The following is a 57,671-nucleotide window of genomic DNA, read 5'->3' as shown; positions in this document are numbered from 1 at the left end:
CGGGGCGAAGGTGGTGGCGCCGCTGTCGAGGGTGAGGCCCTGGAAGACCGCGTCGCCGTGGTAACTGCCCGCGATGACCTGGTAGTTGATCTGAAGGGTGTGGTTTCCGGCGGCGAGCGGGGTCGGGGTGAGGTTCACCGTGCCCTTGGCCTCGTCGTAGAAGGTGGCGGGGCCGCCGTCGATGCTGGCCCACAGGTCGATGGCGTTCCGCTGCTTGAGCTTGACGGTGCGGCCCGTGAAGCCGGTGCGGAAGTAGGCGCCCGCCCAGTAGGGGGTGTAGGCGGTGGCGGAGGTCGTGGTGTCCCAGCGGCCGCTGAACTTGATGTTCGGGTCGCCCGGCTGGCCGGGGGCGGCAGTGGCGGCCTTCAGCGGCGCGGAGCCGAGTTTCGCGGCGATGACCGGGGCCAGGCGGTTCGCGAACTTGGTGTGGCCCGCCTCGTTGGGGTGGCCGTTGCTGTCCTCGTAGTCCGTGCCGTCGGTGAGCCAGCCGCTGGTGTCGACGTAGTACACCTTCGCGTCGCCCGCGCTGGTGCGCGCGCTCACGGCCGCCTTGGTCTCTGCCGGATAGCGCTTCTTGAGGGTCTGGACGGCGAAGAGGGACGCGTTCGGGTACTTGGTGCGGATGTCGCGGAGCAGGGCGGTGTACGCCGACTGGAATTCGGCGCCGGTGACGCCGTGCCCGATGTCGTTGGTGCCCAGGTTGATGACGACGGCGTTCGCCTGGTAGCGGGAGAAGTCCCAGTTCTGGTCGCCGGTGGAGGCCGTCTTGAAGAACTGGGTGGCCAGGCCCACGCACCCGCTCTTGCCGACCAGGCAGTAGCCCGCGCGGGCGATCTGGGTGTGGCGCGCGCCGAGTTGTTCGCCGGTCTTCCAGCCGTACGAGTCGAGCGCGAGCCGGTCGGTGAGGGCACCGGCGGTGATGGAGTCGCCGACGAACTCGATGAGCTTCGACGGTACGCGGGGCGTGGTGGTGCCCGCGCCCGCGTCGAGGACCAGGCCCTGGAAGACGGTGTCGCCGGAGCGGTAGGAGACGCGGAGGGTGTGGTTGCCCTGGGGGAGCGGGGTGGGGGTGAGGTTGACGGTGCCCCTGACGCCCGCGTAGAAGACGTCGGCGCCGCCGTCGACGCTGGCGTAGAAGTTCACCGCGTTGCGCGCCTTGACCTTCACCGTCGTCCCGGTGAACGCGGTCTGGAGGTAGCCGCCGGTCCAGTTGGGGACGGCGGCGGTGGTGTCGCCGAGGTCCCAGCGGCCGGTGTAGACGATGTTCGGGTCGGTCACCGAGCCGTTGCCCAGGGCGGTTGTCTGAGCCGCGTGGGCTGAGGTGGTGCTCAGGCTGAGGCCCAGGATGAGCAAGGACGTGGCCATGACAAACGCTAAGAGTCTGCGCATGGGTGGGGGTTCCTCTCGCGGAGGGTGCGGGGGGTTGTGTCTGGGTGCCTGGGAGCGCTCCCAGCCAGCCCCACGATGGAACCGGTGAATCGGTTCAACGTCAAGGTGACGTGCAAACCCGGCCCGGGCCGCCCCCGTAGACGGCCCGGACCGGGCAGATGGTGCGTACTACCAGCAGTACCAGCGGTGCGTACTACCAGCGCGGAATGGCCGGGGTCACCCACTCCGGGTCGGCGACCCGCATCGCGGCCGCATCGTCGCGGTCCCGCATCGTGCCGTCGTCGTCCAGCCAGCGCTGGTGCAGTACGGCGAGCCGGTCACGGTCCAGCTCGACGCCGAGCCCGGGGGCGTCGGACACGTCGAGACGGCCGTCGCGGAAGGTGAGGCGCTCGGTGATCACGTCCTCGGTCTGCCACGGGTAGTGGCTGTCGCACGCGTAGTCCAGGTTGGGCACGGTGGCCGCGACGTGCGTCATGGCGGCCAGACTGATGCCCAGATGGGTGTTGGAGTGCATGGACAGGCCGACGCCGAAGGTGCGGCAGATGGCGGCCAGTTCGCGGGTGTTGCGCAGCCCGCCCCAGTAGTGGTGGTCGGAGAGGACGACCTGCACCGCGCCCTTGGTGAACGCCTCCCGGATCTCCCCGAAGGTGGTCACGCACATGTTGGTGGCCAGCGGGACACCGGCGGACGCGGCGACCTCGGCCATCCCGGGCGTACCGCTGGTCGGGTCCTCCAGGTACTCCAGGACGTCCCGCAGCTCCTCCGCCACGTGCAGCGACGTGGGCACGGACCAGGCGCCGTTGGGGTCCAGGCGCGTCGGCTGGCCGGGGAAGCGCTCGGCCAGGGCGCGGATCGCGGCGATCTCCTCGTCCGGCTCGAAGACGCCGCCCTTGAGCTTGAAGGAGGTGAAGCCGTAGTCGCGGGAGAAGCGCTCCGCCTGCGCGACGACCCCGGCCGGGGTGGTGGCCTCGTCCCAGTCGTCGGGCTCGCAGGCGACGCCGTCCGGGTGCTCGGCCCAGCGGTAGAAGAGGTACGCGCTGTACTCGACGCGGTCGCGGACCTTGCCGCCGAGCAGCGCGTGCACCGGCAGGCCGGTCGCCTTGCCCCACGCGTCCAGGCAGGCCACCTCGAAGCCGGAGACGATCGACAGCCGCAGCTTGTCCGCCGTCTGGACGCCGCGCAGGCCGCCGACGTCGACCGAGTTCTCGACCCGGGAGGCGTCCACCGCGACCTCGTCGGCCAGGGTGAAGAGCCCGTTCAGGTCGGTGACGCCGTGGCCGGGCAGCTTCTCGGCCAGCGGGCGGGCCAGGTCGAGGTACTTGGTGTCGCCGTACGTCTCGCCGATGCCGGTCGTGCCGTCCTCGGTGACCACCTCGATGATCAGCCGGGGGGTGTAGGGCTGGTGGACGCCCTGGGTGTTCAGCAGCGGGGGGTCGGCGACGAGGATAGGCGTCAGCCGCACCTCGGTGATGGTCAATCCCTGCGCCTGGGTCGTGCCGGTCGTCTGCGTCATCGTGCGGCTCCCACGAGGTCGAGTCCGGTGGTCAGCAGTGCTTCGAGGTCGGCGAGATCGTCCTTGCCGGGGTCGGCGAGCGGTGCGCGCACCGGGCCGACCGGCCGCCCGCGCAGCCGCGCCGCCGCCTTGACCAGCGAAACGGCATAGCCGGGGACACGGTCGCGCAGCTCGACGAGGGGTACGTAGAAGTCGCGCAGCAGCCGCTCCACCGTAGCGTCGTCGCCGTCGCGCTGGGCGGTGAAGAAGGCGTTCGCGATCTCGGGGGCGAAGGCGTGGACGGCCGACGAGTACGCGGTGATGCCGATGCTGGCGTACGGGCGGGCCTGGACCTCTGCGGTCGCGGCGCCGTTGAAGAACAGGAAGTCCTCCGGCGCGGCGAGCTTCAGGCGCTGCAGCCGGTCGAGGTCGCTGTGGCCGTCCTTCAGGCCGATGACGCCCGGGGTGCGGGCCAGTTCGCGCAGGCTGTCCATGGTGAACGCGACCTGGTCGCGCTGGTACGCGATCAGCGGCAGCCGGGTGCGGGAGGCGATCTGCCGGATCTGTTCGACCAGCCCCGACTGCGGGCCCTTGACCAGGTAGTGCGGCAGGACGAGCGCGGCGTCCGCGCCCGCCTCCTCCGCGATCCGGGCGAACCGCGCCGCCTGCGCCCAGCCGTAGCCGATCCCCGCGACGACCGGCAGCCGGCCGTCGGCCTCGCGGACGGCGGCGGTGATGACGTCGCGGTACTCGTCCTCGTCGAGGGAGAAGAACTCGCCGGTGCCGCACGCCGGGAAGATCGCGCCCGGGCCGGTCTCGATCTGCGCCGCGAGGTAGTCGCGGTAGGCGGGCAGGTCGAGTGCGCTTGCTCCCTGGTCGGTGGTGAAGCTGGTCAGCGGGAACGAGAGCACGCCGCTCGCCATCCCGTCGCGCAGCCGGGCCGCCGTCGTCGCCGCATCGGCCGTGAGGGCCGTCATGTCTCGTCTCCCTATGTAGATGGCGTCTACGTATGAAGATAGAGGTTAGGAATGCGCACACGGGGGCGTCAATAGGTGGGACGTGAGCGGGTGGCCTCCCGCGGATTACGATGCGACCCATGGCGGAAACCGGTGGCGTACGCGAAGTGAAGTCTGCGGGCCGCACGGTGCAGCTCCTCGAACTGCTCGCGGCCCGTGGCGACCAGCCCGCCCGGCTCCGGGAGCTGGCCGAGGAGCTGGACGTGCCGCGCAGCAGCATGTACGCGCTGCTGCAGACCCTGATCGACCGGGGCTGGGTGCGTACGGATGTCACCGGCTCGCTGTACGGCATCGGCATCCGGGCCCTGCTGACGGGGACGAGCTACCTCGACAGCGATCCGCGGGTGCGGGCGGCGCGGCCCTATCTGGACGAGGCGTCCGACGCGCTCGGCGAGACCATCCACTTCGCCCGGCTGGACGGCGGCGACGTCGTCTACCTCGCCACCCGTGAGTCGCACGAATACCTGCGGCCCTTCAGCCGGGTGGGCCGCCGCCTCCCCTCGTACGCCGGGGCCCTCGGCAAGGCGCTCCTCGCGGAACGCCCCGACGACGAACTCCCGCTGCCGGACGGCCCCTTGACGCCCCTCACCCCTCGGACCCACCCCGACCGCGCCTCCCTCGCCGCCGACCTGGCCCGCACCCGTGAGCGCGGCTACGCGGTCGACCGCGAGGAGGGCGTCACCGGGATCGTGGGCTTCGGCTTCGCCCTGCGGTACGACGCTCCCGCCGTGGACGCCATCAGCTGCTCCGTACCGACGGCGCGGCTGGCGGCGGAGGGGCGGGAGGAGCGGATCGTGGCGGTGATGCGGGAGATCCGCGAGAAGATCGAGGCAACGGCCCCGAGGGCGGGCGGCGCGACCCCGCAGTGGCGCTAGGGGGTGGGGGGAAGCTAGGCCCAGCCTCGGTGGGCGGCTCTTGCGCCTGCTTGGAAGCGGCCTCTCGCTCCCAGGCGGAGTTGGAGGCTGCTGATGCGGCGGCGCAGGGTGCGCAGGCTTATGCCCAGGTGGCGGGCTATCGCCTCGTCCTTCATGCCCACCGCCAGCAGGCCCACCAGGTCGCGGTCCGCCTCGGTGAGGTCTTCGTGGCCCTCGTCGCGGACGCCGCTCAGGGGTGTGGCCTGCTGCCAGAGGGTTTCGAAGAGGGTGCGGAGGGCGTCCGTGAGGGCGGAGTGGCGGACGATGACGGCGCAGTAGCCGGGGCCCGCGTCCGCGCTGGTCAGCGGGAGCATGGCGGAGCGGCCGTCGACGACCAGGAGCTTCATGGGGACGGTGGGGAGGACCCGGGCCTGTTCGCCGAGGGCGACCATGCCCTCGGCGTAGGCGAGGAGTTGGGGGGTCTCCAGGGAGGAGACGGAGTAGATGGTGCGGTACGAGACGCCGCGGCGCAGCACCTCGCCCTGGAGGTCGAGCTGCGGGGTGAGCGGGGCGAGGTAGGGCGGGGCGTCGAAGAGGCAGATGTCGTGTTCGGCGCGGGCGTACAGCTCTTCCAGCCGCGCCGCGTTGGCGCTTTCGCCGTGGACCACTTCGATCAGGCCGGACGGTTCGGCGCGCAGCAGCCCGGCCGCGTAGACCTTGGCCATGTCGTCGGCGGTGGCGGCGAGGAGTTCGGACTCGGTTTCGCGTTTGCGGATGAGGGCCCGTACGGCGACGCGGGGGTCGACGGGGCGTGGCCCGCCGGTGGAGTCGGGGGCCTGGAGGAGGCCGAGGCGCAGGAGGCGGGCGCAGCCTCGGCGGACGCGGGAGGGGGAGGTGCGGAGCAGTTCCGCCCAGCCGGTGACGCCCGCGTCGGGCTGGTGGAGGATCGCGTGATACAGCGTCTCGTCGAAGTCGGAGACCCCCGCCGCGGCCCAGGGGCTCGGATTCGCGGCAGGGGTCCCGTCGGTCACAGGCACGGGTCTGCTGTCCACTTGTGGCGGCTCCAGCGCGTCGATGCAACGATTCAATCAACGGCACGCTAGACGGTGTTCGTTACCACCAGAGGACGGCTTTCGGCCTACTTCAGGCCATATGCACGAATGACCGTTTGATCGATTCGGTTGCCGTCGGCGTCGGTGGCCTGGACGCGCAGGCCGGTGAAGCCGTTGGTGGCGCCGAGCCGGGGGTGGTTGACGGTGGCCTCGTAGGCGGCACCGTCGCGCTGGAGTTTCACCGCCTTCCAGGTGGCGCCGTCGTCGTAGGTCACCCAGGCCTTGACGGTACGTACCTTCGCGGCCGCCGCGCCCTCCTGGTGGCGCGGGGTCAGGCCGAACGTGAAGCGCTTCCCCGCCTTGGCGCGACCCAGCAGGTCAACGCCCAGGTCGTAGTCGAGGGAGAGCAGGGGGAGGGGAGTCTTCTCGGTGGTGTGGGCGGAGTGGAAGTTCCACTCGGTCTGCGTTCGGGTGGAGTACGCGGACCACTCGGCGGTCCGACGTGCGTCGATCGTCAGCCGGTACGCGGCCTTCGCGGCCGGTACGGCGAAGGTGCCCGAGCCGTACTGCGCCTCGCCGACCAGCTCGCCGTCCGCGTACAGGCTGGTCTTCACCGCGTCCACGCCGTCCTTGGCCGCGCCCGCGGAGCCGTAGTGTCCGGCGCCCGAGTCGGAGAACTCGGGTACAGAAAGCGTGAGTTGGTCACCCTCGCGCTCCGAGGTGCCGAATTCGGCGGAGGTCGTGGGGCGGATGACGGGGGAGAGCCAGTTCACGGTCTCCTTCGTCCCGGGCGCGTACGTCGTGAGCGGCGCCCACTGCCGTCCTGCGCCGTCGTAGTCCTGCATGGCGGTGCGCCACACGCGGGTGTCGGGGTCGGCGCTGTAGTACTCGGTGCGCTCGGTGCCCAGCGGCACCTCGGCCTTCTGCTCCACCGAGAAGAGCTGGTAGGGGCGGAAGGTGTGGGTGGCCTCGGCGCCGAGGTGGCCGCCCTTCACGGGGGCGTGGTAGCGGGCGTTGACCTTGTGGGTGGTGCGGCTGTTGAGGGGGTACGTGAGGTCCGTGCCGATGGCGTCGTGCTGGGGCAGCAGCACGTCGTACACGTACGGCGTGTTGGCCGTGCCGCCCAGCTCGACGGTCACCCCCTTGCCCTGGCCGTCCAGCAGTGAGAGCAGCTTGTCGCCCTCCTCGCCGGGCAGCGACATCACGGGGATGGTCGCGCTGTCGACCGCGGTGATCCACAGACCGAGCGTGGTCTTGCGGTAGACGAGGACGTACGCGGCGCCCGCCTTGGTGGCGTTGGCGACCGCCTCCTCGGGCCAGCCGTCGGGCGCCAGACCCACCAGCACGGCCTTGCCCTTCACATCCAGGCCCTCGAAGTCCTCGGCCGTACCGGCCCCGGCGGACACCACCCGCACCTTCCGCTTGCCGTCGATCTTGACGGGCCAGCCGGTGTACGTGCCCGCGTACTCCGGGTTCAGCGTGACCCGCTCGGGGCTGGTGACGCGCGCGGTCAGCTTCGTCTTCTCCAGTCGCCAGCGGCTGTAGAACTCGAAGAGGCCCTGGGTGACCTTCTTGGTGGGCGCCGCGTAGATGTGCTTCTTCCACTTGCCCATGGAGTAGGTGAGGCCGAAGGAGGAGCCGCCCTTCAGCTCCCGGTGCCAGGAGGTGATCGGACCCTGGGACTCGGCGTCCTTCTCCTTGGTCTCCGGCTTGATCTCGACGGCCTTGCGGGCGTCGAGGGTGAGGGAGACGTCGCCGTTCAGCTCGATCTCCGGATCGCCCACGATGCTCGTCGCGATCTCGTGCTTGCCGCTGTCGTAGACCGGGATCCAGGTGGCGAGGGAGTACGTGCCGGGCGGCAGCTGGAAGGTGTCGGAGCCGCCTACGTAGCCGAACTGGTTCTGGCTGATGTCACTGAGCCGCTGGAGGGTGTAGAGCCCGCCGGGTGACTGCTTGCCCTCCCGGTCCAGCAGCGTGACGTTGAGGTTGTGGAGCTTCTCCGTCTTCTCGTACGCGACGGCCGTGGTCACCTTGACCGTGCCGCCCGCGCCGTCGTCGCCGGTGGCGGTGATGTATCCGGCGTGGCGGCCCGCCGCCGCCTTGGTCGGGTCGACGGTGACCAGGGTCTTCACCTCGCCGTTGGCGGGCACGGTCACGGTGTCGGAGCCGAGGGTGAGGGAGTCGCCGCCGACCGAGGACGCCAGCTTCAGCGTCACCGGCTGGTCGGTGGCGTTGGTGTACCGGATGGTCTTGGGGTCGGCCTCATCGGCGTCGTACGCGTAACTGCCGTAGTTGAGGACCGGGGTCCCGAACACGTTCTGGGCGGCCGCGCGCGGTACGTCGACCCGGCCGTCGCCCTGGGTGAACGGGCCGTCCGACGCACGCGTCTTGGCGGTGCTGGCCAGGGCGTCCTTGATCTGCTGGCCACTCCAGTCGGGGTGCGCCCCGGCGACGATCGCCGCCGCGCCCGCGACGTGCGGCGTCGCCATGGAGGTGCCGCTGGAGGCGGTGTACAGGTCGTTGACGGGGGTGCCCATGGACGTACCGGCCGCGCGGGCGGCCGTGATGTTCACGCCGGGCGCGGTGATCTCGGGCTTGACCGCGTAGTCGCCGGTGCGCGGCCCACGGCTGGAGAAGGTCGCCCACTTGTCGGACTTGTCGACGGCGCCGACCGTGAGGGCCGAGTTCGCGATGCCGGGCGTCTCCACCGTTCCCTCGAAGGGGCCGGAGTTGCCCGCCGCGATCACGAACAGCGCCCCGGAGGACGCCGACAGCTGGTCGACCGCCTCGCTCAGCGGGTCCGAGGGACCGGTCGCCGGGCCGCCGAGCGACATCGAGACGATCTTGGCGTCGGAGGCGGCGGCCCACTCCATGCCCTCGATGATCCACGACGAGTAGCCCTCGCCCGCGTCGTTCATCACCTTGCCGACCAGCAGCTTCGCGCCCGGCGCCACGCCCTTGTACTTGCCCTCGGACCCGGCGCCACCGCCCGCGATGGTGTCGGCCACATGGGTGCCGTGGCCGTGGCCGTCCTTGACGGTCTGGTCCGGCACGAAGCTCTTGGAGTCGGCGACGGCGTCCTTGACGTCCGGGTGGGTGGCGTCGATGCCGGTGTCCAGCACGGCGACCTTGACGCCCTCGCCGTCGTGTCCGGCCTTCCACATCTCCGGGGCGCCGATCTGCGGGACGCTGACGTCCAGCGACGCCTTGACCTTCCGGTCCAGCCAGAGCTTCCGTAACCCCTTGTCACGGCTGACGTCGGCCCAGAAGTCCGCCGCGTCGGCCTTGCGGGCGCTGAGCGCCGCACCGTCCACGCTGCTCAGGGCGAGGGTCTTGCGCGCGCCCTCGGGGGCCGGGTGCGCGCCGTCGCCTCGGTAGGTGGCGATGACCGGGATCGAGCCGGTCTTCCGGTCGTCGTAGCCCTGCTTGATGAGCTGGGTGATGTTGAACAGGCCCGCGTCGATACGGCCCTTGTCCATCAGCCGGAGCGCGTCGACGGGTACGACGCTGATCTCCTTGTTCTGCTGGGCGGTGACGAACTCCGCCGACTCGCGGCCCGGCGCCCGCTCCACCTCCACGGCGTACTTGCCGTCGGGGCCGGTGGTGACGGTGACCGTGTCACCGGTGATCAGGGTGACGGTGTGCTGTTGGGTACGAACCGGCTGGGCGGCCTGCGGGGCCTGCGCGGCGGACTGGGACGGCCGGGCACCGGCCACCGGGGTGGCCAGGACGGCCACCACACCGGCGGCGCCCACCACAGCCACAAGGCGACGCGATCTTCGCATCGGCTGGCTTCCTCCCTCATCGCATCCGACTCTGCTGTCGGAAGGTGCGATCAGAGTGGTCGCCGGGGGTGTGCGGGCTCAAGGGATGGCTGTGGCCGGGCGGTGCCAACGCCCCCCTTGGCCACGGGAGTTGCACCAGACGCCTACGTGGCCACGGAGTTACACCAGACGCTTACGCGTTGCCGCGCCTCAGCAGCTCGGCGCACTTCTCGCCGATCATCATCGTCGTGATGCACGGGTTGACGGCCACCAGATGCGGCATCACCGAGCCGTCGGCCACCCGCAGCCCCGCCACCCCCTTGACCCGCAGCTGCGGGTCGAGCGGCGCGGCCGGGTCGTCGGGCGCGCCCATCCTCACCGTGCAGGACGGGTGGTAGACGGTGTTGTGGGTGTCGCGGATGTACGCGAACAGCTCGTCGTCGGTGTCCGCGCCGGGCCCGGGGGCGAGTTCGGCGCCCGCCCACAGGGCCAGCGCGGGGCGGGCCACGATGTTGCGGGCCAGCCGCAGCCCGTGGATCATCACGCGGATGTCGTGGTCGTGGGTGAAGTAGCGGGGGTCGACCCTCGGCTTGTCGCGGAAGTCGCGGGTGCGCAGCCGTACGGTGCCGGTGGAGCGGGCGCGGGTGACGTTGGGGGTGAGGCAGAAGGCGTTCTCGGACGTCGGATAGCCGTGGCGGTAGGTGTTCATGTCGAACGGCACCGAGCCGTAGTGGAACATCAGGTCGGGCCGGTCGAGATCCGGTTCGGTGGCGGCGAAGATGCCGATCTCCCACCACTGGGTGGAGCTGCGGACCATGGGCTGCTCCGCGTGCCACATGATGACGCCCTCGGGGTGGTCCTGGAGGTTCTCGCCGACGCCGGGGGAGTCCACGATCACCTCCACGCCCGTCTCGCGCAGATGGTCCCCGGGCCCGATGCCCGACAGCATCAGCAGCTTCGGGGTGTCGATGGCGCCGCAGGAGACGACCACCTCGCGCCGCGCGTGCACGGTGTGGGTGTGGATCAGGTCGGGGGCGAGGTAGTCGACGCCGATGCAGCGGCGGTCCGGGTCCAGCAGCAGCCGCTTGGCCTGCAGCCCGGTGCGTACGGCCAGATTGGGGCGCCCGGACATGACCGGGTGGAGGTAGGCGACGGAGGCGGAGCAGCGGGTGCCGTCCTCGCGCGCGTTGATCTGGAACCAGTGGGCGCCGCGCACTACGGTCCGGCCGGTGTTGAACGGGGTGACCGGGATGCCCGCCTCCTCGCACGCCGCCAGCAGCGCCCGGCCGCACGGGTCGTGCGGCGGTACGGTGCGCAGGGTGACCGGGCCGCCGCGGCCGTGGTGGTCGCCGGGCGCGTCGCTGCGCTCCAGCCGCCGGAACAGCGGGTACGTGTCCTCCGCGCTCCACCCCGTACAACCGCCCTCGGCCCACTCGTCCAGGTCCTCGGCGGGCGCCCAGAAGGCGATGCAGGAGTTGTGGGAGGAGCAGCCGCCGAGCACGCGCGCGCGGGCGTGGCGCAGGAAGCTGTTGCCCTTCTTCTGCGGCTCGACGGGATAGTCCCAGTCGTAGCCGGACTCCAGCAGCGCCATCCACCGGTCCAGCCGCAGGACGCTGTCGTCGCCGACGTCCGAGGGGCCCGCCTCCAGGAGGCACACCGACACCGCCGGGTCCTCGCTCAGCCGTGCCGCGACGACCGACCCGGCCGTGCCGCCACCGACCACCACGTAGTCGAACTCGTCCACGGGCGCTCTCCTTCACGTGGTGGTCGGAGCGGCGTGCTCGGCGAGTACGCCGGTGTGCTTGCGCTGCACGAACCAGTAGTAGGTGAAGCCACCGAGCGCCACCACGCCGATGAACAGGACCGCGCCCCAGCGCAGATACCAGTGCTGCGGGCCGGTCGCGTTGTACACCTCGGCGCGTGGCCAGGCCAGGTTGACGGACATCGCGATGCCCCACAGCACGGCCAGCGCGTTGACCGGCGTACCGAACCGCCCCAGCGAGAAGCGGCCCTCGGCGGGCTGCCACCGGCCCCGCAGCCGCCGCACCAGCATGGGCAGGGTGACCAGCAGATACGCCAGGTAGATCATGATGATCGCGATGCTGGTGACCACCGAGAAGATCTGCGGCTGGTTGATGTTGATGACCAGGATGCCGACCGCCACCAGACCGATCAGGACGGCCGGGAGCACCGGTGTCTGGAAGCGCGGATGGACATGGGCGAGCCGGGAGCCGCCGGGCAGGTTGTTGTCCCGCGCCATCGCGAACATCAGCCGGATGCTGGCGGTGTGCACGGCCAGCGCGCACACGGTGATCGCGATGACCACGCACCACAGCATGATCTCGCCCATGGTGTGCCCGAGGGTGGACAGCACCACGTACTGCAGACCGTCCTCCGCCAGCTGTTTCGCGTGCAGGTTCTCCACCGCCATCAGGGCGAACAGCAGGATGAACCCGCCGATGAGGAACGACGCGACCAGCGCGCGCAGAATCGCGCGCGGCGCGTTGCGGCCCGGGTTCACGGACTCCTCGCCGAGCGACGACGCCGTGTCGAAGCCGTACATCACGTACGCGGAGGCGAGCGAGGCGGTCAGGAACGCGCCGAAGTAGCCCAGATGCTGGCCCTCGCTGCGGCCGAAGGTGTCCAGCACGACGGACGGGCCACGGGTGAAGTGCGCGGCCAGCAGCAGGATCAGCACGATCGCGGCGACCAGCTCGATGGCCACCCCGGCCGAGTTGATACGGGCCATCAGCTTCACCCCGAAGCCGTTCACCAGGGTCGTGAACAGGACCAGGATCGAGCCGAGGACGACCGCGTTGGCCGCCCGCTCGGTGCCGCTGCCGCCGTCGCCGACGAACTGGAACCACGCGGAGATCTGCGGCAGCGTGATCTGGTACGCGAGCGCCACCGCGGCCAGGGACACCATCGAGGCCGTCATCATCATCCAGCCGCCCAGCCAGCCGACGTGCGGGCCGCCCAGCAGCTTGGACCAGTTGTACACCGACCCCGCCACCGGATAGCGGCCCGCCAGCTCGCAGAAGCACAGCGCCACCATCAGCTGGCCGAGGAACACCATCGGCCATGACCACCAGTACGCCGGACCGCCGTGGGTCACGCCGAAGTAGAACAGCTGGAAGGTGCCGGTGAGGATGGAGATGTAGCTGATCCCGGCGGCGAAGGTGTGGAAGTTGCCGAGTGTGCGCTTGAGTTCGGGGCGGTAGCCGAGTTCGGTGAGTGAGTCGTCGTCGTGTGCGGTGTCCTGGCGGGGGCCTTGGCGGGGTGAGTCGGGCTCGGTCGGTTCGGCCGCCGTCACGTGAACCACCGCTGGGGGCGGGGCGCGGTGTTGCGCCAGATGTGCTTCGTCTCCTGGTACTCGTGCAGCCCGGCCGGGCCCAGCTCCCGGCCGATGCCGGACTGTTTCATCCCGCCCCACTCGGCCTGCGGCACGTACGGGTGGAAGTCGTTGATCCAGACCGTTCCGGCGCGCAGCCGCGACGCCACGCGCTGCGCCTTCTCCGCGTCCTGCGTCCACACCGCGCCCGCCAGGCCGTACACCGTGTCATTGGCGAGCGCCAGCGCCTCGTCCTCGTCCCGGAACCGCTCCACGGTGAGCACCGGGCCGAACGACTCCTCCTGCACCACCGTCATGTCCGGCGTGCAGTCGTCCAGGACGGTGGGCAGGTAGTAGTGGCCGCCCGCGAGGGACGGCTCGTCGGGGGGTGTTCCACCACAGCGCAGCACCGCGCCCTCGTCGATGCCCGCCGCCACGTAGTTGGCCACCTTGTCGAGGTGCGCGGCCGAGATCAGCGGGCCGGTGCGGGCGTTCTCGTCGAACGGGCCACCGAGCCGGATCGCCCTCGCGCGCGCCACCACCTCGTCCACGAACGCGTCGTGCAGCTGCTCCTGGACCAGCAGCCTGGCGCCCGCCGAGCACACCTGGCCGGAGTGCAGGAACACGGCCGTCAGCGCGTAGTCCACGGCGGTGTCGAAGTCGGAGTCGGTGAACACGATGTTCGGGTTCTTGCCGCCCAGTTCCAGGGCGAGCCTCTTGACGGTGGGCGCGGCCGCCGCCATGATCCACCGGCCGGTCACCACGCCGCCGGTGAACGACACCATGTCCACCCGCTCGTCCGTGACCAGCGGCGCACCGGTCGTGGACCCCGCCCCCAGGACGAGATTGGCCGCGCCCGGCGGCACCCCCGCCTCGGTCAGCAGCCGCATCAGCCCGATCGCGGTGTGCGGGGTCAGCTCGCTGGGCTTGAGGACGAACGTGTTCCCGGCGGCCAGCGCGGGTGCCACCTTCCAGGCCGTCTGCAGCAGGGGATAGTTCCACGGCGTGATCAGGGCACACACCCCGACCGGTTCCCGCACCACCCTGCTGTCGATCTCCGGACTGCCGGTGTCCAGCACCCGGTCCGCGCCACCGGCGGCGACGAGGTGGCCGAAGTAGCGGAAGCACCCGGCGATGTCGTCGAGGTCGTACTCGCTCTCCACCAGCCGCTTCCCCGTGTCCAGGGACTCGGCCCGGGCCAGATCCGCCTTGTCGCGCTCCAGCAGATCGGCCACCCGCAACAGCAGCCGCCCCCGCTCCGTGGCGGGCGTGCCCGGCCACGGCCCCCGGTCGAACGCGTCCCGCGCCGCCGCGACGGCCATGGCCACGTCCTTCGCCCCGGCCTCGTCCACGGAGGCCACCAGGGCCCCGTCCGCCGGGCAGCGGATGTCCCGCGTCTGTCCGTCGAGGGTGGCGGTCCACTGCCCGCCGATGAACAGCTCCGGCATAGTGCCCCCTCTGCCTGGGGTCCCCCGGCCAGTCCACACCCCGAGCGTAAACGCCCCGCCCCACCCCCGCACGACGTAAGCCCCCGTCCGGCCCCGGCGGCAGGCGGCGGCCCGTGCGCCCGGGCAGGGCGGCACCCGGCCGCCCCCCGGCCTGGCGCCCGCGCCGCTGACGGCCACCGGCCGAGAGCCCCGTACCCGACCCGCCCCGGCCCTCCGGGCGGGGAGGGGCATGGGCCAGCGCACCCCTGTCCCCAGCCGCCGCGTCGCCCGTCACCCGCCCGCCGACGCCGGGCCCAGCCCTGCGGGCTGAGGTCGCGGGGCCGGGCGCCCCTGTCTCCGGCCGCCGCCCTCTGGGGCGTGCCGGATCGCCCGGCGCGCGGCTGCCCCGGCTCTCCGCCCGGGTCGGTACCCGGCCGCCTGCCCGGGGCGCAGCTGGCGCCCTGCCATGTGGCGCGGCTACCGGGAGCCCCGCCTCGGCGGTCCGGCCCTCCGGGCGGGGAGGGGCAGGCGCGGAGCGCCCTGTTCCCCTCCGACGTCCCGGGGCGCGCCGTTTGGCCCGGCCCGGCTGTCGACGTCGCCGGGCCTGACCCTGCGGGCTGAGGTCGCGGGGCCGGGCACCCCTGTTTCCGTCCGCTACCTCTGGGGCGTGCCGGATCGTCCGGCACTCGGTTGCCGCCGCAGGTCGCCCGGCGCGGGCCGGGGGCCGGTGTCCGGTCCGGTTGGGCGGAGCGGCCTGTTCCCTTTCGCCTGGGGCGCGTCGCATGGCCCGGTGTCTGGCTGCCGACGTCGCCGGGCCCACCCTCCGGGCTGCAGTCGCGGGGCGGGGCGCCGTGCTGGGCGCCCGGCGCCCGGTCGCCGACTTCGGTCGACGAACCGGTCCCTGGCGGCGCGCCCGACGCGCATTCGTCGCTCTGCCAGGCGGCACGGCCTTCCGGGCGGGGGCAGGGGCGGAGCCCATGGTTCGGGGAGGGGCGGGGTGGGGGAGGCCTACCCGGTGGGGGAGTGGGGCAGGTGGCGGGGAGAATCCTCGGCATGGTGTACGACCCCGACGCGTCCCGCGTCCTCGCCGACGAACTGCTCGCCGCCCTCGACCCCTTGCCCTATCCGCGGCGCATGCGGGAGTTGGCCCTGCGGGTGCGGGCGGCCAGTGCGCGTGGGCAGTTGGCCGGGGTGGTGGGGGAGCTGGCCGGGCGTGGCGGGTACGAGCGGCGGCTGGCCGCCGCGGCGGCCGCCATCGGCGGGCGGACCGGGCATCTGGAGACGCTGCTCACCGACCCCGACCCGCTGGTGCGCGGCCACGCGCTGCGGGCGCGGGTCCGGGACGAGGCGCTGGAGGCGGCGTTCGAGGACGCGCCCGCCGCCGTACGGCGCCAGCTCATCCGGGCCGTCGTGGCCCAGCACCGCACCGCGCTCGCCGACCGCCTCGTGGAGCCGCTGCGGGAGCGCTGGGGCGACGCCGAGGCGGCGCGGCTGTTGCCGGGGTGCGGGGCGGACACCGTCGTACGGCTGCTGCCCGCGGTGTTCCACGCGGTCGGCAGCTGGCGGCCGCTCACCACCCGCCACCCCGCCGCCGTCCTCGACGAGGCCGAACGGCAGCTGACCGCGCTGCCCGAGGCGCTGCGCGCCGGATGGTGGCAGCGGTACGCGCCCGGCGTGGCGCTCGCCGCCCGCGCCGAACCGCACCGCGTGCTGGACCTGCTGGAGCGGCGGTGCCACAGCCCGCTGCCCACGCCGATACAGCACCGGCTCGGCACGCTGGTGGCCGCCGATCCCGGCCGTACGATCGATCTGCTGCTCACGCCCGAGCACACCCAACTCCTGTGCGGCCCGGGGCTGGAGCGGGCCGTGCTCCGCCGCCTCGTGACGGCCGATCCGGCAGAACTCGACGCGCTGGGGCGGGAGTTGGCGCGCGACGCCGAGTCCCTGGCGCGGCTGCTGGCCGCCCTGCCGCCCGCCCGCCGCGCCGCGTTCTTCGACGCCGCCACCGCCGACCGCGACCCCGCCCACGCCGTCCTGGCCCCCGCCGTCCTCGACGCCCTGCCGCGCCCGCGCCGCCAGGAGGAGGCGCGCCGTATGGCCACGCAGGCGCGCGAGCGCGGCGCGCACTGGGCCACGGTGCTCGAAGCGGTCGCGTATCTGCCGGTCGAGGAGGCCCGCGACGAGCTGCTGGCGGCCACCCGCCGCCCCGCCGCCGACGACCGCGCCACCGCCTACCCGCTGCTGATCCGCAACGCGACCCGCTCCGGCGACCCGGACGCCGTCACCGCGCTGCTGCGCCAGCTGGAACGGCTGCGCAACGAGCAGGACCCGGTACGCCACGCCGCCCTCGGCGCGCTCGCCACCACCCCGCCCAACCTCTTCACCGACGACGCCGCCGAACCCCTCGACCGGGTCGCCACCGACGCCATCCAGGCCCGCGACTCCTCCGCCGCCACCCGCCGCGCGCTGCGCCGCCTCGCGGTCGCGCTGCTGCGCGAACACGCCGTCACCGGGCGGCGCGAACTGCTCGGCTGGGCGCTGCGCACCGTCACCCGGCTCGCGGGCAGCGTCGGCGCCGCCGACCTCGGCCGCCTCGACCACCAGTTGCGGCGCGGCCAGGAACACGCCGTGTTCGAGGCGCTGCGCCCCTGGCTGGAGGCGGGCGCGGAACGCGTCGACCACGAGCTGACGTTCGCCCTCGCCCGCTCCCTCGGACGGCGCGCCCACACCCTGCCCGAGCTGCAGGAACTGCTGTGGCAGGCCATCGCGTTCGGGCGCGGCGAGACCGCCCGTACCGCGATCGCCCTGTGGCTGGAGCCGCCCCGCGAACGGGACGCCCGGGTGGCCGAACTCCTCGCCCAGGAGCCCTCCGCCGCCGTCCTGCCGCCGGTGCTGGCGGTGCTCACCCGGCGCCGCACCGACCTGCTCGACGTCGCGCTCGGCGACACCCCGCCGTACGGCCGCTTCCTCACCCACGGCACCCACTGGACGCCGCCCACCGGCCGCGACGCCGCCCGCTGGCTGCCGCGTCAACAGGCCGCCGCCGCCCGCCTCCTGGCCAAGGCCGCCGCCGACACCGACCTGCCACCACCCGAACGCGCCTCCGCCATCGCCCGCGCCGCACCGCTCGACGAGGGCGCGCCGCTGGTCAGGACGTGGGCCGCCGCCGACGACGTGGTGCTCGCCGAGGCCGCGCTCGCCGCCCTGCCCCGCACCCGCCGCCCCGGGGACGCCCTGCCCCTTTTGCTCGCCCACGCGGGCGGCGACCGCGCGCGGGTAGCGGTGTACGCGGCGGCCAGGGGCGCCCGGTACGTCGCGCCGTCCCGGCTGGACCGGCTCATCCGCGGCGTGCTGGCGCCCGACGGCGTCGCCACCGCCGTACCGTCCGTCCCGCCCAAGATCACCAGCCGTAAGGAGGCCGCCCGGCTCGCCGCCACCCACCTCCCCGTCCCCGACGCGGCCACCCTCCTCGCCGACGCGCAGGGGCTCCCCGGCCAACACCCCGACGTCCAGGCCGTCTGCGTACGCTTCGCGGCCCGGCTGCTCGGCACCAAACGCGCCTGGGAACTGCTGTCGGCCGCCGCCGGGGGGCGCCGCGAACTGCGCCACGCCGTGCTCCGCACCCTCCCGCTCGACCTCCCCGAACTCCACCGCGAGCGCTACGCCCAGCTCATCCGCGTCGTCTGCGACACCGAGGACCCCGAAGTGGCCGCCTCCGGCCACGCCGCGCTCGCCCGCTGGTCGCCCTGGGCGCCGGACGCGGCCGCGCTGCTGGTCGCGGCCGTCACCGACCTGGGCAACCGGGCGAGCTGGCGGTCCGCCGCCGACGCCCTGCTCGCCCTCATGGCCGCCGCGCCCGACGGCACCTCCGAGGACAACCCCCTCGCCTGGGCGCTCGCCGCCCTCGTCACCGCCGACGCCCGCACCGGCATGCCCGACGCCGAACCCGACCGGGACCGGCCCGCCCGCCAGCGCATCCGCCACCTGGCCGCCCAACTCGCCCAGCGCGGGCGGGTCCGGCCGCGCGAGATGCGGCGCCACGCGCTCGGCGCCGCCGAACTCCTCGCCGGGTACGAGACGTTCGTCCCCGAGGCCGCCCAGGTCCTCGTCCACGCCCTCGACCTGGACGCCCGGCCGAGCGCGCTCACCGCCGCCCTCGCCCGCCTCGCCCGGCTGCACACCTCCCGCCCCGCGCTCGCCGCCCGCACCGCCGACGTCCTGCGCGACCGGCTCACCGCCGCCGCGCGACCGGGCGGCCGGGAGGGGCTGCTGCGCGCCGCGTCGCAGCTGGAGGAGGACGGCGGACACGCCGCCGGGCTCTTCGCCGCCGTGCTCACGGGCGTCGGCGGCCCCCGTACGGAATGGGCGGAGCCCTGGCGGGAACGGGTGCGGGGCTTGCGGCAGCACCCGCACCCGGACGTGCGGGACGCGGCGCTGCGGCTGACGACGGCGGGGGAGTAGCGCTCAGGCCGGGGGAGCAGGGCTCAGGCCGGGGGGGGGTAGGTGCTACGTGCTCCCGTGCCAGGCCCCGTCCCCGTAGTCGTACCCGTACGCGGGGCGGCCCGTGACGCCGCTGGTGCGGAACGGCGCGCCGTCGTCGTCGATCCGCACCGTCCCGGAGCGGTCCCCGCTCGTCCACTCCAGCTCCAGGTACCAGCGGCAGTCGCAGCCCGCCGTACGGGCGTTGACCAGCAGCACCTCGGGGTCCGACGCGGAGACGCGGTACGGGAAGCGGACGGCGGGGATCGGCTTGCCCTCGTCGTTGCCGTCGGTCGGGCGCGCCTGGGGCCGGGCGGCATCCAGGTCGACGGAGAAGGCGCGCGGGGTGAGGGCGCCGCCGCAGCCGTTGTCCATGGCGTACGACGACCAGGCGAGCGGCGTACGGCGCCCCACGACCCGTACGTGCAGGGCGCGCAGCACGACGGCGGAATCCGCCCGCCCCTGGACGGTCACCTCGACGTTGGTGGTGCCACCGTGCACCGCGTCATGGGCGGCGGCCCAGGCGGGGGCGTCCTGCTCGGTGGGCGGCGGGGCGACGTCGGCGGGCGGCCGGTCGATGAGGTAGCGGTGGTCGCAGCCGTTCTCCCAGACGTGGGAGCGGGTGCCGAGGGTGAAAGGTAACTGGGCCTTCCCGGGCGGCCGGGACGCCGCTGTGCTGCCGCCGCGCCGCTCCGGTGTCCCACTGTGCGGCGCGCCCGACCGCGTCGTCCCCTCGCCGGTCTCCTTCCGCTCCAGACGGCCCCGGGCGGTGGGCCCGGCGGTGGGCGGGCGCGTGGCGGGGGCCTTCGGTGTCGCGGTCGCGGCCGGGGGCGAGACGGCGCTGTGGTTCCTCGGCCCGCTCCCGCCCCCGCTGCCAGACGACGACCGCACCTCCACGGCCGTGACGGCGAGGACGACAACGGCGGCCGCCCCCGCGACCAGCGCCCACGGCCGGGTACGCCACGCCGGGCGCCCCTCCCCGCCCGACGGCACGTCATCCGGAACGCTCCGTAACCGCCCCCGCCCGGCCGCCGCACCGCCCGTCGCACCGCCCCGGCGGGCGTCGGCCAGGAGCCAGCGGCGGTGGAGGGCGAGCAGTTCGTCCGGGGTCGCGCCGCACAGCCGGGCCAAGCGCTCCACCGGGGCGTAGTCCATGGGGACCGCGTCGCCGTTGCAGTAGCGGTGCAGCGTGGACGTGCTGACGTTCAGACGGGTGGCCAGGGCCCCGTAACTGCGGCCCGAGCGCTCCTTCAGCGCGCGCAGGCTTCCCGCGAACTCCTCGACCTCGTCGGCCCCATCGCCCGTACCGCCCCCATCGGCTCTGCCCACCGGCCCGTCCCCCATTTCCCTCTGCCCCTTTCCGCGCGCGCGTTCCAGGGCGTCGTCATTCCCCCAAGTCAGCGTACGTGCGGGCGTTCCCGCGTCCCGGATGCCACGCTTCCCGTAGCGGTGGCGGCGCGGTGCCGCGCAGTCTTGGGCTGCCGCCGTGAGTTTGGCGGTTCTTCCACCAAATGCGAAGCGAGGAGACCTTTCCATGCGTATGTCTCGACACACACTCCGCACCGCCGCCCTCGGCGCCCTGACCGCGACCGCCCTCCTGGCCGGGGCCGCGACGGCGACGGCCACCGCGACCGCCGCCCCGGGCACGCCCGGTCACCTCGTACCGAAGGAGCTGCCGCCGCACCCGTCGTCGGACTGGTACGCGAGCGACGTCACCCCGGGGCTGCCGGAGAACGTCCCCTTCTGCGTCGAGGGCACGCTGCCCTCGGCCGGGGCCACCCATCGGACCTTCTGGACCGAGTACGACACGAGCGCGAGCCAGGTCGTCGTCAAGGCCGCCACCGTGGACGCCGCCCGCAAGCTCGCCGCGGCCGCCGAGAAGAAGGTGCGCAACTGCGCCGCCGACTGGCAGCGCGACTACCCCGAGGGCACGGCGTCCTGGCGGGACTACGGCACGCTCCCGGCCGAGGACGGCGCCCATGTGTACGGCGTCCACACCTCGTACCCGGACTCGGAGCCGGGGATCCACCTGTACGGGGTGGGGCGCGACGGGCGGACCGTCACCGTCGTTGAGTGGGGCGAGATGGGGAACTACGAGCACGCGCCGGTCGACGCGTTCCGGCGGACGACCACCACGGCGGTCGTGAAGCTGCACCACCCGTAGCACCCCCGTAGCACCCGCAACGCCCGAGGGTGCGCGTCGCCGTCGCCCGGGAGGGCACACGCCCTAGGGTCGGGGCACCCGCCCGACCGGATCATGCCCGGAGGATCCCGTGCCGAACGGTTCGCTCTCCCTCGCCGCCACGCTCTATCTGCTCGCCTTCGACCCCGGCACCGGCAAACCCGTCACCCACCTGGGCTATCTCGTCCAGGCCGGGGCGCTCACCGAACTGGCGCAGCGCGAGTTGCTCGTCGACGCGGACGGCTGGCCCAAGCCGCTGCCGGACGCGCGGACGGGTGACCCGGCGCTGGACGGGCTGCTGGAGCTGATCGAGGAGTCGCGGCCGCGGCGCTGGGGGACGTGGGTGGGCCACCATCCGCAGGTGACCGAGCGGGCCGTACGGGACCAGCTGCGGGCGGCCGGGTACCTGCGCGTGAGCACACGGCGGGTGCTCGGCCTGTTCCCGGTCAGGGAGTACGCGCTGGAACGGTCGCAGCTGGTCGCGGAGATGCGGGACGAGGCGGTGGGCGTCCTGGCCGGGGGACGGCCCGTGGCCGAGGTGTCCGAGCGGGACGCGGCGCTGATCGCGCTCGCCGCCGCGGGCGGGCTGACGACCGTCGTCACCCACAAGGACCTCAAAGCGCACCGGAGGCGCATCGCGGAGCTGGAGGCGCGCAGCGGCGCGCCGGGGGCCGCGCTGGAGGGCGTGGCCGACCAGGTGCGGGCGGCGCTCGCCGCCGCGGTCGCCACGGCGCTGTCGGCGGCGACCGCCGCCGCGACCACGACCACCAGCTGACCCGGGGCGAAACCCGGCACTGAAAAAGGTTCAGGCCGCGTCTCTGAGCAGCGACGCCAGCCCGTCGTCCAGGTCCAGCTCCCCGCCCTCGGACCCCTCGGGCACCACCGCGTACGAGCGGTCCAGGAACCGCCGCAGGTCCGCGGTGTCGAACTGCACCATCGCCATCCCCTCGGGCGCGTGGAACTCCAGTACGGTGCGTTCCGTTCCACACGGCCACATCTGGACGTCACCGCTGCCCGCGGGTCCGCGCAGCCCGGCCGCGAGCAGTTCGCGCCCAAATGTCCACTCCACGGCGGTGCCGTCGAGGGACGCGGTGGGCGGGAAGGAAACGCGGACGGCGAACGGATCGTCCCGCTCGTAGCGCAGGCACGCCGGGATGGCGCGTGCTTCCGGGGTCGACGCGATGAGGTGGGCCTGGACTGCTTGGTCGATGACAGTGGTCACAACGCCTGCTCCCTTGCGATCGGTGCGAGCCTTCGCCGTCTCTACGTCCATAAGACGTACGGGTGAAGTGGCCAGTGCACCCGCGGTGGGCGTGACGTGCGTCACGACTGGTTTTTCGGGGGGACATACGGCATTTAGGCTTGCCAAATCCATGCTCGGTCTCGGGTCCCGTGCGGAGCTGTTACAAAACTTCCGCCGCACTCCGCTCTCCCGAGGCACCCACCCCAGGGGTTGTTCCACCATGACCGAACGTCCCGCGGCGCTGGACGCGGCCGCGTACACCCGGCTTTACGAATCCGAATATCCACGACTTGTCGGGTACGCCCGCACCCTCACCGGCAACCCCTGGATGGCGGGAGACCTCGTCGCCGAGGCCTACTTCCGTATCTGGCGGCGGCTGCGCGCGGGGGAGTCCATCGAGGCCGACGCCCTGCCGGGCGAACTCACGGGCGCCGTGCGCGGGCTCGCCGTGGCCTCCGTGAACTGGGGCCCGCCGCAGCAGGCCTCGCTGCTCGAACCGCTGATACGTGTCCTCGGCGAGCTGCCGCAGCGCTGGGTCAAGGCGCTCTGGCTCGCCGAGGCCGAAGACCTGCCGCCGGAAGAGGCGGCCCGTCGTACGCGTACGACCACCGAGGCCGCGGCCGCGCTCGTGGAACGGGCCCGGGAGAGCCTGCGCCACGAGTTCCTGCGCGCGCAGCCCGGCACTCCGGCCAGCGCCGCCTGCGGTGGCCACTGGGACGGACTGCCCGGCCATGTGCAGGGCGCGGACGATCCGCACCAGGCCGAGCGGATCGCGGTGCACATCGACGGCTGCCCGGACTGCCGGTCCCGGATGGAGCGGCTGGTGGCGGCCGATGGCCGACTGGCCGCGCTGACCGGCCCGGCGCTGCTGGCGCTGTACGACCGGGGCACCGCGCCGTATCTGCGGCCGCTGGCCGCCGCGGCCGGAATGGCCGCGACGAGCGCCGCCGCGGCGGGCGCCGGAGCCGCTGGGGTGGGCGGTCCGGCGACCGTGCCGATCGGCGGCGCGCACGCGGCTCCGGCGAACGGTCCGCTCGTCTCGGGTCGGCGCTCGATGGGCCACCTGATGCACGGGCAGGTGCGCGAGGCCGGGCCGGTGGCGGTCGCGGTGGCCGGGGCCGGGGTGCTGTTCGTCGCGGGTGCGGCGATCATGACGGGGCTCGCCCTCACCAACGGCGGCGCGGCGGAGGCGGGCCAGCCTGCCGCGGTGGCGTCGGCGCCGAGCCACAAGTTCTCGGACGCGCCTGATTCTTCGGGTACGTCCGGTTCCTCCGGTACGGACGCCACCGAGGCCGCGTCGCGGACGCCGGACAAGCCGCACGCGGATGGCAAGCGCGAGGGCGAGGCGTCCCGGGGTCGACCGGCCACGGGCACCGGGCCCTCGGGCGTACCGTCGAGCGCGGTGTCGCCGTCGCGGTCCACCGAGCCGTCGTCCGCTCCCTCGGATCCGTCGTCTTCGGAACCGTCAGAAAAGCCCACGGCTCCGTCGAAGCCCACCAAGTCGCCCGATCCGACGGAAACCGGTTCGACTCCGACCTCCGAGCCCACCTCCGAGCCCTCGTCTCCCTCGCAGGACCCGACGGACGACGGTGGCTCAGGTGGCGGCTCCGACGACGGCGGCAGCGGCGACAGCGGCGGTACGGCGGACCCGCAGGACACGCCGAGCCAGCCCGACACCCCGACGTCGGCGCCGACCGACGACTCGCAGAAGTGCGTGTCGCTGCTGGTCCGGCTCTGCGTGAACAAGTAGCCCGGCACGGCTGACGGCTCTTCGGCGGCGCTCGCGATATCTCGCGGGCGCCGCCGAGTGCTGTTCCCCACAATCCACGGCGATATGGACGGCGTACCGCCCATGGGCTAGCTTCCACCCCCATGACGGGCATGGGGATCATGGGCATGATGAGACGCATGGCGGCCGCCGGGCTCTGCGGGGCGGCGCTCGCCGCCGTCCTCGCCGCACCCGCGCAAGCGGACGGTCTACGCGCGGGATGGCAGCTGAAGGACACCGGCACCGACGCCCGCTTCCGGGGCCTCGCCGCCGTGGGCCGCCACACCGCCTGGGTCGCGGGCACGAAGGGCACGGTGCTGCGCACCCGCGACGGCGGCCGCAACTGGCGCGATGTGTCCCCGCCCGGCGCGGAGGGGCTGGAGTTCCGCGACATCGAGGCGTTCGGCGCGCGGCGCGCGGTGGTGCTGGCCATCGGCGAGGGCGAGGCGTCCCGGGTGTTCCGTACGGACGACGGCGGCGCCACCTGGAGCGAGACGTTCCGTAACCCCGATCCGCGCGCCTTCTACGACTGCCTCACCTTCTTCGACGCCCGCCATGGCCTCGCGCTCAGCGACCCCGTGGACGGCAAGTACCGCATCCTCGCCACCGGCGACGGCGGCCGCACCTGGCGCGTCCAGCCCTCCGGCGGGATGCCCGCCGCGCAGCCCGGCGAGTCCGCGTTCGCCGCGAGCGGGCAGTGCCTGGTGAGCGCCGGGCGCCGGGACGCGTGGTTCGCCACCGGCGGCGCCGCCACCGCCCGGATCTTCCACACCGCCGACCGTGGCCGCACCTGGACCGCCGCCGAGGCGCCGATCCCCGCCGGTGACCCGGCCCGTGGCGTCTTCGCCCTCGCCTTCCGCGACACCCGCCACGGCCTCGCCGTCGGCGGCGACTACCGCGCCGACCAGCCGTCCCCGCGCGCGGCCGCCGTCACCGGGGACGGCGGCGCCGCCTGGACCCCGGCCGCCCAGCCCCCGCCCGCCTACCGCTCCGGCGCCGCCTGGCTCCCGTACGCGCGCCGCACCGCCCTCGCGGTCGGCCCGACCGGCACCGACGTGACGGCGGACGGCGGCCGCACCTGGCGCACCGTCGACTCCGGTTCGTACGACACGGTCGACTGCGCCCCGGACGGCGGCTGCTGGGCGTCGGGCGAGAAGGGCCGCACAGCCCGCCTGGAGCGAACCCGGGCAGGTGAGGGCCGGTAACGTGACCGATCATGAAGAGCGCCACCGACCCCCGCTATGAACTCCCGCCCGACTGGCCCACGACCGAGGCCGAGGCGACCGCCACGCAGGAGCGGCTGCGGGGATCGGTCCGCGCGGAGGCCGGTGCCGTACCCGCCCCGGGCGGCGGGCCCGGGGCGGTCGTCGGGGTGGACGTGGCGTACGACGACGAGCGCGGCGTCGTCGCGGCGGCCGCCGTCGCGCTGGACCCCCGTACCCTCGCCGTCGCCGGGGAGGCCACGGCGGTCGGCCGGGTCACCTTCCCGTACGTACCTGGCCTGCTGGCGTTCCGCGAGATCCCGGCCGTCCTGGACGCGCTCGGCGCCCTCGACCGCCTCGGCCACCGCCCCGGCGTCGTCGTCTGCGACGGCTACGGCATCGCCCACCCCCGCCGCTTCGGCCTGGCCAGCCACCTGGGCGTGCTCACCGGCCTGCCGACCATCGGCGTCGCCAAGAACCCCTTCACCTTCCGCCACGCCCCGCCCGGCCCGCACCGAGGCGACTGGACGCCGCTGCTCGACGGCGACGAGGAGGTCGGCCGGGCCCTGCGCACCCGGGACGGCGTGAAGCCGGTGTTCGTCTCCGTCGGCCACCGGGTGACCCTCGACGAGGCCTGCGCCCACACCCTCCACCTGACCCCCGCCTACCGCCAACCCGAATCCACCCGCCGAGCCGACGCCCTATGCCGCCGAGCGTTGGCGGACGCCCGCTGACGTTCAGTTCCGGGCACGGCACGTGATCACCGGAGCCGCAGAAACTCGACGGCTCGCTCATCCAGTTCAGCCGCGCAACGCACGCCGCGAGCGCGGAAGCGGGCGAGATCGCTGCGCATCCGGGTCACTGCCTTACGGGCTCGGACGGACCGCACCCCGTCCATGTGGTCCATCGCCCGGTTCCATGTGGCACAGGCCTGCTCGATGCTGCCGCCCTTGAGCTGCATTTCGGCGCTCGCCACCAGATCGAGGCCAACGATCCGTGCATAGCTCGCCGGGCGGGACGCGGCGGCCCGCGCGTACTGCTCCGCCGCTGCTTTCCGGTCGCCCAGCGTCTCGTAGACCTTCGCGTTGCGCGAGTAGACCGACGCAGGAGGCGGTCCCCAGGTGAGAGCCCAGAACGGCACCTCATCTCCGCGCTCGGCGGCCAGGAGAGCACGCGCCCGCTCGGCCTCTGCGACAGCCCTTTGCCGCTGCCGGGACTTGGCCAGGGTGTGGGCGTGCACGACGCGGAAGAGGGCTTCGGTCTGCACGTCGACCTTGCCCTTGGCACGGTTCAGCCCGGTCTCAGCCAGGCCCTGGCAGTGCTCGGGCCGGTGCAGCTTGAGCCCTTGCATGGCCATCGTGCGCATCACGAATCCATCGTGCCCGGGAATGCCGGACTCGACGGCGAGTGCGTAGGACTGCAGGTAATAGCGCTGGGCCAGACCCTGTTGACCTGCGTCGTAGGACTTCCAACCGATCAGGTGCACGCCTCGGCTGGCGGCGGAGAGCATGTGCTGGCGGACCTTGTCGCTATGGAAACGACCGCGGCACAGGGGGGCGACGTCATCGCGCAGATATTGCACCAGGGCGCTGCGCCCGTGCTGCCCACCGTGGCGCTCATCCATCTCGGAGAAGAGCCGCACCATGTCGCGGACCGCTTCGACCTCCGCCATCCCGATGGTCCGGCCGGTGCGGGCGGTGGCGGTGCGGTCGGCGACTTCTCGGACGTACGACAGCGGCAAGCCAGCGGCGGCGACCGAGTAGGCAGACGAGGTAAGGAAGCGGTGCCGGTCCAATTCGTGGCTCCACATCGGTAGCAGGGCGTCCAGTGGATCTTCGGCGAGGGACAGGCCGAGGTTGTCGTCATCCTCTTCGCGCGGCGCGAGGCCTAGATCGTGAAGGGTCAGCAGGCGCCCGAGCTGGCGGGAGAGGGCTACGGCGAGGTAGCGGCCGGTATCGCCTGCGGGGACGGCGCCGCTGATCCAGTGCTCGATGGTGGACTTGTTGGTCCGTAACGCCGCCCCGCACTCGGCGGCCACGGCGCGTACCTCCTTGGCCAGGGACTGGTACGTCAGCCCGGACTCGGCGATGAGGTTTCGCAGCTGGTGATTCGGCGTGCGCTTGGCCATGAGTACCTGCCCATATACCCGATATACCGCTTGCCCTGCCCGACACCGTACCGCCGGTGCCGCGGCCTGAGTTGACTGTTCGCATGCCCATTCCCGGGCACGAGGGATGGAACGCCGCGAAAGGGAGGAATCATGAACACGCAGACCACCACTCCTGTGTACACCGCTCCGGTCGTGCTGGACGCCGGTGACGTCGTCGAGGTAACGCTGGGCACGCAAAGCTTCGACACCGCCGACGACACCGAGTACAAGAACGCCTGATCCATGGGCTGCCTGGGGCCGGGCGGGTGTGCGCCGTGGCCCGGCCCCGGGTTCGACACCAAGAGCGAGAGCGATGAGAGCGGGTGGCTGATGCGGTGGAGCACGGGATGGTACGGAGCGAGCCGACACGATCGGCTGCCGAGGAACGGCAAGCCCGTACCGGGCATGGACGCGGCATGGGCCGTCGGCTGGCCAACCGGTCACATCCGCTCGGCGGGCTCCGGCCCGCTGGCGCTGGCGATCATCGGAGACTGTGGCGCCGACGGCCACCAACTGCACCATGCGCTGGCGGCCGTGCGGGCAAGAGACTGGGACGCGCTGACCCGGTGGCCCGGCTCGTACCTCACGATCGCACGCAGCGGCGAATCCCTGGCAGTGATCGGCGATCTGGCGGGCCAGCACCCGGTGTACTGGCGAACAGAGGGCGCGGGAACGTGGTGGTCGACATCGGCCGGGGCGCTGGCCGCGCTCGATGGCGCACCGTTCGACCCGATCGCGCTGGCCGCGCACCTGGCCCTGGCGCAACCGGATGTCTTAGGGCAGCGGAGCCTGTTCCGCGCCGTGAGCCGCGTACCGACCGGACACCTGCTGTTGATCACCCCCAGCGGGGCGAGCACCGTCCGCTATGAGCCGGTCCAGTATCAGCCGATGAGCCTTCCCGAGGCCGCCCCGCGGGTACGGGCAGCGCTGAGCGAGGCGGTCGACACGCGCCTGGACGGCACACGAGCGGTGAGCGCGGACCTGGCCGGGCTGGACTCCACCACGCTGGCGTGCCTCGCCGCACGGCGCGGGCAGGTCGCCGCGGTGACGTTCGCCGATCCCCGGCTGCGGGATGACGACCTTGCGTATGCGGTGCGCACCGCCGCTGCGGTACCGAGGCTCACCCATCACACGGTGCCCGGCCGCGACGAGACCGTGTACTACAGCGGCGTGAACGACCTGTCCTCGCTGCCCCTGACCGACAGCCCCAACCCATACGCCGTCACCGCCAGCATCAAAAAAGCGGTGCTGGACGCCGTCGCCGAACATCAGCCAGCGGGCGTCCACTTCACCGGGGCGGGCGGGGACGCGGTACTTTCCGCACCCTCCTCCTATCTGGCTGATCTGCTGCGCGACCGGCAGCACCGCCGAGCTGTGACGCACGCGCAGGCTCACGCCCGACTGAGGCACGTCTCCCCGCTGACCATGCTGCGGCGCGCCCGCCCGGCCTCGCGCACCGGCCTGACCGACGCCTGGCGGCAATCCGCCGCCGAACTGCGTGACAATCCTCGTGAGTGGGCACCACAGGCAGAGCGGCCCGTCGCCTGGACGCCCTTGCTGACCACCGCCGACTGGATGAGCCCCCAGACGCGTCACCAGCTCGCCGATGCTCTGGAGGCGGCCGCCGACGAGCTGCCCGAGGAGCCCCGTCATCTGACGGCATGGACGGACCGCCAAGACCTCGCGCGAGTCGGGGCAAACACCACCGGGTGGCGCGAGATCGCACTCACCGGCCACGGCGTGGAGATCGCCGCTCCCTTCCTGGACAACGAGGTCATCCGGGCCTGTCTGGCCGTGCCCGCAGACCAACGCGGCACCCCAGGCCGGTACAAGCCACTGCTAAGCGAGGCATTCGCCCACACCGGTGTCCTGCCGGACTCCGCCCTGTCGCGTACGACGAAGGGCGGCTTCAACGCGCTCGCGTACGCAGGACTCACCGAGCACGCCCCGGTCCTCGCCCAGTTGCTCGGCCCCACCTCCCGGCTGGCCGCCGCCGGACTGATCACCCAAGCACCCGTCACGGGCATGCTCCAGCGCGCAGCCGCCGGACAGTCAACAGCCCAGGGCGCCCTGCACTTGGCGGTCGGCGCTGAGGTGTGGCTGCGCCAGCTTGAGACCACCACCCCCGCCACATGGTGGGAGGTGGCCGACCGTGTGGCAGCTGCGTGAGACCGCTCGCCCGGTGCTCGCCGACGACGGCGGCGCCATCCTTGACGAGCGCACCGGCCGCTGGACCCATCTGACCCCGACCGCGGCCGCCGCGGTCATGCTCCTGCTGTCCGGCACCACCGAGGACCAGGCCGCCGAACAGTACGCCATCCGCTACGGCATCAGCAGTGAGCATGCCGCCGCCGATGTCCGTACGGTCGCTGACGCCCTCGCAGCCCAGGGACTCGCCGTCACCGAGGCGGGGAGCGCGGGCCGCCCCCGCTGGTGGCGGTGGTGGCGATGACGAGCATGGAGGCCTACTCCACCGTCCGCACCGGCACCTTCGCCGAGCGCTGCGCCGCGGCCGTCGGGTTCGCGCTGGCCCTGGTGCTGCTTCGGCTGCCGTTCCGGCACACCGCCCGCGCGGTCCGCTGGGCCCGGCGGGCAGGCCGCCGACCGCTGACCGCGCCACAGGCCGAAGCACTGGTCATGGCCGTCAGGCACACCGGCCGCCTGTGGCCCGGCCGGGCCGCCTGCATGGAGACCTCACTCGGGGCGGTTTTGGCCGCCGCACTGCTCGGCTGCCGCCTGCACTGGTGCTTGGGTGTGCGGTTCTCCCCGCCACCGGTCGAGTACCACGCGTGGGCCGAACTCCCCGGGTACGGCCCGGTCGGCGAATACACCACTGCGGGGTGGCATCACCACACCGCCCTGACGATCTGACCCCGGGCCCGACCGCAGGGGCGCGTGTCCTTCGCCTGCCCGGAGCGGTTACCGCAAACGAGTGCCCCGTCCCCTCGAAGGAGTGAACAGTGACCGCCATCGCCGAAATCGCCGAAACCGTCCCCGAACGCCACTACACCCACCACCAAGGCCGCGGCGCCACCCCGCACCGCTCAAACCCTGCCGTCATCCACCGTGAGCTGGGCACGCTGGACGTCGACCCGGGCATGAACGTCGCCGAATTCGGCACCGGCTCCGGCTACTCCGGCGCCCTGCTCGCACAGCTCGTCGGCTCCCAGGGGGCTGTCGTCAGCCTCGACATCGACACCTACCTGACCCGCTGGGCCAACCTCATTCACCACGAGCGAGGCCTGCACAACATCCGCTGCCACACCGCGGATGGCACAGCGGGCTTTCCCGACCGCGCCCCGTACGACCGGATGGTGGCCTGGTGCACCCCGTCGCTGCTGCCCCAGGCGTGGGTGGAGCAGGTGGTCGACGGTGGCCTCATCGTCGCTCCACTGCCGATCGCGCCCGTGCCCCACATGACGGTGGTCGCCAAGATCCGTGTCCGCGACAGGAAGCCCCAGGTGGAGGCGGTGTTCACGGGCGGCTACATCGAGGCGACCACCTCGCCGAAAGGCAACCTCGACCTGCCGGGCAGGTGGGTCGACTGGGAGAACCGCGTCCCCGGTCCCTCCTGGATCTCCCTCGCGTGGCGCGGAAAGGACGACTGGCGGAACGACGGCGCCCGCACCACCCTGGACCGCCTGCTGAAGGATGCGCACACCGAGCCGTACGAGGGCCCTGAAGTCGACTGGCCGTCCTGGCGAACGTTCGTCGCCGCCATCGACAACCCCTATCTGACGATGGCCGGGTTGAGCCCGGACCTGTGGGCGGTCGGGCACTCGACCCGGACCACAGCCGCCGTCATCCAGCAGGACGGCACCATCCTGGCCGATGGGCCCCAGTCGCCCTCATTGACTGTTCTGCACGGCTGGCTCAGCGACTGGGAGACAGCAGGCCGCCCTGCCCCCGAGAGCTACACCCCGAGTCTCGTCCGACAGGACGACAGTCAGGACTCGGCAGGCTGGACACTGCGCCTCTCGCGCTGATTCCTCAGTGGTGATGCGGGTAGTCGTGGCCGTCGCCCTGATGCTCAGGGCAACAGGTCGAGCGGTGCGCCTAACCCACCCGGCGTGTCTCGGCGACGAAGCAGCCGAACTCGACGCAGCGCACATGCACCGTGGCCACCTCGGGGTCCGTGTACAGCTCGGTGAGGGTGTCCTCGCACGCGCGCTGTCCGCCGCCGGTCAGCAGGCGGCCGCGGAGGATGTCGCCCGACGCGGAGTAGGCGCGCAGCACCCGGTGGTCGTCCCACATGCCGAGCGGGAAGCCCGGGCCCGTCCAGCCGTCGCACTCCTCGGCGTGGAGGAAGACCGGGCCCTGCTCGTCGTACGGGCCGGGGTCGGCGTCCGTCTCCTCGGCCCAGCGGCGCAGCGGGGCGTAGGAGACGAGGGCGATGGTCTCGCCCGGCAGGCTCCGGCCCAGGCAGCAGCGGAGTGGGTTGTCGCCCTCGTCGTCCACCACCAGGCGCGGGGGGTTGCCCGCGTCGTCCATGATCCGCAATTGCTTCGCCACCTCGGGCGCGATGGCCCGGATCTCGTATGCGTGGTCGCTCATGGGTCTCATCGTCGTCCGCTGACGGTGCGATGGCTGGCGGTATGCGGACGGGGCGCTGGGCATCATCCGCGTGCGGGCGTACTTGACAGCGAGCTGGTGCTCAGTCAGATTCGGCCCAAAACGTAGGACGTCCGACGTCCGTATTGCCCCATTGGGCATCATGGAGAAAGCAGGGTCCTGATGAGTCTTCCGGCTCCGCTCACCGGTGTGGTCCCGCCCCTGTGCACTCCCCTCACACCCGACGGCGAGGTCGACGCGGTCTCCCTCGCCGCCCTCGCCGAGCGGCTGATCGGCGCGGGGGTGAGCGGGCTGTTCGCGCTCGGGTCGAGCGGTGAGGCGGCGTATCTGGGGGACGGGAGGCGCCGTACCGTCCTGGAGACGGTGGTCGGGGTGGCGGGCGGGCGGGTGCCGGTGCTCGCCGGGGCGATCGACATGGCGACCGAGCGGGTCGTGGACCATGCCCGGACCGCCGCCGCGCTGGGCGCGGACGGGATCGTGGCCACCGCGCCCTTCTACACCCGTACGCATCCGGTGGAGATCGCCGACCACTTCCGGCGGGTGCGCGAGGGTGCGGGGCTGCCGCTGTTCGCGTACGACATCCCGGCGTCCGTCCACTCCAAGCTGCCACCGCAGGTCGTGCTGGAGCTGGCCGCCGATGGCACGCTCGCCGGGCTCAAGGACAGCAGCGGCGAGGACGGGGCGCTGCGGCGGCTGCTGGTGGAGGCGCGCCGCCGGGGGCTCATGGAGTCCTTCTCCGTGCTCTCCGGGTCCGAACTCGCCGTGGACGGAGCCCTGTTGGCCGGGGTCCATGGCGTCGTCCCCGGGCTGGGCAATGTCGACCCGGCGGGTTACGTACGGCTCTACGCGCACGCCCGCGCGGGCCGCTGGGAGCGGGCGGCGGCCGAACAGGACCGGCTGGCGGCGCTGTTCGCGCTCACCGACGCCGGGGATCCGGCCGCGATGGGCGGCAGCTCCTCGGCGCTCGGCGCGTTCAAGGCGGCGCTGCATCTGCTGGGCGTCATCGCCTGCCCGGCGACGGCCGCGCCGCAGGTGCCGCTCGGAGGCGATGCGGTGAAGACGGTGCGTCAACTCCTCGAAGAAGGAGGGCTGTTGTCGTGACGGGCGTCGAGATAGCCGGGCCCTGGTACCGCCAGGTCTCCCGGCGTCAGTGGAAGTCGATGTTCGCCGCCTGGATCGGCTACCTGCTCGACGGTTTCGACTTCGTGCTCATCGCCCTCGTACTGACCGAGATCGCCGACGAGTTCGACCTGAGCGCGGCGTCGGCGGCGAGCCTGGTCTCGGGCGCGTTCATCACCCGCTGGCTCGGCGGGGCGCTGCTCGGCGCGATGGGGGACCGCTACGGGCGCAAGCCCGCGATGATCGCCAGCATTCTGCTCTACTCGCTGGGCACCTTCGCGTGCGGCTTCGCCTGGAACTACTTCAGCCTGTTCACCGCCCGGCTGCTGATTGGCATGGGCATGGCCGGTGAGTACAGCGCGAGCGCGACGTACGCCCTGGAGAGCTGGCCCGCCCAGTTGCGCAACCGCGCCTCCGGCTTTCTGATCTCCGGTTACGCGGGCGGCACGATCCTCGCCGCCGAGCTGTACAAGTGGGTCGTACCGCACTGGGGCTGGCGCTGGATGTTCTACATCGGCGTCCTGCCCGTCTTCGTCGCGCTGTGGGTGCGGCGCGCGCTCCCGGAGGCGGGGGACTGGCGCGAGGAGGTGGCCGCGTCCGGCGCGGCCCGGCCGAACCCGTTCCGGCCGCTGTTCACCGGCCGCCGCGCATACCTCAACGCGGCCCTCGCGGTGGCCGCGAGCGCCGCGCTGTTCTGCGTGTTCACCCCGCTGGGCGCGGGCTGGCGGTGGCCGCTGTCGCTGCTGGCGGCGGGCGCGCTGCTCGCCTTCGCCGCCCAGCTCGGGGGACGGCGGGGCTGGCTGCTGTACGTGGCGCTGATGGCCACCGTCTTCTGCGCCTTCCTCTACAGCTGGCCCATCCAGGCGCTGCTGCCCACCTATCTGAAGACGGAGCTGGGGTACACGCCGTCCGAGGTCACCGACGCGATGTTCTACGCGGGCTTCGGCACGATGGCCGGATGCTGGCTGGCCGGGTTCGCCGGTGACTGGATCGGCACCCGGCGGGCCTACGCGTACACCCTGCTCGCCTCGCTGTGCTTCGTCTTCCCGGTGTTCGCGGTGCGGGACACGCTGGTGGGGCTGGGTGTGCTGCTGTTCTGTCTGCTCGCCCTGAGTCAGGGGATCTCCGGCATCCTGCCGAAGTACATCGCCGGACACTTCCCCACCTACAGCCGCGCCGCGTCGCTCGGCTTCGTCTACAACACGGGGGCGCTCGGTGGCGCGGTGGCCCCGGTGCTGGGCACGCGGCTGGCGGAGGGGATGCCGCTCGGGCAGGCCCTGGCGGTGCTGACGTCCGGTCTGACGCTGGTGGTGATCGTGCTGGTGGGAGCGGATGTGCCACGGCGGCTGGGCCGTCTGGTGGACCCGGCGCTCTCCGGCGACCAGCTGCTGCGGGAGCCTTCGTCTTCCTCGGAGGGGGCGGACACGCCGCGCTGAACGCGCCGCCCCGGGTGGGGGCTTGTGGAATGAGGGGCGCGTTCCTAGCATCGGCGGTGTTACAGCGGTGGTGTCACAAAGGCTAGGACGGTCCCGGATGGCGGCGGCAGCGCAGGCGGCAGCACAGGTGGGCGGAGCGGCGGGGCACGGACCGCTGGCCGGGGTGCGGGTGGTGGAGCTGGCCGGGATCGGCCCCGGGCCGTTCGCGGCCATGCTCCTGGGCGACCTGGGCGCCGATGTCGTACGGGTCGACCGCCCCGGACGGCCCGGCGGCCTGAAGATCGACCCGGCGTACGACCTCGCCAACCGCAACAAGCGCTCCGTCCTCCTCGACCTGAAGTCCGAGCACGGCCGGGACGCGGCGCTCGGCCTCGTCGAGCGGGCCGACATCCTCATCGAGGGCTACCGCCCCGGCGTCGCCGAGCGGCTGGGCCTCGGCCCGGACACCTGCCTCGCCCGTAACCCGGCGCTCGTCTACGGCCGGATGACCGGCTGGGGGCAGGAGGGCCCGCTCTCCGGCACGGCCGGGCACGACATCGGCTACATCGCCATCACCGGCGCCCTGGGCGCGATCGGGGCCGCCGACGGCCCGCCGGTCATGCCCGTGAATCTGCTCGGGGACTACGCGGGCGGCTCGCTCTACCTCGTCATCGGCGTCCTCGCCGCCCTCCAGCACGCCCGCTCCGGCGGCACCGGCCAGGTGGTGGACGCGGCGATCGTGGACGGCACCGCGCACCTGACCGCCGTCCTGCACGGCATGATGGCCGCCGGTGGCTGGCAGGACCGGCGCGGCAGCAACCTCCTCGACGGCGGCAGCCCCTTCTACGGCACGTACGAGACCGCCGACGGCGGCTATATGGCGGTCGGCGCGCTGGAGCCCGCGTTCTACGCCGAGTTCATCGACCTGCTCGGGGTCGCCGACGAGGTGCCCAACCGCCGCGACGTCCACAGCTGGGACCAGCTGCGCGACGTCATCGCCGCCCGCTTCAAGGAGCGCACCCGCGAGGAGTGGACGGCGGTGTTCACCGGGTCGGACGCGTGCGTCTCGCCCGTACTGTCGCTGAGCGAGGCCCCCCGGCACCCGCAACTCGCCGCCCGCGACACCTTCGTCGACGAGGCGGGCATCACCCAGCCCGCGCCCGCCCCGCGCTTCTCCGCCACCCCCGGCCGGGTGCGCGGCGGCCCCGCCCGGCCCGGCGCGGACGCCGCCGAGGTGGCCCGCGACTGGGGCGTCCCCGGCGTCCTGCCGACGCCGCCTGGTGAGGGGCCCTCGTCGTAACGCGCCAACCGCCCTCCTCTCCCTTGAAGCCCCCCGAAAGGCAGCAGACGTGAGCACCGAAGCGTACGTGTACGACGCCATCCGCACCCCGCGCGGGCGCGGCAAGGCCGACGGCGCCCTGCACGGCACCAAGCCCGTCGACCTCGTCGTGGGCCTCATCCACGAGATCCGGCGGCGGTTCCCCGACCTCGACCCGGCGGCCATCGACGATGTGGTGCTCGGCGTCGTCAGCCCGCTCGGCGACCAAGGTTCCGACATCGCCAAGGTCTCGGCCATCGCGGCCGGGCTCCCGGTCACCGTGGCGGGCGTCCAGGAGAACCGCTTCTGCGCCTCGGGTCTGGAGGCCGTCAACCTGGCCGCCGCCAAGGTCCGTTCGGGCTGGGAGGACCTGGTGCTGGCGGGCGGCGTCGAGTCCATGTCGCGCGTGAAGATGGGCTCCGACGGCGGCGCGTGGTTCGCCGACCCGATGACCAACTACGAGACGGGCTTCGTCCCCCAGGGCATCGGCGCCGACCTCATCGCCACCCTCGGCGGCTTCACCCGCCACGACGTGGACACCTTCGCCGCGCTGTCCCAGGAACGGGCGGCCCAGGCATGGAAGGACGGCCGCTTCGACCGCTCCGTCGTCCCGGTCCGCGACCGCGCCGGGCTGACCGTCCTCGACCACGACGAACACATCCGCCCCGGCACCACCCCCGAGACCCTGGCCGGGCTCAAGCCGTCGTTCGCGACGATCGGCGAGGCGGGCGGCTTCGACGCGGTGGCGCTGCAGAAGTACCACTGGGTGGAGGCCATCGACCACGTCCACCACGCGGGCAACTCCTCCGGCATCGTGGACGGCGCGGCCCTCGTCGCCATCGGCAACCGCGAGACCGGCGAACGCTACGGGCTTAACCCCCGCGCCCGCATCGTCTCCGCCGCCGTCTCCGGCGCCGACCCGACCATCATGCTCACGGGCCCGGCCCCCGCCACCCGCAAGGCCCTGGCCAAGGCCGGGCTGACCATCGACGACATCGACCTGGTCGAGATCAACGAGGCCTTCGCGGCGGTCGTACTCCGCTTCGCCGAGGACATGGGCCTGGGGTTGGACAAGATCAACGTCAACGGCGGCGCGATCGCCATGGGCCACCCCCTGGGCGCCACCGGCGCGATGATCCTGGGCACCCTGGTGGACGAACTGGAACGCCGCGACGAACGCTACGGCCTGGCGACGCTGTGCGTGGGCGGCGGCATGGGCATCGCGACGGTGGTCGAACGGCTGTAGCCGTGGCCGGACCTCTCCCCACGCCGCCCCTTCCCGAACCCGGGGCTTTGCCTCGGACCCCACCGGGGCTTCGCCCCTGGGCCCACCCTCGCCCCCTGGAGACCGTGAGATGAGCAATCCCGCCAGCGCCTCGACCATCCGCTGGGAGCAGGGCGACGACGGCATCGTCACCCTTGTCCTGGACGACCCCGGTCAGTCCGCCAACACCATGAACGCCGCCTTCATCGGCTCCCTCGACGCCGTCGCCGAGCGGCTGGAGGCGGAGAGCGAGTCGATCCGTGGCGTCATCGTCACCTCCGCCAAGAAGACGTTCTTCGCGGGCGGGGACCTCAAGGACATGATCAGGCTGGGGGCCGACCAGGCGCAGCAGGTCTTCGAGACGAACCTGCGCATCAAGCGCGGGCTGCGCCGGATCGAGACCCTCGGCAAGCCCGTCGTCGCCGCGATCAACGGGGCGGCGCTCGGTGGCGGGTTCGAGATCGCGCTCGCCTGCCATCACCGGGTCGCGCTCGACACCCCCGCGTCGCGGATCGGGTTCCCCGAGGTGACCCTCGGGCTGCTGCCCGGCAGCGGTGGCGTCGTGCGGTCGGTGCGGCTGCTGGGCGTCGCCGACGCGCTGCTCAAGGTGCTGCTCCAGGGCACCCGGTACGCCCCGCGCCGGGCGCTGGAGGCAGGTCTTGTGCACGAGGTCGTGGACACGGCGGACGAGATGCTGGCGCGGGCGCGCGCCTTCATCGACGCGCACCCCGAGTCCCGGCAGCCCTGGGACGAGAAGGGCTACCGCATCCCCGGCGGCACCCCGGCGGACCCGAAGTTCGCCGTCAACCTCCCCGCCTTCCCGGCCAATCTGCGCAAGCAGCTGAACGGCGCCCCCTACCCGGCCCCGCGCAACATCCTCGCCGCCGCCGTCGAGGGCTCACAGGTCGACTTCGAGACGGCGCAGACCATCGAGGCCCGGTACTTCACCGAGCTGGTCACCGGCCAGACCGCCAAGAACATGATCCAGGCGTTCTTCTTCGATCTCCAGGCGGTCAACTCCGGTGCCAACCGCCCAAAAAACATCGAGCCCCGCACGGTCCGCAAGGTCGCCGTGCTCGGCGCCGGGATGATGGGCGCGGGCATCGCCTACGCCTGCGCCAAGGCCGGGATCGAGGTCGTGCTGAAGGACGTGTCCGCCGAGGCGGCGGCCAAGGGCAAGGCGTACGCGGAAGGGCTGCTGGCCAAGGCGGTCGCCAAGGGCCGTACGAGCGAGGCCCGGCGCGACGAGCTGCTGGCCCGTATCACCCCGACCGCCGACCCCCGCGACCTCGCGGGCTGTGACGCCGTCATCGAGGCGGTCTTCGAGGACCCGGCGCTCAAGCACAAGGTCTTCCAGGAGATCGAGCCCATCGTCGCGCCGGACGCCCTCCTGTGCTCCAACACCTCCACCCTGCCGATCACCCTGCTCGCGGAGGGCGTGCAGCGCGCGGACGACTTCATCGGGCTGCACTTCTTCTCACCCGTCGACAAGATGCCCCTGGTCGAGATCATCAAGGGCGACCGCACCGGGGACGAGGCTCTGGCCCGCGCCTTCGACCTGGTACGGCAGATCAACAAGACCCCGATCGTCGTCAGCGACTCACGCGGCTTCTTCACCTCCCGCGTCATCGGCCACTTCATCAACGAGGGCGTGGCGATGGTCGGCGAGGGCATCGACCCCGCCTCGGTCGAACAGGCCGCCGCCCAGGCGGGCTACCCCGCCAAGGTGCTCTCCCTGATGGACGAACTCACCCTGACCCTCCCGCGCAGGATCCGCGAGGAGACCCGGCGCGCGACGCTGGAGGCGGGCGGCGCGTGGCAGCCGCACCCGGCGGACGCGGTCATCGACCGCATGGTGGAGGAGTTCGGCCGCCCGGGCCGCAGCGGGGGAGCGGGGTTCTACGAGTACGACGCGGCCACCGGCAAGCGCCTGGGGCTGTGGCCGGGGCTGCGCGAACACTTCGGCACCACCCCTGACAAGGGCATCCCCTTCGAGGACATGAAGGAGCGCATGCTCTTCCGCGAGGCCCTCGACACGGTGCGGCTGCTGGAGGAGGGCGTGCTGACGTCCGTAGCGGATGCCAACATCGGCTCGATCCTGGGCATCGGCTTCCCCGGCTGGACGGGCGGGGTGCTCCAGTACATCAACGGCTACGAGGGCGGCGTGCCGGGCTTCGTGGCCCGCGCCCGGGAACTCCAGGCGGCGTACGGGGAGCGGTTCGCGCCCTCGCCGCTGCTGCTGGAGAAGGCGGAGCGCGGCGAACGCTTCACGGACTAGCGTTGACCGACAGGGGCGTCGATATCTGGCGGATATCGGCGCCTCGTTGGCGAGATATGCCGCTGGATGACAGGCCCCTGAGCGGGTGGACTGTCCTCATGAGCAACGTGAGCAACACAAGCAACGTGAGCAATACAAGCAACACCCTCTTCGTCCTCGTCCACGGCGCCTGGCACTCCTCCTGGCAGTGGGCCCCAACCCAGCGCGCCCTGGCCGGGCTCGGCGCGGTGAGCCTCGCCGTCGACCTGCCGGGGCACGGCTTCGACGCCCCGGTGCCCTCGGGCTACCACGCCCCGGGCCAGCCCGGCTTCGCGACCGAGAAGTCCGCCCTGGCCGGGCTGACCCTGGAGGAGTGCGCCGGGTCCGTCGTCTCGGCGCTGCGCGCGGTGCGCGGCCACCGCAGGGTGGTCCTCGTCTCGCACAGCGCCGGTGGCGTCTCCGCCTCCCTGGCCGCCGAGCAGGCCCCCGAACTGGTCGACGAGCTGGTCTACCTCACGTCCGTCGTACCGGCCGCACGCCCCCGCTTCGCCGACTACATGGCGGCCCCGGAGCAGACCGCGACCACCCGTGGACAGGGGCTGATGGTGGGCGACCCGGAGGCCATCGGCGCGTTCCGCGTCAATCCGCTGTCCGACGACCCGGAGTACGCGGAGGCGCTGCGGCTGGCCTACTACCACGACGTCCCCGCAGACGCCTTCGCCCGCTGGCGCCACGCCCTCAGCCCCGATATGCCGTTCGCGATACCGACCACCCCGGTCACCCTCACCCGCGAGCGGTGGGGCCGCATCCCGCGCACCTTCATCCGGTGTGCCGAGGACTGGGCCCTGACGCCCGCCCTGCAGGACCTGATGATCGCGGAGACCGACGCGGCGATGCCGGACCAGCCGTTCACCGTACGGACGCTGCCGGGCAGCCACTCGCCGTTCGCCACCCGCCCCGCCGAGCTGGCCGCCGCCCTCGTACAGGACTAGCGGTTCAGTCCGCGGTCCCGTACCAGGCCCGCAGCTCCTGCTTCATCGACCGCTGAAACGCGATCACCAGCGCCTGCACCACCAGCGGTTGCATGTCCGCCGACAGCGACTTCTTCGCCGCCATCCGCTCCGCCCCGCCGCCGGACTCCGGCTCCCGCTCCGGGCCCCACACCTCGTCGCGGAAGAGCCGCCCCAGCTCGCGGGCCACGGAGCGGCTGTGCTCCTGGACGACCGTATGGGCCGCCAATATCGTCTCCAGGTCGATCGGGACGTCCAGCAGCCGCAGGCCCAGGTGCAGCACCCCGGGGTCGACGCGGAAGACGTCCGGCCGGTCGGTGCGCTCCAGCGCGTGGAGGGCGGCCAGCCGGTCGACGTCCTCGTCGGACAGCTCGCGCCCGGCGCGCCGGGCCAGTTGCTCGCGGGTCGCCTCCTCGGGTGCCTCGGGCGCCCAGGAGGCGACGAGGGCGCGGTGGATGGCGAGGTCGTCCGCGCTCAGGTCCGCCGGGAGCTGCCGCAGATAGCGCTCGATGGCGGAGAGGGTCATGCCGTGGTGCTGCAACTCCTCGATCAGCGCGAGCCGCGACAGATGATCGGGCCCGTAGTGCCCCACCCGGCGCGGGCCGATGGCGGGCGGCGGCAGCAGGCCCCGGGTGCCGTAGAAACGGATCGTGCGGACGGTCACCCCGGCCCGGGCCGCCAGCTCGTCGACGGTCAGGGTCGGTTCCCCGCTCTCGGGGGTGCTCATGGGCGCGCCTCGCTCTCCGGTGTGCTGCCCGCTCGGGCGTATCAGTATTGCTGTCTCATCATCGCTGTGAAACCTTCCGGCCTTATCTGATCGCACAGAGATCGGTCCGCACCGTTGACGCTCTCTTTACCCGGCCAATAGCGTGCATCGCTGTTCAGCTGTGTTGGTTTTCTTGCGAATATGTGAGGTGAGGTCGGATTGGGCACGGTACGCGGCAGGTACGGCACACGACTGATCGCGGTGGCGGCCGCCATGGCCACCGCGCTCGGCGCCGCCCTCACCACGGCGGACACCGCCGCCGGAAGAGCGCCGGACGCGGGCAAGTTCCCCGCCGATGTGCACAGTTACCTGGAAGATCCGGAGAAGACCGGGGAGGGCCAGGAGCCCCCGCACACCCGGCTGAAGCCCACCGGGCCGGACGCGCAGAAGTGGCAGCGCAGCCTCGACGGCAGCTGGCGGTTCGCCCTCGCCGACAAGCCCGAGGACGCGCCCCAGGGCTTCTGGAAGGAGGGCTACGACGCGTCCTCTTCCCAGGGATTCCAGCGCGTCAAGGTCCCGCACACCTGGCAGACCGACGACCTCGACCACCCGATCTTCCGCAACATCGACGGCGAGATCGTCCCCGAGAAGCCCCCGAAGATCCCGCGCGACGTCAACCCCACCGGGGCGTACCTCAAGGACGTCCAGGTGCCGAGGGACTGGGACGGGCGGCGGCAGGTGCTCCGCTTCGACGGGATGACCTCCGGCGCGTTCGTCTGGGTCAACGGCCGCTACGTCGGCTACGACCAGGGCGGCTACGTCCCCGCCGAGTTCGACGTGACCGACTATCTGCGGCCCGGCCACAACCGCGTCGCCGTCCAGGTGCACCGCTGGAGCGCGGGTTCGTACCTGGAGGACTACGACCAGTGGCGTTTCGCGGGCATCTTCCGCTCCGTATCGCTGTACTCCACCCCGAAGACCCGGATGGAGGACGCGTACGTCACCACCGACCTCGACTCCGACTACCGGGACGCCACGCTCCGCGCCGAGGTCGACATCGCGCGCGCCGAGGGCGGTGAGAAGGGGAAGCAGCGGGTCACGGGCGTGCTGTACGACCCGCGCGGCCGCGAAGTGCGGCGGCTGTCCGCCGAGGAGGCCGACGGCAAGGCCGAGCTGACGGCACAGGTGAAGAACCCCGCCAAGTGGTCCGACGAGACACCGAACCTCTACCGGCTCGAACTGAAGCTGCGCGACGCCGACGGCAAGGTCACCCAGACCGCCCGCCAGAGCGTCGGCTTCCGCGAGGTCGAGGTCAAGGACCAGCAGCTCAAGCTCAACGGCAAGCGCATCCTCATACGCGGCGTCAACCGCGCCGAGACCGACCCCACCACCGGCCGGTACGCCACCCGGGAGCGCATGGAGCAGGACGTCCGGCTGATGAAGCGGCTGAACGTCAACGCGATCCGCACCTCCCACTACCCCTCCGACCCCTACCTCTACGAACTCGCCGACCGTGAGGGCATCCTCATCGACGACGAGATGGAGGTGGAGACCCACAGCTTCGAGAACTGCCCGGACGACTGCCTCGCCGAGAAGCCCGAGTGGCAGAAGGCGTTCCTGGAGCGCCACCAGGGCATGGTCGAGCGCGACAAGAACCACCCCAGCGTCATCATGTGGGACACCGGCAACGAGGCCGGGCTCGGCAAGGCGCATTACACGATGGCCGAGTGGACGAAGAAGACCGACCCGACCCGGCCGCTGTACCACCAGCCCAACCGCCCTGACGGCGATGCTCCGTTCGCCGATATCGCGGGCCCGCGCTACCCCACCCCCGCCTCCCTCGAATCCAAGGCAAAGTCCTTCACCAAGCCGATCGTGATGGGCGAATACGCCCACGCGATGGGTAACAGCCTTGGCAACTTCCGGGAGTTCTGGGAGGTCATGCGGAAATACCCCAGGGCCCAGGGCGGCTTCATCTGGGACTGGGCCGAGCAGAACATCGAGCGCCCCCTGATCACCACCCCCGACTCCTCCGGCAACCGCGTCGCGGCGAGCCTGTCCGGTAAGCCGAAGATCGTGGACGGGAACAATGGCAAGCACGATAAGGCGCTGTATCTGTCCGGCCTGGACGACTTCGTGGAGACCTACCGCGACCCGAAGTTCGACCTGACCGGCAAGGCGGTCACCCTCGACGCCCAGGTCAAGCCCGCCGAGCCGTTCACCGGCGACTTCACCATGGTCAGCAAGGGCGACCAGTACGTGCTGCGCATGAAGGACGCGGACACCCTGGAGTTCACGATCACCAGCGAGGGCAAGCCCCGCACGGTGACCGCGGACGTCCCCGAGGGCTGGACCGGCGCCTGGCACCGCGTCACCGGCACCTACGACGGAAGCGCGCTACGCCTCCACGTCGACGGCAAGCAGCTCGCCGAGACCGCCTGGAGCGGCCGCATCGACTACACCGGCTACGACCTCGGCGTCGGCCGCAACGCCGACACCATGGAGGACGGCTACCCGGGACGCACTGCCAAGGGCACCATCGACCAGGTCCGCGTCTACGACACCGCACTCGGCGCGGACCGGCTCGCCGCCGGTGAGGACCCGAAGCGGGACGCCCTGATCGCTTTGGACTTCGACACCTTCCAGCGCAAGGGCAGCTATCTGTCGTACGGCCTCTACGAATCCGGCGTCGACGGCCTGATCACCGCCGACCGCAAGCCGGAGCCGGAGACCGCCCAGCTCGCCTGGGTGCAGGCGCCGATCCGTATCACCGACGCCGACGCCCGCACCGGCAAGGTCAAGGTCACCAACGAGCGCGTCTTCACCGGCACCTCCGACCTGAAACTGCGCTGGAAGGTGACCGAGGGCGCGAAGACCGTCGCCAGCGGCACCCGCGCGCTGGACGTCGGGCCCGAGGCGAGCGACGAGGTCCAGCTGCCCGCCCCGCCCGCGAACCCCGGCGGCTACGAGCGCTACCTCACCGTCCAGGCGGTGACCGCCCACGACACCGACTGGGCGAAGGCCGGACACGTCGTCTCCTTCGGCCAGTTCGCGGTCGGCGGCGACAAGGTCCCCGAGCCGGAGCAGGCGCGTACGGGCGACGGCAAGGCCACGGTCGCCGACAACGACGACACGGTCGAGGTCACCGGACCCGACTTCCGCTACACCTTCGACAAGAAGAAGGGCACGCTCACCTCGATGCGCGCGGGCGGCCGCGAGCTGCTCACCTCCGGCCCCGAACTCGACGCCTGGCGCGCCCCCATCAGCAACGAGCGCTCCGACTGGGGCACGGCGGAGGGCAAGCAGTGGCGCTCCCTCGGCCTCGACCGGCTGCGCGCCACCGTCAAGGGCACGGACGTGACCCCGGGCGACGACGGCACCGTCAGCGTCGCCTTCACGACCACGGTCGCGCCGCCCGAGGCGACCAACGCGTCCTTCGACCAGACCATGACCTACCGCGTCGACGGCTCGGGGAAGATGCGCGTCCAGCACAAGGTGGAGGCGCGCGGCGAGTTCCGCAAGCTGTCGTACCTGCCGCGCGTGGGCATGAAGCTCAAGGTGCCGGAACGGTACGACACGTTCCGGTGGTACGGCCGCGGCCCGGTCGAGAACTACAACGACCGCAAGGACGGCGCGCCCATGGGCGTGTGGTCGTCCCCGGTCGAGGACCAGTACGAGGAGTATCTGAAGCCGCAGGACCACGGCAACCACGACGATGTGCGCTGGGCGTCCCTCACCGACGGGAGGGGCGGCCCCGGGCTGCTGGTCTCCGGTGACCTCCAAGCGGGCGCCACCGCGTACGACGACCTCGACCGCGCCGCGTACCCGCATCTCCTCAAGCGCAACGCGGGCTGGAACACCCTCCACGCCGACCACGACGTCACCGGCGTGGGCGACACCCCGAACCCCGTGCGCGACCAGTACCGGGTCAAGGCCGACAAGGCGTACGACTACACCGTCACCCTGCGCCCGGTCAGCCGATAAAGCAGCACCCCATAAAAACGCCGCCCGTTCCCGGCCCCCTCACACAGGGGCCGGGAACGGGCGGCTGACGTCAGATCACCGCTCGCTGTGCGCCGCCTGGATCTTCTCCCAGGACTTCGGCCGCACCGGCGCCTTCGCCGGGCTCAGCTCCGCCGCCCGCGCCTGGGGCGCCCCCGGCTTCGACGGGGTGAACAGCCAGGTGTCGAAGAGCGCGGACAGGGGCTTCCCGGACACCTTCTCGGCGTAGTTCACGAAGTCCTTCACCGAGGCGTTGCCGTACCGGTGCTCCGTCGTCCACCCCTTCAGGATCTTGAAGAAGGCCTTGTCGCCGATACGGTTCCGCAGCGCCTGCAGCGCCAGCGCGCCCCGGTCGTACACCGCCTCGTGGAACTGGTTGGCCGCGCCCGGGTCGCCCGGCTCGACCTTCCAGAACGGGTCGTCGGCCGGGTAGGAGTCGTACGTGTAGTCCGCCAGCTCCTGCGCCGTGCCCTCGCCCTCCTTCTCCGACCACAGCCACTGCGCGTAGCTCGCGAAGCCCTCGTTGATCCAGATGTCGCGCCAGTCCTTCACCGAGACGCTGTCGCCGAACCACTGGTGCGCCAGCTCGTGCACGACCACCGACACGTTCGAGCCCTTGGCGAACTTCTTCGGGCCGTAGAAGGGCCGGGTCTGGGTCTCCAGGGCGAACCCGGCGGACACGTTCGGCACATAGCCGCCCACCGCCTCGAAGGGGTACGGGCCGAAGACCGTGGACGCCCAGTCGACGACCTCGGCCGACCGCTCGATGCTGGCCCGCGCCGCGCCCGCGTTCTCGCCGAGGTCCTTGCTGTACGCGTTGAGGACCGGCAGCCCGTTCGCGGTGGTGTCCGTCGTGATGTCGAACTTGCCGACCGCGAGCGTGGCCAGATAGGTGGCCTGCGGCTTGCTGGAGCGCCAGTTGTAGCGCGTCCAGCCCAGCTGCGAACTGCTCGACTTCAGCACGCCGTTGGAGATGGCCTGCGTACCGTCCGGCACCGCCACCGAGACGTCGTACGTGGCCTTGTCCAGCGGATGGTCGTTGCTCGGGAACCACCACCACGCCGACTCCGGCTCATTGGCCGCCACCCCGCCGTCCGGCGACCGCTGCCAGCCGGTGAACCCGCCCGCCTCCACCTTCGACGGCGTACCGCTGTAGCGCACCACGACGGTGAAGGAGCGGCCGGAGTCGATGGCCGAGGAGGGGGTGACCTCCAGCTCGTGGTCTCCGGTCTTCGTGAACGCCGCCTTCTTCCCGCCCACCAGCACCTCGCGCACATCGAGCGCGAAGTCGAGGTTGAAGCGGGACAGGTCCTGCTTGGCGGTGGCGACGATCGTCGCCGTGCCCTCCAGCCCGTCCGACTTCGGCTGGTACTTCAGCCGCAGGTCGTAGTGGGAGACGTCGTAGCCACCGTTGCCGTACGACGGGTAGTAGGAGTCCCCGATGCCGGGCGCGCCGGGCGAAGGAGTGGCCGCCGAGGCCGGGATCGCCAGCAGGAGGCAGGCCGCGGCAGCGCTCGGGACGATGAGTCTGTGGTGACGCACGAGTCCTCCAACTCGTAGGCGAGAACGATCATTCGCGACTCTATGTACTCCCCGTGCGCACTTCCCGTCCATCCGTTATCTGACATGCAATCGACATCCAGCCGCCACACGGGCCCCATGCCGCGCCGCGCCGTTCGCCCTCTTCTGTACAGGAGTTCACTCGCGCTAACGTCCGGCCCGTGCTGCTACGTAGGCGGAAACCCCGCATCCACTGGGCCAGGCACCTCGTTCCGGCGCTCACCGCACTGGTGGCCGCCACCCTCCTCCCGCTGTCTCCCCTCGGCACCCCACCGGCCCACGCGGCCACGGTCCCGGAGAGCAGACCGGTCTACTCATACGACGACGCCATACGCGAGTCCGTATGGGTGGACACGAAACTCGACGGTGACGCGGACGGCAGGACCGACCGGGTCGCCGTCGACATCGTCCGGCCGCGCGAGGCCGCCCGGCAGGGCCGGAAGATTCCCGTGATCATGGACGCCAGTCCGTATTACTCCTGCTGCGGACGCGGCAACGAGAGCCAGCTCAAGACGTATGACGCCACCGGCAAACCGGTGCAGTTCCCGCTCTTCTACGACAACTACTTCGTCCCGCGCGGCTATGCCACCGTCCTCGTGGACCTCGCCGGAACCAACCGCTCCGACGGCTGTGTCGACGTCGGCGGCCGCTCCGACATCCAGTCCGCCAAGGCCGTCGTGGACTGGCTGAACGGCCGCGCCACCGGCTACAGCGCGGCGGCGGGCGGCACGCCGGTCAAGGCGTCGTGGAGCAACGGCCGCACCGGCATGATCGGCAAGAGCTACGACGGCACCATCGCCAACGGCGTCGCCGCCACCGGGGTCAAGGGCCTCAAGACCATCGTGCCCATCGGCGCCATCTCCTCCTGGTACGACTACTACTTCGCGAAGGGCGCCGCCCTCTTCGGCTCCGGCCCCGACGGGCTGGCCGGCGCCGTGGAGAGCGACGCCGCGCACCAGCGCTGCGACGCCGTACAGAAGCGTCTCGTCGACGGCGCCCCGCGCAGCGGCGACTGGACCGGTCTGTGGAGCGCCCGCGACTACGTGCCCGACGCCCGCAAGGTGCGCGCCAGCGTCTTCGCCGTCCACGGCACGCAGGACCTCAACGTCCGCACCAAGCACCTCGGACAGTGGTGGGACGCGCTCGCCGACGCGGGCGTGGAGCGCAAGATCTGGCTGTCGCAGGCCGGACACGTCGACCCGTTCGACTTCCGGCGCGGGGCGTGGGTCAAGACGCTGCACCGCTGGTTCGACCACTATCTCCTCGGCCTCGACAACGGCATCGAGCGCGAGCCCATGGCCGACGTCGAACGCGCCCCCGACCAGTGGTCCACCGACCGCGTCTGGCCCCCGTCCGGCACCCGGCAGACCACCCTGCGGCCCGGCACCGGCGAGACGCCCGGGGTGGGCGTCCTCGGCACCGAGCGGGCCAGGCCCGGCGCCACCGCGTCCTTCACCGACGACCCCCGGCTGAGCGAGACCGACTGGGCCGCCGACATCGACCGGCCGACCGCCGCCAAGGCGGGCTTCAGCACGCCGCCGCTGACCAAGGACCTGCGGCTGTCCGGCTCCGGCACCGTCACGGTCACCGCCACCCCCTCCACCACCAGCGCCCACCTCTCCGCGGTCCTGGTCGACCTCGGCCCCGACACCATCCGCGACTACGGAGGGGCAGGCGAGGGCATCGTCACCCTCGACGGCCGCACCTGCTGGGGGAGCAGCACAGGGGGCGACAGCGCCTGCTTCAAGGCGACCGAGGCCGATACGAAGGCGGTCGACTACACCGTCTTCAGCCGTGGCTGGGCCGACCTCGGCCACTACGCCGACCCCGGCAAGGGCCGCCCGCTGACCCCCGGCAAGCCGTACACCATCACCCTCGACCTGGCCGCCACCGACCATGTGGTCCCGGCGGGCCACCGGCTGGGCCTGATCATCGCCGGTACGGACGCCGGACTCCTCGAACCGCCCACCACCACACCCCGGTTGACCCTCGACCTGAACCGCACGGCGGCCCGTCTGCCGCTGACCGGCTCCCTGAAGACCGAGGCCGCCGCGCCCCAGGTCGCCCCCGAGCGCCTGCGCGGCGTCCGCACCCCGCACATCGAGTCCCCTCTGCCCCTGCGCTGATCCGCACCCCGCACACCTCCGGTGAGGCGCCCGCACCCGGGCGCCTCACCGGGCGTCCGCACCACACCGCGATCCCTGGAGGTCCGCACCGTGTTCTCACCCGTCCCCCTCATCCGCACCGCCGTGACCTGCGGCGCGCTCGGCGCGCTGCTCACCGGCTCGCTGCTGGCCGCGCCCGCGCGGGCCGAGCCCGGAGCGCCGCGCACCGGCTTCGAGACCAGCCAGGGCGCCCGCTGGACGACCCAGGCCGAGGAGGCGGACTTCCTCGCGGCCGTCGACCGGGCGAGCGCGCGCGTCGCCGTCGACACCATCGGCACCACCGCGCAGGGCCGCCCCCTCAACCTGGTGCGGATCGGCGCCCCCGGGGCGCCCGCCGACCCGGCCCGGGCCGCGCGCGGCAACTCCCTGCTGCTCATCTGCTCCCAGCACGGTGACGAACCGTCAGGCCGCGAGGCCTGTCTGGCCACTGTGCGCGATCTCGCCTACGCCAAGGACCGGAAGACCCGCCGCTTCCTGGAGCGGACGAACGTCCTGGTCGTGCCCACCGCCAACCCCGACGGCCGGGCCGCCGACACCCGGGGCAACTCCCATGGCACGGACATCAACCGCGACCACATCGCGCTCACCACCGCCGAGGCCCGCGCCATGACGCGCGTCATCCGCGACTGGCGGCCGGACACCGTCTACGACCTGCACGAGTACGGGGCCACCGTCCCGTACTACATGAAGGACCTGCTGGCCCTGTGGCCGCGCAACCTCAACACCGCCACCCCCGTCCACCACGAGGCGCGCGCCCTCGCGGACCGGTACGTACGCCCGCACGCCGAGGACGCGGGCTACTCCACCGGCGTCTACGGCATCTGGACCGACCCCGAAACCGGCGAGCCGGTCAAGCAGGTTGCGGGCGACGGCCAGGAGCGCATCCTGCGGAACACCGCCGGGGTCAAGAACACCATCGGGCAGCTCGTGGAGACCCGCGTCGACCCGCTCACCGACGCCGAGAAGGCCGACCCCGCCGTCAACAACAAGCGCCGGGTGGGCTCCCAACTCGCCGCCCTGGACGGTGCGTTCGACTTCGTACGCGACCGGCGCCCGCGCATAGAGGCCGCGACGACGGCGGCCCGGCTGTCCGGCTACGCCGACCGGGGTCCGGTGTACCTCGGCGGCGCCGACAACGACCCGGCCGAGGCGGGCGAGGTGCTCCAGGACCCGCCGTGCGGCTACCGGCTGAGCGCCGCGCAGTACGCCGACGTACGGGATGAGCTGGGACTTCACGGGATACGGAGCCGGGTGCTCCGGGGCGCCGGAGGTGATGTCCTCGTACCGCTGCGGCAGCCGCTGCGGGCCCTCGTGCCGCTCCTGCTGGACGGCGGGGCAGCGTACCACCTCACCGCAGGTCAGCGCATGAACACGTGCTGACACAACAAGGATCCTATTGACATACGTATCCGACTACTGGGTAGCCGCATCTTCGTTCCATTAAACCCAGTGGAATCAAACACAGTGAAAGGTTTATGCGTGACGGAGACACAGAAGGACTCGGGGGACGTAAGAAACGACCCTCCGGTCACGGCAGACCTTCCCGGTAGTCCCGACCCGACTCCGGCTCCCCAGACCGACCGCATCGTGTTCGGCGTCTCCGCCGGGCTCACGCTCGCGTTCGTGGTCTGGGGAGCCCTGTTCACGGACACTCTGGAGAGTGTCTCGGACAGCATGCTGTCCGGACTGATCCACAACGGTGGCTGGGCGTTCATCCTCGCCGCCACCGGCTTTGTGATCTTCGCGCTGTGGCTGGCGATGAGCCGCTACGGCAAGATCACGCTCGGGAAGGAAGGCGAGGACCCCGAGTTCAAGACCGTCTCATGGGTCGCGATGATGTTCAGCGCGGGCATGGGCATCGGCCTGATGTTCTACGGGGTGAGTGAGCCGCTGGCGCACTTCATCACCCCGCCGCCGGGCACCGACCCCGGCACCGCGGCCGAGAAGATGCAGGTCGCCATGTCCACGACGCTCTTCCACTGGACGCTCCACCCGTGGGCGATCTACGCGGTCGTGGGCCTCGCCATCGCCTACAGCACCTTCCGCCGTGGCCGCCGCCAGACCATCAGCGCGGTCTTCACCCCGCTGATCGGCAGCAAGAACGCCAATGGCGCGGGCGGCCGCGTCATCGACATCCTCGCGATCTTCGCGACCCTCTTCGGCTCCGCCGCGTCCCTCGGGCTCGGCGCGCTGCAGATCGGCAGCGGTGTCGAGGTGCTGGGCTGGAAGAGCGACGTCGGTACCGGGCTGCTCGTCACCGTGATCGCCGTCCTGACGGTCGCGTTCATCGCCTCCGCCGTCTCGGGCGTCGCCAAGGGCATCCAGTGGCTGTCCAACATCAACATGGTCCTGGCGCTGTTCCTGGCCGTGTTCGTGTTCGTGGCCGGTCCCACGATCATCATCCTCGACCTGCTCCCGACCTCCATCGGCTCCTACGTCGGTGACCTGCCGCAGCTGGTCGGCCGTACCGAGGCCACCGGTGGCGACACCGTCGCGACCTGGCTGAGCGACTGGACGGTCTTCTACTGGGCGTGGTGGATCTCCTGGACGCCGTTCGTCGGCATGTTCATCGCGCGGATCAGCCGTGGCCGCACCATCCGGCAGTTCGTCGGCGGTGTGATCCTGGTCCCCAGCTCGGTCAGCCTCATCTGGTTCGCCATCTTCGGCGGCTCGTCGATGAAGCTCCAGGCCGCCGGGAAGCTCGGCAAGGAGACCACGCCTGAGGGCCAGCTGTTCGGTGTGCTCGAGCAGTACCCGATCGCCAGCGTCATGAGCGTCGTCGTGATGGTCCTCGTCGGCATCTTCTTCGTCTCCGGCGCGGACGCGGCCTCGATCGTGATGGGCACCCTCTCGCAGAAGGGCTCCTTCGAGCCGAGCCGCTTCGTCGTCATCTTCTGGGGCGTTGTCACGGGCGGCGTCGCGGCCGTCATGCTCCTCGTCGGCGGCGGTGGTGACGACGCGCTCACCGGATTGCAGAACCTGACGATCCTGGTGGCGGCGCCCTTCACCCTGGTGATGGTCGGATTGTGCTGGGCCCTGCTGAAGGACCTGCGCCGCGACCCGCTGATCGTACGGGGCGAGAAGGGCGAGGAAGCGGTCGAGATGGCCGTCATCGCCGGACACGAGAAGTACGACGGCGACTTCGAGATCCGGATCGGCCCGGCCGCTCCCGCCGAGAACATCGACGGTGCCGCCGGGACGGGCGAGTCCGCCTCCAAGGACGCCTCCGAGGCCGAGACCTCGACGTCCCGCTAGCCCACCCGCACCGCCACACGGGGCCCGTCGCCACCGCACCCGGTGCGACGAAGCCTTCTCGCCGGACCCCTGCCGATGCCCCGCGCATCCCGGCCCGGGGCTCCGGCGAGAGGCGGACCCTGTGCCCCATCCGCTTTCCTCCCGCTGCAGGGGGCGTCTTGCCGATCATGCCGGGCTCCCGACGCCGCTGTGACATCAGCCGCTGCCGCGGCGGGCGGCACCTCGCGACCCCGCGCTCGTCGCTCCCCCAGCTACCGCTGGGCGGTGCCCCCTCGCGCCTCCCCCAGCTACCGCTGGGAGGTGCCCCCTGCGCCCCCAGCTACCGCTGGGAGGTGCCCCCTGACGCCGCTCGCTGATCCGGCCTGATCGACAAGACACCCCCTAGGCGAGTCGCGGTGCTGCTGCCCCGATGCGGGAATACTTGGGGCATGACCACCGAGTACGCCACATTCGGGCTGGCCCCGGCGATGCGCGCCGGCGGCGTCCTGTCCGACGGCGCGTACCAAACGCACCGCGATTTCCTGGACTTCGTGGTGGACGGCACCCCACTCCTGCCCCGCCTCGCCGACCTCGACGCCGTCTCCCCGCTCGCCTCCGACCTCGGCCCCACCGTCTTCGCCGAACAGGTCCGCGGACTCCTGCTGGAGACCGAGCCGCCGCTCGACGGCGGACGGTACGTCATCTACGGCTGCCCCGAATGCGAAGGGCTCGCCTGCGGCGCGGTCACCGCCGTCATCGAACGGGACGGTCCCGACATCATCTGGCGGGACTTCCGCTGGCAGACCGACCGGGCCTTCGACCCCGAACGCGACGGCTACCACGGCATCGGCCCCTACCGCTTCCACGGCGACCAGTACCGCGCCGAACTCGGCCGACTGCTCCTCACCGCCGACGCCCACGACCTCTCCGCCCACCGCCGCGTCCTCCTCATCGGCCGCCGCGCCGCCCTCCTCGCCAAGCTCGCCGCCGCCCTGCGGCGCACCGGCATCGGCGCCGAGATCACCCTCGACGCGGCGGGAGCCCACGCCGCCGAACTCCGCCGCTACGGCGTGGTGTTCTTCGGCCGGACGAGCCATCAGGACGAGCGCGACGCCGTCCGCGACGCCTTCGCGAAGGCCCGTTCCGACGCCGTCTTCATCACCGGCCTCGCCCCCATCGTCCCCCTGCTCGTCGCCCAGGTGGCACAGGCCCTCGACCCCACCCCCCCGGACCGCCGCCGCCTGGTCCGCCTGGCGGCGCGCAACGGAGAAGCGCTCATCGAGGTCACGTCCGAGTGCCGCGTCCGCCTGTCCGCCCACCGCCTGGACCGCCTCTCCCGCCCCCACACCCACCCCGTATTCGACGCCCCCCTCCAACCCGGCCTCCACCCCCTCCCCCTCCCCCCGAAAGCAACCCGAGGCCACACCTACCTGGAGGCCCGCACGGCAAACACGGTCCTGACGGCCCCGATGACGCCATAGCGCGGTTCGGACCGGAGGTTCGCGCTATCCGGGGGTAGTCGCCTGTCGATCGCCCAGACGGCCAGTGCGCAGGCCGCGAACGCGGCCCCGAGGAGGCTGGAGCCCGTCCAGCCGTGGGCGGTGAAGACGGCGGTGGTCGCGGCCGCGCCGAGGGCGGAGCCGAGCGAGTAGAAGACCATGTAGCCGCCGATGGCACTGCTGGTGCGATCCGGATGCGCTGCGGTGAGCAGGTGCTGATTGCTCACATGCACGGCCTGGACAGCGAAGTCGAGAACCACGATTCCGGCGATGGGGAGCCACAGCGACCACGGCAGCTGGGCGATGGCTGCCCAGGAGAGGATGAGCAGGGTGAGCGAGAGACCGGTGACCGAGGCCGCCCGCCCCGCGTCCGCCCACCGTCCCGCGCGCGCCGCGCCGAGTGCACCGGCGAGTCCGGCGATGCCGAACAGTCCGATCTGGCTCTCGCTCAACTGCCATGGCGTGTCCGCCAGCGGCAGGGACAGTCCGCTCCACAGGGTTCCGAACGAAGCGAACAGGAAGAACGCGATGAGCCCGCGCGTCAGGAAGATGCGCTGCCCGAACAGCCCGCCGAGTGCGGCGACGGCCCGCCCGTACCCCGCAGGCCCGTTGGGGCGCTCCTCCGGCGGCAGTGCGACGAGGGCGAGGGCCGCCAGCCCGAGTGACAGCGCGGCGAGCACGGCGTAGACGCTCCGCCAGCCCCATATGTCGGCGAGCGTGCCGGTGACGACCCGCGCGCCCAGGATGCCGACCACGACGCCCGAGGTCACGACACCGATGTTCCGTCCGCGTTCGGCTGGCGGCGAGACCGACGCGGCGTAGGCCACCGTGGTCTGCACCACGACCGCGAACACTCCGGCCGCCGCGAGCCCCGCGAACGCCACCCATGCGGCTGGTGCCAAGGCCGTCAGGGCCATGCCCGCCGCGGTGAGCGCCAGATGTGCGGCGATGAGTCGGCGCCTGTCGACCACATCGCCGAGGGGCACCAGCAGCACCAGCCCTGCCAGATAGCCGAACTGGCCGGTCGCGACGATCCACCCCGTGAGTTCTCCCGGCACACCGAGATCGCGTCCCATCGGCTCCAGCACCGGCTGTGCGGCGTAGATGCTTGCCACGGCGACACCACACACCACCGCGAGCAGTAAACGCCGCCACGCGTTCATCGACCCCAACTCCAATCAGTAGCAGATTGCAACCAATTTGACCGTACGGCATGATGGTTTCAATCCGCAACTCATTGGGAGGTGTCATGTCGCGCACCACCATGCGCGCCCCGAACCCCGACTGGACCGACCCCGACTGCCCCGTCGCCCGCACGCTCGACCTCGTGGGCGACAGGTGGAGCCTTCTCGTCATCCGCGACGCGATGGACGGGGCGCGATCGTTCACCGAGTTCCAGCGGCGCACCGGCATCGCCCGCAACATCCTCACCGACCGCCTCCGCAAGCTCACCGCTCACGGGCTCCTCGCCCAGCGCACCGCGGCATCGGGCCGCCGCCAGGAATACGTGCTCACCGACGCCGGCCGCGATCTCTTCCCCGTTGTCCTCACCCTGCGCCAGTGGGGAGAACGCCACGCCTTCGCCCCCGGCGAGGCCCACTCCACCCTTGTCGACCAGCACGGCACCCCGGTCCCGGAAATCGCGCCGACCGGCGTCGACGGCACCCTCCTCGACACCGACACCACCCATGTGCAGAAGATCCGCTAGGACGCCCGGGGTACCGATCCACGGCGGGTCCGAGGAGGAAGGGGGCGAGGGAAAGGGCGAGCCCGCAGGGGTGGGCGGCGGATAGGATCTACTGTCTGATGACTGCCACTCTCGTCGCCAAGGACCTGGCCGCCGGACACGGTGACCGCCCCCTCTTCTCCGGGCTCGACCTCGTCGTCGCCCCAGGCGAGGTCATCGGCCTCGTCGGGGTCAATGGCGCGGGGAAGTCGACCCTGCTGCGGCTGCTCGCCGGGCTCACCGACCCCGAGCAGGGCGCCATCCGGCTCAGCCCGCCGCACGCCACCGTGGGCCACCTCCCGCAGGAGCCCGAGCGGCGGGCGGGGGAGACCGTGCGGGCGTTCCTGGCCCGCCGCACCGGCGTGGCCGCCGCGCAGGCCGACCTCGACGCCAGCACCCAGGCGCTCGCGGACGGCGCACCCGGCGCGGACGACGCGTACGCCGTCGCCCTGGAGCGCTGGCTCTCGCTCGGCGCCGCCGACCTCGACGAACGCGCCGACGAGGTCGCCGCGTCCCTCGGGCTCGACATCTCGCTCGACCGCCCCATGACCGCCCTCTCCGGCGGCCAGGCGGCCCGCGCCGGTCTCGCCTCGCTGCTGCTCAGCCGGTACGACGTCTTCCTGCTCGACGAGCCGACGAACGACCTCGACCTCGACGGGCTCCAGCGCCTCGAAACGTTCGTCGGCGGACTGCGCGCCGGTACGGTGCTCGTCAGCCACGACCGCGAATTCCTCGCGCGTACCGTCGACAAGGTCCTCGAACTCGACCTGGCCCAGCAGCAGGTGAACCTGTTCGGCGGCGGCTACACCGCCTATCTGGAGGAGCGGGAGACCGCCCGCCGTCACGCCCGCGAACGCTACGAGGACTACGCGGACACCCGCGCCTCCCTGGAGGCCCGGGCCCGTACCCAGCGCGCCTGGATGGAGAAGGGCGTCAAGAACGCCCGCCGCAAGGCCACCGACGGCGACAAGATCGCCCGGAACCACCGTGTCGAGTCCACCGAGAAGCAGGCCGCCAAGGCGCGCCAGACCGACCGGCTGATCGAGCGGATGGAGGTGGTCGAGGAGCCGCGCAAGGAGTGGGAACTGAAGATGGAGATCGCCGCCGCACCGCGCTCCGGCGCGGTCGTGGCGACCCTGCGCGGGGCCGAGGTGCGGCGCGGCGAATTCCACTTCGGCCCGGTCGACCTCCAGGTGGACTGGGCCGACCGGATCGCGGTGACCGGGGCGAACGGCTCAGGCAAGTCCACTTTGCTGGCTGCCCTGTTGGGCCGCCTCCCCCTGGACGAGGGCCATGCGTCACTCGGACCGGGGGTGGTGGTCGGCGAGGTCGACCAGGCCCGCGCGCTCTTCTTCGGCACCGAGGCCCTGCTGGACGCTTTCGGCGCGGCCGCGCCGGAGATGGCGCCCGCGGACGTACGGACCCTGCTGGCCAAGTTCGGCCTCAAGGCCGCCCACGTACTGCGCCCGGCGTCCACGCTCTCCCCGGGGGAGCGCACCCGCGCGGCACTGGCCCTGCTCCAGGCCCGAGGCGTCAACCTGCTGGTCCTGGACGAGCCCACCAACCACCTCGACCTGCCCGCGATCGAGCAACTGGAGTCCGCCCTCGCCTCCTACCAGGGCACGCTGCTCCTGGTCACCCACGACCGCCGCATGCTGGAAGCGGTCCACACCACCCGCCGCCTGAACGTAGCCGAGGGCCGCGTGACGGAGTCCTGACCCCGGCCGCCGAAGCCCACCTCCCGGGACCCGGACCTGCCCCGTCGCGCGCACGCGCCCGCGTCGGAGAGGCCCGTCGTCCCGGGGCTTGCGGACCGGGTCCGGGTCCGGGGCGCTGCCTCAGCGTCCAGCCCCGCCCGGGGCCCGCGTCTCGCGGTTCAGCCCGTTCCGCGCTCGAGACCGGTTTCGGGTGCTGGGCTTATCCAGCCCGTCCGGCGCTTGAGGACCGGGGTCCGGGGCGGAGCCCCGGTTCGGGAAGGGGCGGGGTGGGGGAGAACCCACCCCGCCCCCGCAACGGCTACCGCCGCTTCGGATCCACCAGCCCGGCACGCCGCAGCGCATCCGCCATCGCCCCATTGGCAGGCGCGGCATCCCGCCCGCCACCGCCCCGCGAACCGCCGCCGCCACCACCGCGCCCGCCGCCGCTCTGCCGCGGCTTGGGGGCGGAACGGCGCCCGCCACCACCCTGCTCCGAGCGGCCACCGCCGCCACCGCCACCACCGGCCGGGGTGGCCTCATCATCCAGCCGCAGCGTCAGCGAAATCCGCTTACGCGGAATGTCCACATCGAGGACCTTCACCCGCACGATGTCACCCGGCTTCACCACATCCCGCGGATCCTTGACGAACGTCTTGGACATCGCGGAGACGTGCACCAGCCCATCCTGGTGCACCCCGACATCCACGAACGCCCCAAAGGCCGCCACGTTCGTGACGACGCCCTCCAGGATCATCCCGGACGCCAGGTCGCCGATCTTC

The 57,671-nt window shown here is 72.2% G+C and carries 41 protein-coding genes (2 of these 41 running past the window's edge); 25 read left to right on the top strand and 16 right to left on the bottom strand.

Annotation, left to right across the window (positions count from 1 at the left end; all coding sequences use genetic code 11):
- The 3 genes from ACWC5C_RS23775 to ACWC5C_RS23765 form a co-directional block, all read right to left on the bottom strand.
- Positions 1-1,389, bottom strand: the 5' portion of a protein-coding gene (locus ACWC5C_RS23775; protein ID WP_450878263.1) for a GDSL-type esterase/lipase family protein. 579 nt of this gene lie to the left of the window's left edge; 1,389 of the gene's 1,968 nt are visible here — the first part of the coding sequence; its start codon is at positions 1,387-1,389; its stop codon lies off the left edge, out of view.
- 193 nt (positions 1,390-1,582) lie between these two features.
- Positions 1,583-2,902 (bottom strand): glucarate dehydratase family protein, encoded by a 1,320-nt coding sequence (locus ACWC5C_RS23770; protein WP_450878261.1) that lies wholly within the window; start codon positions 2,900-2,902, stop codon positions 1,583-1,585.
- Entirely contained in the window at positions 2,899-3,858 is a 960-nt protein-coding gene (locus ACWC5C_RS23765; RefSeq protein ID WP_450878259.1) for a 5-dehydro-4-deoxyglucarate dehydratase, read from the bottom strand. The genes ACWC5C_RS23770 and ACWC5C_RS23765 overlap by 4 nt, the downstream gene beginning before the upstream one ends.
- 119 nt (positions 3,859-3,977) lie before the next feature.
- On the opposite strand from ACWC5C_RS23765, the gene ACWC5C_RS23760 reads away from it, so the two are divergent.
- On the top strand, positions 3,978-4,772 hold the full coding sequence (locus ACWC5C_RS23760) for an IclR family transcriptional regulator (protein ID WP_450878257.1): 795 nt from the start codon (positions 3,978-3,980) through the stop codon (positions 4,770-4,772).
- 14 nt (positions 4,773-4,786) lie between these two features.
- On the opposite strand, the gene ACWC5C_RS23755 is transcribed toward ACWC5C_RS23760, so the two are convergent.
- The 5 genes from ACWC5C_RS23755 to ACWC5C_RS23735 form a co-directional block, all read right to left on the bottom strand.
- The gene (locus ACWC5C_RS23755) at positions 4,787-5,782 is read right to left on the bottom strand and encodes a helix-turn-helix transcriptional regulator (protein ID WP_450878255.1); all 996 of its coding nucleotides are present in this window, start codon (positions 5,780-5,782) and stop codon (positions 4,787-4,789) included.
- 107 nt (positions 5,783-5,889) lie between these two features.
- A complete protein-coding gene (locus ACWC5C_RS23750) occupies positions 5,890-9,588 on the bottom strand; it encodes a S8 family serine peptidase (protein ID WP_450878253.1) in 3,699 nt (1,232 codons plus the stop codon).
- Between the two features lie 172 nt (positions 9,589-9,760).
- Positions 9,761-11,311: a GMC family oxidoreductase gene (locus tag ACWC5C_RS23745; RefSeq protein ID WP_450878251.1), complete on the bottom strand. Its 1,551-nt coding sequence runs from the start codon at positions 11,309-11,311 to the stop codon at positions 9,761-9,763.
- 12 nt (positions 11,312-11,323) lie between these two features.
- Entirely contained in the window at positions 11,324-12,880 is a 1,557-nt protein-coding gene (locus ACWC5C_RS23740) for an APC family permease (RefSeq protein WP_450878249.1), read from the bottom strand.
- The gene (locus tag ACWC5C_RS23735; protein ID WP_450878247.1) at positions 12,877-14,346 is read right to left on the bottom strand and encodes an aldehyde dehydrogenase family protein; all 1,470 of its coding nucleotides are present in this window, start codon (positions 14,344-14,346) and stop codon (positions 12,877-12,879) included. Before ACWC5C_RS23735 ends, ACWC5C_RS23740 begins: the two co-directional genes overlap by 4 nt.
- 1,011 nt (positions 14,347-15,357) lie before the next feature.
- Here ACWC5C_RS23735 and ACWC5C_RS23730 point away from each other — a divergent pair.
- Positions 15,358-18,786 (top strand): hypothetical protein, encoded by a 3,429-nt coding sequence (locus tag ACWC5C_RS23730; RefSeq protein WP_450878245.1) that lies wholly within the window; start codon positions 15,358-15,360, stop codon positions 18,784-18,786.
- Positions 18,787-18,831: 45 nt separating this feature from the next.
- On the opposite strand, the gene ACWC5C_RS23725 is transcribed toward ACWC5C_RS23730, so the two are convergent.
- Positions 18,832-20,133 (bottom strand): helix-turn-helix domain-containing protein, encoded by a 1,302-nt coding sequence (locus tag ACWC5C_RS23725; RefSeq protein ID WP_450878243.1) that lies wholly within the window; start codon positions 20,131-20,133, stop codon positions 18,832-18,834.
- 205 nt (positions 20,134-20,338) lie between these two features.
- Between ACWC5C_RS23725 and ACWC5C_RS23720 the strand changes: the two genes are divergently transcribed.
- Both ACWC5C_RS23720 and ACWC5C_RS23715 read left to right on the top strand, forming a co-directional pair.
- Positions 20,339-20,968 (top strand): hypothetical protein, encoded by a 630-nt coding sequence (locus tag ACWC5C_RS23720; protein ID WP_450878241.1) that lies wholly within the window; start codon positions 20,339-20,341, stop codon positions 20,966-20,968.
- Between the two features lie 109 nt (positions 20,969-21,077).
- Positions 21,078-21,761: a GOLPH3/VPS74 family protein gene (locus tag ACWC5C_RS23715; protein ID WP_450878239.1), complete on the top strand. Its 684-nt coding sequence runs from the start codon at positions 21,078-21,080 to the stop codon at positions 21,759-21,761.
- Positions 21,762-21,791: 30 nt separating this feature from the next.
- Here the strand turns inward: ACWC5C_RS23715 and ACWC5C_RS23710 are convergent, their stop codons facing one another.
- Positions 21,792-22,208 carry an SsgA family sporulation/cell division regulator gene (locus ACWC5C_RS23710; RefSeq protein ID WP_450878237.1) on the bottom strand — a complete coding sequence of 139 codons (417 nt, stop codon included), beginning with the start codon at positions 22,206-22,208 and terminating at the stop codon, positions 21,792-21,794.
- Positions 22,209-22,449: 241 nt separating this feature from the next.
- On the opposite strand from ACWC5C_RS23710, the gene ACWC5C_RS23705 reads away from it, so the two are divergent.
- The 3 genes from ACWC5C_RS23705 (at position 22,450) to ACWC5C_RS23695 (ending at position 25,933) form a co-directional block, all read left to right on the top strand.
- Positions 22,450-23,979, top strand: a complete 1,530-nt coding sequence (locus ACWC5C_RS23705; RefSeq protein ID WP_450878235.1) for a sigma factor — start codon at positions 22,450-22,452, stop codon at positions 23,977-23,979.
- Positions 23,980-24,137: 158 nt separating this feature from the next.
- Positions 24,138-25,202, top strand: a complete 1,065-nt coding sequence (locus ACWC5C_RS23700; protein ID WP_450878303.1) for a WD40/YVTN/BNR-like repeat-containing protein — start codon at positions 24,138-24,140, stop codon at positions 25,200-25,202.
- A gap of 11 nt (positions 25,203-25,213) precedes the next feature.
- On the top strand, positions 25,214-25,933 hold the full coding sequence (locus ACWC5C_RS23695; protein WP_450878233.1) for an endonuclease V: 720 nt from the start codon (positions 25,214-25,216) through the stop codon (positions 25,931-25,933).
- Between the two features lie 26 nt (positions 25,934-25,959).
- On the opposite strand, the gene ACWC5C_RS23690 is transcribed toward ACWC5C_RS23695, so the two are convergent.
- Positions 25,960-27,327 carry a hypothetical protein gene (locus ACWC5C_RS23690; protein ID WP_450878231.1) on the bottom strand — a complete coding sequence of 456 codons (1,368 nt, stop codon included), beginning with the start codon at positions 27,325-27,327 and terminating at the stop codon, positions 25,960-25,962.
- 132 nt (positions 27,328-27,459) lie between these two features.
- Here ACWC5C_RS23690 and ACWC5C_RS23685 point away from each other — a divergent pair, with 132 nt between their 5' ends.
- The 5 genes from ACWC5C_RS23685 to ACWC5C_RS23665 all read left to right on the top strand — a co-directional run bounded on the left by ACWC5C_RS23685 (position 27,460) and on the right by ACWC5C_RS23665 (position 31,334).
- Complete coding sequence (locus tag ACWC5C_RS23685) at positions 27,460-27,588, top strand: lasso RiPP family leader peptide-containing protein (RefSeq protein WP_450878229.1); 129 nt, start codon at positions 27,460-27,462, stop codon at positions 27,586-27,588.
- 3 nt (positions 27,589-27,591) lie between these two features.
- A complete protein-coding gene (locus ACWC5C_RS23680) occupies positions 27,592-29,517 on the top strand; it encodes an albusnodin/ikarugamycin family macrolactam cyclase (protein WP_450878227.1) in 1,926 nt (641 codons plus the stop codon).
- Positions 29,501-29,800: a PqqD family peptide modification chaperone gene (locus ACWC5C_RS23675; RefSeq protein WP_450878225.1), complete on the top strand. Its 300-nt coding sequence runs from the start codon at positions 29,501-29,503 to the stop codon at positions 29,798-29,800. The genes ACWC5C_RS23680 and ACWC5C_RS23675 overlap by 17 nt, the downstream gene beginning before the upstream one ends.
- On the top strand, positions 29,797-30,219 hold the full coding sequence (locus ACWC5C_RS23670; RefSeq protein WP_450878223.1) for a lasso peptide biosynthesis B2 protein: 423 nt from the start codon (positions 29,797-29,799) through the stop codon (positions 30,217-30,219). Before ACWC5C_RS23675 ends, ACWC5C_RS23670 begins: the two co-directional genes overlap by 4 nt.
- A gap of 89 nt (positions 30,220-30,308) precedes the next feature.
- Positions 30,309-31,334, top strand: a complete 1,026-nt coding sequence (locus ACWC5C_RS23665; protein ID WP_450878221.1) for a protein-L-isoaspartate O-methyltransferase family protein — start codon at positions 30,309-30,311, stop codon at positions 31,332-31,334.
- 70 nt (positions 31,335-31,404) lie between these two features.
- Here ACWC5C_RS23665 and ACWC5C_RS23660 read toward each other — a convergent pair whose 3' ends face one another.
- Positions 31,405-31,902: a DUF1203 domain-containing protein gene (locus tag ACWC5C_RS23660; protein ID WP_450878219.1), complete on the bottom strand. Its 498-nt coding sequence runs from the start codon at positions 31,900-31,902 to the stop codon at positions 31,405-31,407.
- Between the two features lie 180 nt (positions 31,903-32,082).
- Here ACWC5C_RS23660 and ACWC5C_RS23655 point away from each other — a divergent pair, with 180 nt between their 5' ends.
- The 6 genes from ACWC5C_RS23655 (at position 32,083) to ACWC5C_RS23630 (ending at position 40,285) form a co-directional block, all read left to right on the top strand.
- On the top strand, positions 32,083-33,021 hold the full coding sequence (locus ACWC5C_RS23655; protein WP_450878217.1) for a dihydrodipicolinate synthase family protein: 939 nt from the start codon (positions 32,083-32,085) through the stop codon (positions 33,019-33,021).
- A 59-nt stretch (positions 33,022-33,080) separates the two neighbouring features.
- Positions 33,081-34,475 (top strand): sialate:H+ symport family MFS transporter, encoded by a 1,395-nt coding sequence (locus ACWC5C_RS23650; protein WP_450878301.1) that lies wholly within the window; start codon positions 33,081-33,083, stop codon positions 34,473-34,475.
- A 97-nt stretch (positions 34,476-34,572) separates the two neighbouring features.
- Entirely contained in the window at positions 34,573-35,754 is a 1,182-nt protein-coding gene (locus tag ACWC5C_RS23645) for a CaiB/BaiF CoA transferase family protein (RefSeq protein ID WP_450878215.1), read from the top strand.
- A gap of 49 nt (positions 35,755-35,803) precedes the next feature.
- Positions 35,804-37,018, top strand: coding sequence for an acetyl-CoA C-acetyltransferase (locus ACWC5C_RS23640; protein WP_385442547.1), 1,215 nt, complete (start codon positions 35,804-35,806; stop codon positions 37,016-37,018).
- Positions 37,019-37,127: 109 nt separating this feature from the next.
- The gene (locus ACWC5C_RS23635) at positions 37,128-39,314 is read left to right on the top strand and encodes a 3-hydroxyacyl-CoA dehydrogenase NAD-binding domain-containing protein (protein WP_450878213.1); all 2,187 of its coding nucleotides are present in this window, start codon (positions 37,128-37,130) and stop codon (positions 39,312-39,314) included.
- A gap of 98 nt (positions 39,315-39,412) precedes the next feature.
- On the top strand, positions 39,413-40,285 hold the full coding sequence (locus tag ACWC5C_RS23630; protein WP_450878211.1) for an alpha/beta fold hydrolase: 873 nt from the start codon (positions 39,413-39,415) through the stop codon (positions 40,283-40,285).
- Positions 40,286-40,289: 4 nt separating this feature from the next.
- Here ACWC5C_RS23630 and ACWC5C_RS23625 read toward each other — a convergent pair whose 3' ends face one another.
- Complete coding sequence (locus tag ACWC5C_RS23625) at positions 40,290-41,030, bottom strand: MerR family transcriptional regulator (protein WP_450878209.1); 741 nt, start codon at positions 41,028-41,030, stop codon at positions 40,290-40,292.
- Between the two features lie 198 nt (positions 41,031-41,228).
- Between ACWC5C_RS23625 and ACWC5C_RS23620 the strand changes: the two genes are divergently transcribed.
- On the top strand, positions 41,229-44,993 hold the full coding sequence (locus ACWC5C_RS23620) for a glycoside hydrolase family 2 TIM barrel-domain containing protein (RefSeq protein WP_450878207.1): 3,765 nt from the start codon (positions 41,229-41,231) through the stop codon (positions 44,991-44,993).
- Between the two features lie 75 nt (positions 44,994-45,068).
- Here the strand turns inward: ACWC5C_RS23620 and ACWC5C_RS23615 are convergent, their stop codons facing one another.
- A complete protein-coding gene (locus tag ACWC5C_RS23615) occupies positions 45,069-46,553 on the bottom strand; it encodes a M1 family metallopeptidase (protein ID WP_450878205.1) in 1,485 nt (494 codons plus the stop codon).
- Positions 46,554-46,732: 179 nt separating this feature from the next.
- Between ACWC5C_RS23615 and ACWC5C_RS23610 the strand changes: the two genes are divergently transcribed.
- The 4 genes from ACWC5C_RS23610 to ACWC5C_RS23595 all read left to right on the top strand — a co-directional run bounded on the left by ACWC5C_RS23610 (position 46,733) and on the right by ACWC5C_RS23595 (position 53,451).
- The gene (locus ACWC5C_RS23610) at positions 46,733-48,697 is read left to right on the top strand and encodes a Xaa-Pro dipeptidyl-peptidase (protein ID WP_450878204.1); all 1,965 of its coding nucleotides are present in this window, start codon (positions 46,733-46,735) and stop codon (positions 48,695-48,697) included.
- 90 nt (positions 48,698-48,787) lie between these two features.
- Positions 48,788-50,116, top strand: coding sequence for a M14 family metallopeptidase (locus ACWC5C_RS23605; RefSeq protein ID WP_450878202.1), 1,329 nt, complete (start codon positions 48,788-48,790; stop codon positions 50,114-50,116).
- A gap of 99 nt (positions 50,117-50,215) precedes the next feature.
- Positions 50,216-51,991, top strand: a complete 1,776-nt coding sequence (locus ACWC5C_RS23600; RefSeq protein ID WP_450878200.1) for a BCCT family transporter — start codon at positions 50,216-50,218, stop codon at positions 51,989-51,991.
- A gap of 428 nt (positions 51,992-52,419) precedes the next feature.
- On the top strand, positions 52,420-53,451 hold the full coding sequence (locus ACWC5C_RS23595; RefSeq protein ID WP_450878198.1) for an oxidoreductase: 1,032 nt from the start codon (positions 52,420-52,422) through the stop codon (positions 53,449-53,451).
- On the opposite strand, the gene ACWC5C_RS23590 is transcribed toward ACWC5C_RS23595, so the two are convergent.
- Positions 53,397-54,632 carry an MFS transporter gene (locus ACWC5C_RS23590; protein WP_450878196.1) on the bottom strand — a complete coding sequence of 412 codons (1,236 nt, stop codon included), beginning with the start codon at positions 54,630-54,632 and terminating at the stop codon, positions 53,397-53,399. The genes ACWC5C_RS23595 and ACWC5C_RS23590 overlap by 55 nt on opposite strands.
- An 86-nt stretch (positions 54,633-54,718) precedes the next feature.
- Here ACWC5C_RS23590 and ACWC5C_RS23585 point away from each other — a divergent pair, with 86 nt between their 5' ends.
- The gene (locus ACWC5C_RS23585) at positions 54,719-55,177 is read left to right on the top strand and encodes a winged helix-turn-helix transcriptional regulator (protein ID WP_450878194.1); all 459 of its coding nucleotides are present in this window, start codon (positions 54,719-54,721) and stop codon (positions 55,175-55,177) included.
- 98 nt (positions 55,178-55,275) lie between these two features.
- A complete protein-coding gene (locus ACWC5C_RS23580; RefSeq protein ID WP_450878192.1) occupies positions 55,276-56,913 on the top strand; it encodes an ABC-F family ATP-binding cassette domain-containing protein in 1,638 nt (545 codons plus the stop codon).
- A gap of 298 nt (positions 56,914-57,211) precedes the next feature.
- Here the strand turns inward: ACWC5C_RS23580 and ACWC5C_RS23575 are convergent, their stop codons facing one another.
- Positions 57,212-57,671, bottom strand: partial view of a Tex family protein gene (locus ACWC5C_RS23575; protein ID WP_450878190.1) — the 3' portion only. The gene runs 1,928 nt beyond the window's last position; 460 of the gene's 2,388 nt are visible here — the last part of the coding sequence; its start codon lies beyond the right edge, outside the window — the gene reads right to left on this strand; the stop codon is at positions 57,212-57,214.

The sequence above is a fragment of the Streptomyces sp. NPDC001700 genome (assembly GCF_053596435.1).
The sequence above is the reverse complement of the archived record's forward strand: the minus strand, read 5'-3'. Positions and strand labels throughout refer to the sequence as shown.

Excerpts from the sequence above, each read along its gene's own strand:
- ACWC5C_RS23580 (WP_450878192.1), top strand. The coding sequence starts at position 55,276 with ATGACTGCCACTCTCGTCGCCAAGGACCTGGCCGCCGGACACGGTGAC.
- ACWC5C_RS23630 (WP_450878211.1), top strand. The coding sequence starts at position 39,413 with ATGAGCAACGTGAGCAACACAAGCAACGTGAGCAATACAAGCAACACC.
- ACWC5C_RS23645 (WP_450878215.1), top strand. The coding sequence starts at position 34,573 with ATGGCGGCGGCAGCGCAGGCGGCAGCACAGGTGGGCGGAGCGGCGGGG.
- ACWC5C_RS23760 (WP_450878257.1), top strand. The coding sequence starts at position 3,978 with ATGGCGGAAACCGGTGGCGTACGCGAAGTGAAGTCTGCGGGCCGCACG.
- ACWC5C_RS23685 (WP_450878229.1), top strand. The coding sequence starts at position 27,460 with ATGAACACGCAGACCACCACTCCTGTGTACACCGCTCCGGTCGTGCTG.
- ACWC5C_RS23635 (WP_450878213.1), top strand. The coding sequence starts at position 37,128 with ATGAGCAATCCCGCCAGCGCCTCGACCATCCGCTGGGAGCAGGGCGAC.
- ACWC5C_RS23735 (WP_450878247.1), bottom strand. The coding sequence starts at position 14,346 with ATGCCGGAGCTGTTCATCGGCGGGCAGTGGACCGCCACCCTCGACGGA.
- ACWC5C_RS23690 (WP_450878231.1), bottom strand. The coding sequence starts at position 27,327 with ATGGCCAAGCGCACGCCGAATCACCAGCTGCGAAACCTCATCGCCGAG.
- ACWC5C_RS23720 (WP_450878241.1), top strand. The coding sequence starts at position 20,339 with ATGCGTATGTCTCGACACACACTCCGCACCGCCGCCCTCGGCGCCCTG.
- ACWC5C_RS23595 (WP_450878198.1), top strand. The coding sequence starts at position 52,420 with ATGACCACCGAGTACGCCACATTCGGGCTGGCCCCGGCGATGCGCGCC.
- ACWC5C_RS23585 (WP_450878194.1), top strand. The coding sequence starts at position 54,719 with ATGTCGCGCACCACCATGCGCGCCCCGAACCCCGACTGGACCGACCCC.
- ACWC5C_RS23770 (WP_450878261.1), bottom strand. The coding sequence starts at position 2,902 with ATGACGCAGACGACCGGCACGACCCAGGCGCAGGGATTGACCATCACC.
- ACWC5C_RS23750 (WP_450878253.1), bottom strand. The coding sequence starts at position 9,588 with ATGCGAAGATCGCGTCGCCTTGTGGCTGTGGTGGGCGCCGCCGGTGTG.
- ACWC5C_RS23590 (WP_450878196.1), bottom strand. The coding sequence starts at position 54,632 with ATGAACGCGTGGCGGCGTTTACTGCTCGCGGTGGTGTGTGGTGTCGCC.
- ACWC5C_RS23705 (WP_450878235.1), top strand. The coding sequence starts at position 22,450 with ATGACCGAACGTCCCGCGGCGCTGGACGCGGCCGCGTACACCCGGCTT.
- ACWC5C_RS23660 (WP_450878219.1), bottom strand. The coding sequence starts at position 31,902 with ATGAGCGACCACGCATACGAGATCCGGGCCATCGCGCCCGAGGTGGCG.
- ACWC5C_RS23655 (WP_450878217.1), top strand. The coding sequence starts at position 32,083 with ATGAGTCTTCCGGCTCCGCTCACCGGTGTGGTCCCGCCCCTGTGCACT.
- ACWC5C_RS23650 (WP_450878301.1), top strand. The coding sequence starts at position 33,081 with ATGTTCGCCGCCTGGATCGGCTACCTGCTCGACGGTTTCGACTTCGTG.
- ACWC5C_RS23700 (WP_450878303.1), top strand. The coding sequence starts at position 24,138 with ATGGCGGCCGCCGGGCTCTGCGGGGCGGCGCTCGCCGCCGTCCTCGCC.
- ACWC5C_RS23765 (WP_450878259.1), bottom strand. The coding sequence starts at position 3,858 with ATGACGGCCCTCACGGCCGATGCGGCGACGACGGCGGCCCGGCTGCGC.
- ACWC5C_RS23680 (WP_450878227.1), top strand. The coding sequence starts at position 27,592 with ATGGGCTGCCTGGGGCCGGGCGGGTGTGCGCCGTGGCCCGGCCCCGGG.
- ACWC5C_RS23670 (WP_450878223.1), top strand. The coding sequence starts at position 29,797 with ATGACGAGCATGGAGGCCTACTCCACCGTCCGCACCGGCACCTTCGCC.
- ACWC5C_RS23625 (WP_450878209.1), bottom strand. The coding sequence starts at position 41,030 with ATGAGCACCCCCGAGAGCGGGGAACCGACCCTGACCGTCGACGAGCTG.
- ACWC5C_RS23695 (WP_450878233.1), top strand. The coding sequence starts at position 25,214 with ATGAAGAGCGCCACCGACCCCCGCTATGAACTCCCGCCCGACTGGCCC.